The following is a 57,671-nucleotide window of genomic DNA, read 5'->3' as shown; positions in this document are numbered from 1 at the left end:
ACCTGCTGATTGAATGAGGGACAACAACTAGCTTGCCTCCGTGAAGTAAAGCTCCCCAAATCTCCCAAACCGAAAAATCAAAAGCATAAGAGTGGAACATAGTCCACACATCTTCAGAATTGAATTGGTACCAATGTTCCGTAGATGCAAACAGTCTAATTACATTCTGATGGGGAACCACGACCCCTTTTGGTACACCGGTAGAACCGGAAGTATAAATAATATAAGCTGAATTTAAAGGTGATAATGGTTGAATTCGATCACTATCCATTGGATTGAATGAAGAATATTCTGCCAATTCTTCTATCGTACTATCTTCATCAAGTATGATTTGCCTGATATCTTGCATCTCGGGAAGCTTCGTAGCTACACTCGAGCTTGTTAGGACACAAGCTGGCAGAGCATCTTGAAGCATGAACGTTAATCTATCATTTGGATATTCAGGATCTAAAGGCACATATGCGGCTCCAGCCTTGAGTACAGCTAGCAATCCTACAACCATCTCCAATGATCTAGGCATGGCCAACGCGACGAATTGCTCCGGCCCTATTCCTTTAGCAATCAGCAGATGGGCAAGCTGATTCGCTTTTTTGTTTACCTCTTCATATGTCAATGAAGTGTCCCCATATACCAATGCAATATTGTGAGAATATTTTTTTACCTGTTCTTCAAATAGTGCAGGTATGCTCGTCTGCGCTATCCCCTCGGAGCTTCCATTCCAATCCACAAGAATTTTTTTGCGCTCTTCAGGTGCCAGTATGTCCAAAAGTCCAATATGCTGATCCGGTTCCGAAATGGCGCCGTTCAATAGCCTTAATAAACGATATATTAACATCTCGGCGGTCTCCCGCTTAAATAAATCTGTACTATATTCAAGGAATGCACTAATCCCATCCGGACTGCCATTTTCAGCATGCACTTCACGGAATTCCATGGTCAAATCGAATTTCGAAGCACCTACGCTATATAATTTCATGTTGGATTGAACCCCTGGAAGGTCCAATTTAGGATCAGGTGTATTTTGCAGCGCCAACATGATCTGGAATAATGGATGCCTAGCTCGGGACCGAACTGGATTCAATACTTCTACCAGACGCTCAAATGGCAAGTCCTGATGCTCATAAGCATGTAAATTGACCCTTCGTACCCTGTCAAGAAGCTCCCGGAAAGTAGGGTCACCGGATGTATCTGTCCGTAACACCAAGGTGTTGATGAACATCCCTACCAGGTCGCTTAAAGCATCATCACTTCGACCTGCTATCGGACTTCCGATTGGAATATCGTTACCGGCTCCAAGTCGAGTGAGGAGCGCAGTCAGACCGGATTGCAATACCATGAATAGGCTGACGCCATTTTCACGAGCCATATCCAATAAACGTTGATGCATTTCGGGATTTATCGAAAAGTCTATGGTATCTCCGCGATAACTGGATTCTAGGGGACGTGGAAAATCAGTAGACAATTCCAATTGGTCTGGCAGGTTGGCTAATGTCTCTTTCCAGTAATCCATTTGTTCATTGACTAAACTGGTTTCATCACTTTCGCTTCCTAAAAGATTTTCTTGCCAGAGCGCATAATCGGCATATTGTACAGGCAACGGAGGTAGGTTAGGGTCGACACCTTTACTTCGCGCCACATAAGCTGCGGTCAGATCGCGAGTAAGCGGTGTAAGGGACCATCCATCTCCTGCAATATGATGTAATAATAAAACCAATACATGCTTGTCAGGGGCCATTGTGAAAAGCTGGGCACAAATAGCCGGTTCTTTTGCAAGATTGAAACTATATCTCGTAGCGATAAAAATTTCTGCTTCAAGCTCAGCCTCGTAAATGTGCGATACCAATAATTCCACTTGCGCCTCGGAAGGATTTAGCACATATTGATGAGCTGTACCCGATGTAACGGGAAAGAGCGTACGTAAAGTTTCATGGCGCTCGACTACATCATTGATCGCAGCTTCGAGTGCCCCGGTATCAATTTCGCCAGACAATTCAACAACGAGCGGAATATTATACGTCGGGCTAGGTCCTTCAAGACTATGAAGGAACCATAATCGCCGCTGGGCAAAGGAAAGAGGTACCTGTTCCGGTCTATGTACCTTTTTAACAGGCAACCTCGCACTCCTCCCGTTAGAAAGCTGTTTGACAAGACCAGAAACGGTCGGTGTCTCAAACAGTTTACCAATGCCTATTTCAACTCCGAATGTATCTCTTATTCGCGCCATCAAAGTGGAGGCAAGAAGAGAGTGACCGCCTAAATTAAAGAAGCTATCATCGACTCCGACCCGTGAAAGACCAAGAACCTCAGCGAAAAGATCACTGACGATTTCCTCCTGCGGTGTTCTAGGAGCGCGATCAGAAACAAGTATAGTGAGATCAGGCGCGGGCAATTCCTTCCGGTTGAGCTTTCCATTTGGAGTCAATGGCAATTCTTCCATCTCAACGATAGCGGATGGGATCATGTATTCCGGCAAACCACTACCTACAAATTCTCGAATTTCTACAATATTTGCTGGTACATCTAAAGAAAGAACGATATAGGCAACAATGCGTTTATCCCCCGGCTGATCTTCGCGAACGATGACTGCAGCCTGTTCAATGTCAGGATGATGGATAAGCTTTGCTTCAATTTCTCCTAGTTCAATACGAAACCCTCGTATTTTAATTTGATGATCGGCCCTACTAATATAATCCAGTGTGCCATCGCCACGCCAACGAACAAGATCACCTGTTCGATACATGCGGCTACCCTTTGAACCATACGGATTAGCGACAAATCGCTCAGCAGTTAAATTCGGGCGACCTAAATATCCACGTGCCAGTCCTGCACCGGCAATATATAATTCCCCTACAGTCCCTTTAGGAACAGGCTTCAAAGCAGCATCCAGCACATAAACCTGTGTATTCCAAATGGGCTTGCCGATGGAGGGCATACCACCCTGATTCGGATCAACCGTAATGGATGAAGACCATATTGTCGTTTCCGTTGGTCCGTACAGATTCGTCACTTCACATCCTAATTGATGTAAAGCGTTGGTTAGACTGATTGATAGTGCCTCTCCTCCTATTAGCACTCTAAGATTCTTTATCACTTCAGGATAATTCGCTACAAGTGAATGCCAAAGCGTAGGTGTGGCCTGCATGATGCTTATATCATGTTGAACGATTATTTTAGACAAAGTCTTAGGGTCTTGAACCGTTTCCTTAGTAGCTATGACACAGCTTGCCCCATTCAGAAGCGGCATGAAAATTTCTAAACCGGATATATCAAAAGCAATGGTTGTAACTGCCAAGAGACGATCCCGATGATTTAAAGAAAATTTGCTTTGCATTGAAGAAAGGAAATTAATAAGGCTTGCTGATTGGATCACGACACCCTTTGGCTTCCCGGTAGAGCCTGACGTGTAAATCATATAAGCCGGGTTAAGTGGGGACATGGTTCCCCTTCTTTTTTCATCCTCCACATTTATATCTGGATGATCCCCCAGAGCAGTAATGGTCTCTTTCTCATCCAATACGATGCGCTCCGTTCCTTCGGTATCAGATAATTTAGAAGCAATTCTTTTACTAGTTATGATTGCTGCAGGCCTGGCATCATCAAGCATGAATTCGATTCGATCTGATGGATAATCTGGGTCGATAGGTAAATAGGCCGCTCCCGTTTTTAACACAGCCAACATGGAAATGACCATATCCACTGATCGCGTTAGAGCTATAGCCACGAATTTCTCTGGTCCCAACCCCTTTTCCAAAAGGTGGTGCGAGAGTCGATTAACTCGCTCGTTTAAATCCTTATAAGTAAGAATGGCATTTCCATCCATTACGGCTGTCAAATCAGGGGTTTTGGAAACTTGATCCTCGAACAATCTTGGTAAAAGCACAGATGGAAGCTCTTTTGCCGTTCGATTCCATTCAAGCAGGACTTGCTGGTGTTCCTCAGGTAAAAGAAGCTCAATTTCCCCAATCGATTGATTCTTCTCTGCAATCACGACCTTTTCAAGAAAACTCAAAAAACGCGAATGATGTGTAGCTAAATCTTCGATGCTATATACTTCGGGGTTTGCATCTAGATCGATCCTTAGCCCTTTTCCATCAGACTTGTCATAGATGTTGATCGACAAATCATCGACAGGACCGGTGGCTAGCTTATGTGTGATCGCCTTACTCCCTGAAAAATTGAGTCCATAATCAAAAGGCATGACATTAATTTGCGGTCCGAATAATCGCTGATTATCACCCAGCAATTTAAGGTCACGTCGCAATTCTTCATGTCGATAATTTTGATGGCGGCGGATGGCACGGACTTCCTTCGACACCTGCTTCACCAACTCTTTAAAACTCATCTCTGGCTGTACAGACAAACGCAGTGGCAACAGATTCATTACCATACTAGGGATATTCAAAGAGGAAGAACCCAAGCGGCCCATCATCGGTAAACTCAGGATGACCTCTTCCGAACCAGTTAAACGGTTCACATAAACGGCCGTTACTGCAATCACCACTTCATGCCAGCTTCCCGAATATATATGCGCATTCGCTTTTAAGGCTTGTGTAGCGGAAGTTGATAGATAACCCGTTTGACTAAGGAAGCCTTTAGAGGTCCTAGGTGCTCGATCAGCTAGGCTCATAACCTCCGGCTGATCTGCAAAACGTTCTTGCCAAAACTGGCGATCAATATCGAACTTTTCGGATTCCCGGTACGCCTTATCTTCCTCAAGAAGTAAACGTAAAGGAGAAAAAGCACCTTCGTCCAAACTTTGTCCTTTTTGAAGTGCCGTGTATAGTTTGGCTACTCGTTGTGATATAAGTGAAAATCCAAATGCATCCATGACAATATGGTGAATGCGTTGATACCAGAAAAAGCGGTCCGAATCCACCTTGAATAAGACCTGATTGAAGAGCGAGTCACTTTTCAAGTCAATTGGATAAGCCAAATCTTTTTTCATCCATTGTATAGCCTTCTCCTGAGAATTTCCCTCTCTACTCATATCTAAGAAGTTAAAAGGGAAATCAATTGATTCCCCACTGATTTGAAATGGTCCATTGTAATCCTCGCCAAAGCGGACATGTAAAAACTCCGCCTCCTTAACTGCCTGCCTCAGTGCCTGTTCAAAATGCTCTATATCAATCTGTCCAGCAATTTCTATGTATTCCCCTGTGTTATAAATCGGGTTATCTGGCTCCAACTGCTGAGCGAACCAGATACCGGATTGCGCGCCGGACAACGTCCAGCGCACATCTTGATCCTGAATATTAAGCACTCCGCCTTACCTCCTTCCTGTTTTTAGTTCAAGCTAACACCTTTTGTGAAGATAATAGTTCCCACCAGGCAGCGATCGTCGTTTTTTCAGCCATCTGCATGAAATTGATCTCTGCCCCTTTTCCCCTTAGGATTTCAACAAGGCTCATCATTCTTATCGAATCCATTCCTATATCCACTAGATTCTCGTTATCACCGATATCAGATGGTGATTCACCTAGAAGATCAGCGATTTGAATCCTTAGGCCATTCAATGTCAAACCATGATCATCATTTTCTTGTACGGCCCCCCCTGCTGATGCTTGTTCACCGCTATTCAATTGTTCCAGCAACCGGGATGTAGATATTGTGACAGCACAACGTTCAGCTGCATATTTAATCGCCATTTTATGTTCTTCTAATGAAAAGTCCGCTACTGCATCAGATACCAAAAATGGTTTTATATCCTGCATAAAGGCCTCACTTGCTGTCAGAAGACAGCCGATATGTGCATAGACCCCACAAATGATAAGCTGATTACGGCCTTGCTCCCTCATCATTTCGAGAAGTTTCGTCCGCTTAAATGCACTATAACGCCATTTAATAAGAACAATGTCATCCTCGCTTGGAGCAACCTCGTCAATGACTTTTGTTTGATTGATATCGTCATCAAGTCCTGGACCCCAAAAATCGGTAAGCAGTGCACGATCCTCAGGGTTTTGATTGCCTGGTTGTGCTGTATAAAAGACAGGGATACCCAAGTCCACACAACGACTTTTTATTGACTGTATATGCGATATCAGTTCCGTTATCGGTGATTCGGTTACTGTATAGTAATCAAGGAAGTATTGTTGCATGTCATGAACAAGAAGCACTGAACGCGACGGATCTACTTTCCACGAAACTTTATTTTTTGGTAACTCGGATTCTACAGGCATTGCATATGGTGTGATAGCAGGAATAGCCATCAAATCACTCCTTCTATTGTTTTTTATTTACTTCAGCGTAATTTGATTGTTCAGTTTATCTGATATAATTTGCCGCAACGCTTTTTTACTCACTTTACCTAAAGGCGTTTTTGGGAAGGAATCGGTAAACTCAATTCGATCAGGAATTTTAAAAGCGGCAAGTCCCCGCTCCTTCAAGAATTGTTTAAGTTCCTTTGCCGTAGGGGCCTTCTGGCGCGGTATCACAAAGGCGCATGATCTCTCCCCTAAATAATCATCGGACATGGAAACGATGGCTACATCATGTACCCCCCCATGTGCCAAGAGATGGTTTTCAACTTCCTCAGCGGCAATCTTTTCTCCGCCACGGTTGATTTGGTCCTTATCTCGACCCTCTACAACTATATAGCCAGTAGCGTTCATACTTACTAAATCACCTGTTCGGTAGAATCCATCAACCGTGAATGCCTTCGCATTATGCTCTTCGGCTTTGTAATAACCACGGATGGTGTAAGGGCCTCTCGTTAACAAATGCCCTACTTCGCCCTGCTCAACATCCCTGTCTTCCTCATCGACAATACGAATTTCATCATATTTCGACATCGGCCTACCTTGAGTATTGATGATTATCTCTTCAGGATCGTTTAATCTTGTATAGTTAACTAATCCTTCAGCCATGCCAAATACTTGTTGTAACTTACACCCAAAAGCGGGATATACCCGACGGGCAGCTTCCGCACTGAACTTCGCTCCGCCAACCTGTAGCACTTGGAGACTGGATAAATCATGGTCACGGCTGGATATGGTATCAAGCCATCTCAAGGCAAGGGGCGGTACAAGAGCAGTAATCGTCACACCTTGTTTTTCAATAAGCGGAAATGCTTCGTCAGGGCTAGGGCCTGGTGAAAGAACCACCCTGCCTCCCGCATAGAGCGTGCCAAGGACACCTGGCGAGCTCAGTGGAAAGTTATGGGCGATTGGCAACACGGCGAGATAAACACTATCCTTGTCTATTTGGCAAATTTCGGCGCTAACCCGCAAACTGTATATATAATCATCATGTGTTCTTGGGATCAGTTTTGATAGGCCTGTACTTCCTCCAGATAATTGAAGAAAGGCAATGTCACTTGAAGTCACTTGTGCTTCGCTTTTTTTTGGATCGATATATAAATCCGCCAAATTCACAAATTCCTCTGAATCACCCGTGACAATAACATTTAATTTTTCATTCTTATCTTTTGCACCTCTTGCTAGAGTACGGTGGTCGAAACCAGCGTGCTTATCAGGGATGATGTAGGCAACCGCCTCAGCGAACTCGCAAAAATAGTTAATTTCACTGCTTCGATGTGATGGAAGGGCAAACACTGGCAATGCACCTAATCTGAACAATGCAAAACATACTTCAAAGAACTCAATTACGTTGGGAAGCTGGATGACTACCCTGTCCATTTGCTTTATCCCCAGTTCCTGTAATCCTGTAGCCAAACGACTGGCCCTATTATCCAATTCAGCATAACTCATGTTTCTGTCTCCGCTTGTAATAGCGATTCGTTCCCCTTGTTTCTCGGCACGATCACGCAACATTCCCCCGAAGGTTTCCCCTTTCCAGCACCCCTCCCTTTTATATAAATCTGTATAATCCTTAGGCCACGAAGAACATCCTGTTAACATCCTTAATCCCCCTATACACTTTAGTTTAATGATTTTGCATCTATTCCCATTGCACGTAGCATCGTTTGAAATTTAGCCGATGTTTCCGCTAATTCCTCTTCTGGTTTCGATTCTGCAACGACCCCCGCTCCAGCGAATAAGCGAAGAGCCTGTTTCTCCACCTCCGCGCACCGAATGGTAACGATCCACTCGCCGTCTCCTTCTGCATTGCACCAGCCGACCATACCCGTGAAAAATCCACGATCGAACGGTTCGATTTCATGAATGGCTTCTCGGGCCAATTCAGAGGGTGAGCCACAAACAGCAGGAGTCGGATGAAGCGCGATTGCTAGCTCCAACGAGGAAGTTGCTGGATCTTTAAGCTCTCCTGTTACTTCTGTAGAAAGGTGCCACATGGTTTCGGTATGTATCACTGATGGTTTTTCTGGCACATCTATCTTTTTGAAAAATGGTCGTAGAGCTTCTGTTACGGCCTGGACGACAACAGCATGCTCATGTAAATCCTTAGTGGAGGAGAGTAACTCGTCCGCCCGTCTCTTATCCTCGATTGGATCATTACTCCTTGGCCTTGAGCCTGCCAAAGGGTTTGCCACCACCTGTAATCCCGTTCTTGAAACAAGCAATTCAGGGCTAGCCCCAATTAGGGTTTTCGAGATTTGGAAATCCGCTTTTTCCGTTTCTGGCTGAGGTAAATCCACGGCAAAGGTATAACCATTCTTATTGTGTTGTGCCAAATTTTGAAGTAGCCGATTGATATTCACCGTTTCTGATGAAGTGAGGTGCAAGGATCTTGATAGTACAATTTTATCAAGATGGCCGCTTTTAATATGAGTAAGTCCTCGTTCCACACCCGCCTTATATTGAGAAGGCTCCGGTACCGATTTTATTTCATATATAGGCTTCTCCGTTTTCGCAGGTTGGCCGTTGCATGTGTCTTGCATAGGGACTGATGTCCGTATATTTGCCGGTACAATGAGTTGGACATCCTTTCTATAATCGAAGGGTACGGCACCCGTTACCATTGGATCGGCATGCCCTTGCTCTTTTGCAGTTTTTAATACAGCCGCCACCCGTGCTGCAAGGCTTTTCATTTGATTACGGTCTTCCTTATCACTTAGAACTGTCAGAAAGGAACCTTTTCCAAGTAATGTTTGAGAAGGCGTCGCTAGGAAAAAGTCACCAACCTTATAATCGTCCAACAGCTGTTTTTCCAATTCAGTTGAATACTCTTTAATTTTCATCATATTTTAAAACCCTCCAATTCGCGTAATGTTCCTACTCACAATGAATGCTCCGTGTCATGCACCTAAAGTTGCCCCGCCATCCACACATAAATTACTCATCGTAATATGGTTCGACTGATTGGATATGAAAAATAGAATGGCATCGACTATATCAGAAGGCATGGCTATTTTATTCAGTGGTATCCCTACTTTGAATGTCTCAGGCATCCCATTTATAACTGCTTGTGCGCCATTTTCTTCGTTCCACATCGACCATTGCATCTCAGTATCAGTAGATCCAGGCGAGACAATGTTACAGCGAATATTATATTGGGCCAATTCCAACCCTAAACACTTAGTGAACATGACGGCAGCTGCCTTGGATGCTGCATACGCAGCCAATGAAATTCTTGGGACACTTGCTGCATTGGATCCCACCGTGACAATCGAACCACTTTTTCTAGTTATCATGTATGTGCTCGCTGAACGGGAGACATTAAAAACACCAGTGGAATTGACGGCAAAGGTCTTTGCCCAATCTTGGTCACTAAATGATTCGATCATTCCTGTGCAAAGCACCCCAGCTACATTGACCAGCGTCTCTATTGGACCAATATCACGTTCAATTTCATCAACTATGCCAACGATTGCAAGACTATCACTTACATCCGCCGTAAAGGCATATACGTCCAAACCTTGTGACTTCAATTCATTTACGTGGCCATTTAATTTTTCGGCATTATAATCAATTGCCGCCACCACCATACCCAGCTTCGCTAAAGCCTGGACGACTGCGGCGCCGATACCTTGGGCACCTCCCGTTACAAGTGCAACTTTCCCACTACATTCCAAAAAGTCCACCATGACACTCCCTTTCCTAATCCAAGATTTCAATGTATAGTAGCCCAATTACCATCCCCCTGATAGACGGGAGATACATGGCTTAATTCATTAACTATTGCTGTAAAATACAAGATTCTAAATAATAATGATAATCATTATCAGTTGGAATATACAGGTAATGATATATATTAAAAAGTTAATGGTCAAGTACCATTCGGTAATTTACTAAGAAAGTCCTATTACTTTCGGTGCGCATTTCCCTTCAATGAAAAACTCAAGGTAATAAGACCCTGTTAATTAAAGGCGGCTAAACAGAAAGGTGCCCTTCCCATTCTAACTCCTTGAATTGAACGTTTATTCCGCAATCGGCTATCGATAAATGTGGTGATAACTCCAATGCATTTTCATTCATGCCGCTTTTATGGATGCCTTATTGCTCCACTACTCCTAGCAATAAGGAAATATCCCCATTCCCTGATTCAATCGTGAAAGAAACCTCTCCTCCTCCTCGTGGAACCAATTTTTGTTCCAATGATATGAAGGGCTTCCAGCTATGTAATTTTGGAATGCATATGGATTTTTATATTGAACATATAAAGCGAAAGGAAAGCCAACGGAATGCACGAAAAGGGTTTAGCTACTATAATCGATCTTGAATCTTTCATCTATTCCGTTTTTAAATCATTTTCTATAAATTTCAAGAAGTTGTAAGAATAGGCATAGAGAATGTAAACCCGGCATTCTTTTTAAACCAAAGTTTTGGTCTGAAGGCTAAAAGAATACCTGAAATTTCCTATTATTATTAAGAGGTGAGGTGAGGAGAAAATAAATTTAGGAGATGGTGACAATCTTTTTGATAAACTGCAAAAGTGAACATACCTTTAAAAATTATATTCTCAAAACAAAAAAACGATTAATACTCAAATATGAGATAATCGTTTTTATAAATGACGATGAAATATTTTCATTTATTATTTTAGGGATTCTAATGAAACATTATATTTTGCGAGGTGTTTCTTCTAAGTTTTTTAAATACTTCTCAGAATTATTTTTATTTGCATTATACGTGTTCATGTAAAATTCATCTTGTTTACCTGCATAGGATTTTCAAGCTTTTATATACACCCTTTTGATATCCGATGTAAGCCCGCCAACACTACAGAAAGAATGGAAAAAATGTCTTGTTTTTTTAGTTTCCTCATGAGCATCAGTTGAAATAATTATGCCATCTTGTAAATAATGCAGAACATTTTTAGTCTTAGCAAGTTGCTGCCCCTCGTTAATATATCGCGCTTTCTCTAATTTTGAGACATCCTTACCATATGGCATCATTTCAACTAATTTTTCTGAATTCACTTCACCTGTACATCTTGGTATAAATATATATGCTAAATGCTTTAATTGTGAACATACATTTACTAATTCAATTGGATTTCCGACATTTTTTAATTCGTTCATCACAAACCGTAGCCCAACCTGTTCATGTGCACTATCGGCAATCCAAATACAATACTAGCGGTAACCAAAAAAATAATTGTGGCTATTGGTAGCAACTTGTCTTTCAATTTTTTCATTTCTTTCAATATTAATGGACATTATATCTTTTTTCGCCATTCCTACAATGCCTTTATAGTAACTTTTCATTTAATCTTTATCAATTATGCATGTTTTTCGCACTAATGTTGACACTAAGTCCATTCTTTCTATGTTTGGAGTGATGAACATTATGATTGATTGGGCAACCACACAATTCAACAGCTCTATTATGTCAGTTTCAATAGGTGTCGGTTTATTATTAATTATTCGATTTATGAAGCATTTAAAGAAATCAAAAATAGGCCAATTAGAAGGTTGGTCCATAGGGTTTGCAATGCCTGGTTTTATCTTAACAATAACCGGAACACATATGTCTTTAAATAAGCCATTATCTAAAATAGATTTTCCGTATAATCAAATAATCTTTAGCGAGCTGTCATTAGCTTTTGGTGTTTTATTGTTAGCAGTAGCAATTCTTCTATGGCGAAAAGCTACTATTTTTGAGAAGCGTAACATCGATTATATAGATACGATTACTATTTCAAGAATTTTAATGAAAGAAGCCCCAATATTGCTAAAGCCATTGTCCTATTTTACTTTTGCTATAGGATTAGCGCTTTTATCGATTTCTATGGCAAGTATCCGTCTTCACTTATTTTCAGCATCTACTGAAGAACCAATTTATAGCGCTTTGGCAAAATACCCTTTAGTAGAGGGGCTATTTCTATCCGGCTTATACGCACTTACAGGGATTGGCGCTATTTTGTTACCTTTTACTTTGAAGAAATATGCTAATTCAAGCAAATTCAAACTAATGATAACCTGTTGGAACATCGCAGGAATTGCCTTTATTTTATATGGCGTAATGAATTATTTTACTCATATCGGCCTAGTTGTCCATACATTGGGTAACTAAAAAAACGTAATAGATATAATATCTATTACGTCGTTTTTATTTATGCTCCTACAAAGAGGACACATTGACTGATCGCAATGAAAAACGCTGGATTTTGAATTGGTGAATTCTCTTCAATTTCTAGCTCTATTAAGAACTCATCACCTGCTGTCGCTTTCCAACGGGCTATTTCAACACCATCAACTGCAAAGCGGGACCAGTCTTCCATTTCCTTATGTATCATCATTTTCATTTGCCCATCTGTGATAACAAGGTCTGGAATCAATTCTTTCCAACCGTCGTAGGCGAGCATATATTTCTTCTGCTGTTTTATATCTTTTGCTTCATAAAAAATTTTCCCTTTACGAGTTACTTTTTTACAAGTGAAAAGTGGCTCGTCATGCATATCAAAAATGTCATATCGTAAAAAATACCGATAATCCATTACTTTATCCAGTATGCGCTTTAAACCATTTGAATAGTGGCGCTGAAATGTGAATATAGCTTGACCTGACTCATCTGATACCGTAATCTTCGGAGTTGTTTCAATTGAATTTGGGTGTAAATAAGTATATCTTAGCATCATTTGCTCCTTTAAATCTAAACGTTTCATATATAAACTATAGCATTTTCATAGTGTGAATGCACTTTCTCTTACGATGCGACCTTAATGAAGCAAAACTATATCTTCCATTTAAACTCCTAAATTTATTCATTAATTGAACTATTTAGTACACATTTACTCTTCCGCTATATCTTGCTCTTGCTTTACTCTTAAACGATAAACATAAAGTGTTGGGATGAGACTACAAATAAATAACACTCCAGCTATTATTACACCATCTTTCCAGTTACTATTTGGTGTAGTGACTGTTAAATACGCAACTGCTATTACAATTGCAGTTATTACTAATAAACTAACCATTAAAGATTTCTTTGGATTTTTCCTTACTTTTTCATGTTCTACACTAACACTCATCGACAAATAACCAATTACGGCTGACGTAATAATTAATACATGCCAAAGTGGGTTCTCACGCATTTCATCAAACCCATTTTGCACAAGCTCATATGCAAGAATACTCAAAATCCCAATCGTTTGGACAGTAAAAGCAATCTTTATATGCTGTAGATTTCTTAAGATAAGCCTTTCATCTGTAATTTTTTTCATTCAAAGTCCTCCTTATTCACCCAAAATATTTCATCTAACTTTGCATTGACGACATAGCAAATTTGCAAACATAGCTTTAAAGACGGATTATATTTGCCTTTTTCAATGAGACTGACAGTTTGCCTTGTAATCCCGACCGCATCGGCAAGTTCTTGTTGAGTCAAATCAGCTTTTACACGAGCAACTTTCACGAGATTTTTCATTTATGTACCTCCACCTATAATGTAACATATATATTCCGTTTTGCAAATTATATATTACATAATCACTAAAAAATCCTCCATCTCGAAAGACTGGAGGATTTCCATAATTTTTTGATAAATATTTAATTACTAGATTAGCCCCTTACTTGCCCATCTCCATATACAAAATACTTACTCGAAGTCATTGCTTGTAACCCCATTGGTCCTCTTGCATGCAGCTTTTGTGTACTAATACCGATTTCTGCACCGTAGCCGAATTCAAAGCCGTCTGTGAAGCGAGTAGACGCATTATGATAAACTGCTGCTGCATCAATACCGTTTAAGAATAGTGCAGCTACAGTTGCATCCTCTGTTAAGATGGCTTCTGAATGATTAGTACCATATATATTAATATGTTCGATTGCTTCAACAACATCTGAAACGACTTTTACACTAACTATTAATGCCAAATATTCTGTTGCCCAGTCCTCTACAGTAGCAAGTTTTGCACCAGAAAATGCATTACAAACAGTATCATCTCCAATAATCTCAACGTCATGTGCCGCTAACGCTTCTAATAATGCCACTCCATGCTCCTCAAACCATTTTTCATTGATTAAAATACTTTCGGTTGCATTACATACAGATGGACGATGCGTTTTTCCGTTAATGACAATACTTGTTGCCATTTCTGGTTTTGCTGATGCATCAATATAAATATGACAATTTCCTGCACCTGTTTCTAAAACGGGGACCGTCGCCTCACTAACAACTGTATCGATTAATGCTTTCCCACCACGGGGAATTAGTACATCTAAATATTCTTTCAGATGGAATAGTTCTTTTGCTGTTTCACGATTCGTATCTTCGATTAACTGTACTGCATCTACTGGTAATGTTGTTTGTTCAAGTGCCTTATGCATAGATGCAACTAACGCTATATTCGAAAATTTTGCTGATGAACTGCCACGTAAAAGTACTGCATTTCCTGTCTTTAATGATAGCGTCGCTGCATCTACTGTAACATTTGGCCTTGCTTCATAAATCATACCAATCACGCCAAGAGGCACTCTTTTTTTCTTAATATGCAGACCATTTTCTTTTTGAATATCTTCTAAAACTTCTCCAATAGGATCATATAGATCTACTAATAATAGAATTGCATCAGACATATCTTGAATGCGTTTGTCATTTAAGAATATACGGTCAAGTACCGATTCTGATAAACCTTTTTCTCTACCTGCTACAATATCTTTGGTGTTTTCTTCAACTAAAATATCTTTGTCTATCAGTAATTGTTCAGCAATTTTTTGTAATGCTACATTTTTCTCTTGAGTTGTTTTACTGTTCATATGGTAGCTTGCGATTTTCACTAACTTACCTTTAGTTTTTACTTCGCTCATTATGTTACCTCCACTTAGTTATGCTTTTACCCATTTATCACGATGAATGACTTCAATATTTGATACAACTAGTTCGTTTGTACGTTTCCCCATCGCTTGCTGTAATTCAGCTGCAGAATAGAGTACTTCCCCTCTTCCAATGACGCCATTTTTTCCGTATACTTCAACAACATCGCCAGTTTGGAAATCGCCTTCCACTTTGTAGACACCTGCTGGCAGTAAGCTACTACCTTTTGAGATCAGTGCTTTCTCCGCACCTTCGTCCACAAAAACTTTTCCTGAAACTGATGAAAATAATGAAATCCATTGCTTATTATTGTTTAGTACAGATATTTCATCTTTCTCTATATACGTTCCGTCTCCTGTGCCGTCCATAACTTGTAATAATTTACGCTCACCTTTGCCGTTACCGATAAATACTTTTACGCCTAATTCATATGCTGTTTTTGCTGCCATTAATTTTGATTCCATTCCACCCGTCCCTACTTTTGAACCTGTGTCGCTAGTGAATGACAACATTTCTTCCGTTACTTCAGTTAAAAAGTCAATACGTTTTGCATTAGGATTTTTTAATGGATTAGCATCATATAAACCATTGATATCCGTTAAAATAATTAACTGATCAGCATGCACCAATCCACTTACTAATGCTGATAGCATGTCATTATCACCAAAAGTCAGTTCTTTTACTGATACCGTATCGTTTTCATTGATAATTGGTAATACGGAACGATCCAATAATTCTGACAATGTAGAATAGGCATTTTTATAGCGATGTTTGCTTGAGAAATCCGTTCTAGTTAATAAAATCTGAGCCGTTACAATATTATGTTTACTTAATTGCTCTGTATAGGATTGAACTAATAAGCTCTGACCAACCGCAGCAGCTGCTTGCTTCCCTTTTAAAGTAACGGGTCTTGAAGAGTAACCCAGCTTACGGAAACCACATGCAACAGCTCCCGAAGAAACTAATACAACTTCATGTCCTGCTTTACGCAATGTTGCAATTGCATTTATATGATCTTGAAACTTTACTTGATCTATCTCACCCTTTGCATTCGTCAAAGAGCTACTACCTATTTTCACGACAATACGCTTTTTTTCCATCATTACTGCCTCCAATACACATAAAAAACCCTTTTCGCCCTCGAATATATCAAGGACGAAAAGGGTTACTTCTCGTGGTACCACCTTAGTTGAATGCAATAAATGCATCCCACTCAACCTCATAACGCTTGAGACTGCGCCTATGTTTGCATAGGAGCTAAGAAGTAGGTTCCGCATGGTTGCCTGTTACGATGCCTTGCAGCCGGTGGACATCGCTCTCTTATACAGTAAGATCACACATACTAGTCTTCTTTTCGCTAAATATTTAAGTATAAGCATGCAACAGATTCTTTTAACTGTCAATAATCATTTTATAATTAGGCTATTCTTTTAATAGTTTTCAACCAACTTTAAAGAGTTTGCTGTGAAAGTTGCTTAAACCCTGTCGGAGGAACGAATATCTTATTTTGTAAACGAATATTTAGTGCATAAATTTGCTGGAAATTCGTAGTGTATTACTTTGCACTTTATGTAAAATACATTTGACACAATTACAATTTATGTTAATATAAATGTAAAATCTTCTTTACATATTTGTAGGTGAATAATATGAAAAATACAATTCAAGTTCAAAGAAAGACAAAGGGATTGTCACAAGAAGAACTTGCACAGAAATGTAAAGTGTCGAGACAAACGATTAATGCCATTGAAAACGACAAGTATGACCCAAGTTTACAATTGGCATTTGCTTTGGCTTATGTTTTAGAACATCCAATTGAAAAATTATTTATTTTTAAATACGAAAGGGATGATATTAATGACAATGGTAAAAAAAGTTAGTGTAATCTGTTCTTTAATTCTTATTACTGCAATTGGTGGTTTTGGGATATATGAATGGGTTACAAAAGAAATACTTAACGCTTCTACACTATTCTTTGTATTTTTAGGAGTAGGTTTCTTCTTTCAATCTGTAACTTGGGGTGAAATGGATGGGAAACGTGAAGGAGAAAAAGATGAATTGGAGAAACATATAACGCTTGTTAGTTCAAAAATAAGTTATTATCTATTATTGATATTAATGTTTATCGTTTTAATTGTATCGGAAAGAGTAACTGCAATGAATGACATAAAAAACATCCCAATTGTTATAGTAATTGGACTTGCATTTATTACAATGCCCATTACTGAATTCGTTGTTTCAAAAAAATACCAATAATATTATAGCAAAATCAAATTTTTAAAAAATCTATTTAACATCTTCTTGTGCTAAGGGTATATGTTAAATATTCATCTCTTGAAATACCAAAATTATAACTGAGCTGATTCTACATATTTGTAGAGCCTGATCAATTTTTTGCTAAAGACAATAATATAATTTAACATAGCCTACAATTAAAAAAATAATGCATAATATCAATTCGATTTGTGATACTCTTACACCTTTAAATCTCAGAATAATTCATAAAAAAAAACGACTATCCGTCCGCTCATTGATAGTCGTTTCCTGTTATATATACGGTATTATCATTACATTTTTGATCTACTTATTGCATCTTTTATAGAAAAAGCAGCTGTGATGATTGAAATCACAACGGTAGCTAATATCATTAAGAAAACACTACGTTCCTCTTGCATATCAACAAAAGTCACTAAGTGCTTTGTAAATTTCGGTTCAATAAAATTTGGTCGTGTAATGATTATGATAAAGGAAGCTGTTGTAATGAGCTCATATAACGTCTGAAAAACAACTACTTTTTTAGTCCATCGTCCTTGTATTAGTTTGTAGAGCGCTAATACAATTCCGATTACCACAATCACTACTTTTTACAGTGTCCCCCTTCTGAGGCGATAGTCGTTTCTTTGCTATCTCGAATTATTCATCTGTTTTATTTGTAAAAAAAAACCAGAATTGGACAAGGGGTACCCTCAGCATGAGAGTACCCCTTAATTTATAATTAGCTAATTTTAATAAAACTCAAATTTCAACCCGATCATCCGGGGAATATTTACTCAAAAGCCTGTAGCTTTTTGTACCGCGGTAAAATTCCACTGGTTAGCTTTCTAACCTAAGCAACGCAAACCCTACCTTCTTTTGCGTCCTTGTGACCCCAAAGTCACTCCAGTGTGAATAAGTATCTACAAAAACATTTAGTAGAATGCCAACATTTATAAACTAGCTAATCAGCATAGATAGTAGTATCTCACGAATAACTATTTTTGTCAATGGTGATGCTTCACACTTCCAATATCCTCGTACTATTGATAAACAAATTTCGTGAATTTCTATACTAATCATAACGTATGTTATCTATGTATTTATTTCTTCCACTATGCTGTTAATTAGAGCAGTAAGTTGTTGCTTAATTTCCTCGTCTTTTACTGTAGCATTATTATTAAATTTAGTACCCACAGAAGGAACGAATAACGAACCATTTTCAATAACAATAGCATCCAACATACCTAGTGTCAGCAATAAATGATTCATGTGATTTATCTCCCACTGCAATCGACGGAGAAGCCGTTATAACAGCTACTGGTTTTTTATAGAGCTCAGTAGATGGCACTAGCCATTCTAGAGCATTTTTTAAGACTCCTGGGACATTGCAGCTATCTATTATTCTGTTTGTTCTCTAATAAAATCTGCATCATCCTGATTTATACTTTTATATTCAACATCTGCCCAATTCTCTCCAGAACGAATACCGATTATTGCTCCATTATCGGTAAACCATACTTTTGAATCAATTAATCCAGTCGATTGCTTCGGGCTATTCACTTCAATGAATAAATCTGGTCGGTCCTTATTTATATCAATAGTGTTAACAGGCTTACTGTTCATATATATCATCATAAAATTATCTATGACTACTTGATTTTGTGCGTCTGTAATCGTTTTTATATAATCGATTTGTCCATCATTCCTACTTTTTTCAATGCCTATTTTAACCTCTCTCGTTATTGTTTCAGAAGTCGTCTTACTTGTTACATATCCAGCAGAAAAAAAGATTAATGCTAACACAATTATTAATAAGATGCTTTTTTTGTTCATCTAATCCCCCCAGTTAATGGCACAAATCCATTTATATTTTTATATAATAAAAACCCTAAAATTATACATAATCTATAATTCTCCTTAAAAACAAAATGCCTTCTAATTAATGACTTTTCATATTCATAAAAAGCGAAACCAAATGAATTTGTTATTAAAAAATTTTCAAATAATCCCTTATCAACAACAAAATAGACCTATTCCAGTATCTGAATAGGTCGCAGTATATCGACAAAATGCATTCAGAATGCTCACATCCTGAATGTCTTTTATATATTTTGGTTATTGTAGATCCTCTTTTATGCCATTTTTGGAATTTGCTAATTCCAGTTGACGAGTTTCTTTAAATCATAGCAGAAAAAGTAAGCATCGCCTACATGGACACTTTTTTAAGATCTTTTAAGGTTGTCCACCGCATCCTCAATTTTTCCTATAAGATGTTCTTGAGATACTAGTGGCTCCAAAGCAATCATTTCAATTTAATCTCTTTCAGGATTTTTTTTATCGCCATTATTTCCTATCGTATCAAAAGATTTATTTTTATTACATATGTCGTTGATTGGAGCGGAGGTGGCGACTCCTGCGGGAAAAGCGGGACAGTCCAAGACCCTGCAGGAGCATAGCGACGAAGCGGCTTGGCGCTCGCCCGCGGAAAGCGTCCACCGTAGCGAAAATCAACGGTCTTATTTACTTTTTAAAATAAAAAGACTGTAGAGCTATTTCACTATATTAAAATGTCTGTTTTATTATTATTTTATTAATTTATCCCCTTTAGAAATCTTGCCTCCTTAATCAGATAATTTTCCTTTTGGTGTTTAATTTCTCATATAAAAAAACATTTGATTTATAGTTTTTCTTTTAATTCTTCAATCTGTTCAATATGCCTTTTTTCGTGATATCCGATAAACGGAACCCATTGTTCTAGACTTATTAATCCGAATGTCGGATGCGGGTAGGCTTTATCTTTCAATTGATCCTTGTTGCTATTTGTGACAACCTGAAGAAGATCATTAGATGACTGTTTCAGTTTAACCTTCATCTCTTCCAATGTAATAAAGGTTTCATCTGGTTCTGCAAATGATGGTGCTTTTATCTTTGTAGAACGGTCAACTATTAATTCGATTGGCTTTGCATTAGCAGACTGCTTTTCACCTTTTTTCAAAGTATATTGAATTGCTTTTGCTACTCCAAATTCTATTAAATACAGGTGATGAAGTACTTGCATAATAGTCCACCGACCTTCTTCAACTTCCTTATTTAATTGCTCGTCCGATAAATGACTTACACTATTCAGTAATTCAGCTCTTATGCTCTTGTTATGCTCTAAATACTGTTCCATCTTTTATCCCTCCGATACCAAATTATTAGTATGTCAACGTGAATATTTAATACTAAATAATATTAGTGAACGCCAATCCTCACTATATTTTGAGATTAGCCATTCTTTTGAAATATGCCCTATTCCACGTGGCCGAAACATATTTTTTATAGAAAATCTTTCATTCTATTTAACGTATAAATAAAATACTCCCAGTTATTGATTGTTGAAGGAATACTGATATGCTCATCAGGCGTATGCACTAAGAATATATCTGGCCCAATAGAAATAGCATCTAATCCTGGAATCTTCTCGATAAATACTCCGCACTCAATACCGGCATGTACAGCAATTACTTCCATCTCTTTACCGTATTTTTCTTTATATGTTTCTTCAAATAATTTCTTTGCTTTTGAATTAGGGTCAAAAGGCCATTCTGGATAATCAGAATCGATAAGCACTTCACATTCAAGCATTTCTGCTATCGTTCTTAATTGAGTGACCATACAGGATTTTACACTTTTAATCGAACTTCTTATTTCACTTTCAAAAGTTATAGTTGAATCAGTTGTCGTAACAACCCCTAAATTCGTCGAACTTTCCACTAATCCCTCTATTGCCATACTCATTCCTTGTACTCCGTGTGGGATTAAAAGTAAAGATGTAATGACTTTATGCATTGTTTCAGAAGAGAAAACGGGTGTAGAACTGATATCTCTTTTTTCAAAGAAAATCGATACGTCTGGATCTGAAAACTGTAGTTCATTTTTAAAAATAGCATTGTATTTCTCAATTTTTTCATTTATAGGCTCAACATCATCCGTTTGTATAAAGACAATTGCTTCTGCTTCTCTTGGAATCGCATTTGGTTTTAAACCACCATTAATCTGTTGTATTGAATAATGGAATTCAGATGATAAATCCTGTAGTAGTCTACCTAATAATTTATTAGAATTACCTCTTTCTTTATTGATCGATATACCTGAGTGACCACCCTTTAATCCTTTAATACGAATGCTATAAGCTACTTCATTGTCTGTAGAGTTATCCCACTTAATCGGCAATACTTGCGTGACATGTACGCCCCCTGCACTACTAACAAGTAATTTGCCATCTTCTTCTGAATCAATATTAATCAGAATTCCACCTTTGAAATGCTTAGCATCCACAGCAATAGCACCATTCATCGTTGTTTCTTCTTCAGTTGTAATGACTACTTCTAACGACGGGTGCGGTAAATCCTCTGCATCTAACAACGCTAAGGCATAAGCAACAGCTATCCCATTGTCTGCCCCTAATGTTGTATCTGTAGCATATAGCATGTCCCCTACTATTCTTAATTGAAGCGGATCCTTTTCAAAATCATGAATCGTATCTTGATTTTTTTCACAAACCATATCCATATGCCCTTGAATAATAACTGTTGGAACATTTTCATAACCAGTAGTAGCAGCTTTTTTAATGATGACGTTTAACGCTTGATCTTGTATTACCTCAAGTTTTCTCTCTTGTGCGAAGCGAACTAAATAATCACTAATTGCTTGTTCATTCCCTGAACCTCTTGGAATTTTGGATATCTCCGCAAAATAATGAAATACTTTATGACTTGTTAGTTCTTCTAGATTACGATACATACAACTCACCTTTTCTTTAACAATATTTGAAATGTTTAGTTTTATTATAGCTCAAGTTTCGAGCAAGATGTTGTTCTCTTTCACAATTATCGGAATATATAAAATTCAGTCGAAAGATAATAAATTCAAATTATTCTAATAACTTCTTGTAATTGTATTTAAATTCCACTAATCTTATGTAAAGATATTTAAGAAATGGGGATGGATACATTTTATGAAAAAGGCACTCATCACTATCATTATTGGTATTGTATTAGTGGCAGGGTCTTATGGAGTTTTTCAATATAATAAGTATAAAGAAAAACCAATAACGGATATCCTTACTCACCTAGAAGATAGTACAATTAGCTCTATAACTGTAGATAAGATTGCAAATTTAAGAATCGAAAATACTTACCAATTCGAAGAAAGAAATACAGCAATAATAAAATCGCTCAAGAAACTAAAAGTGCACCGTACAAAAAGTGACTTTGGTGCATTAGATTGCGAATATAGTGTGTCATTCGTTACTGAAAAAGGTATTGATACTGTATTTCTATTTGGAGATAAAAAAGAAATCATTATCGCAACCGATACTGAAAGTTGGGGTAATAGACATTATAAAGCTAATAGTAGTGACTTTTTTGATGTCGTAGAAACATTAATAGTTAAAAACAATGAACATGAGTAAAAAATTTAAAAAGGGGCGATCCAACAGTCAATTTCTCGACTATTGGACGCCCCTTTGATTATCATCAATGTTGAACTATCGTGTTTTGGTTTTATAAATTTTAGTAAAACTATCCTTCTCAGATATCTCAGTTACCTCTTATCTTGTGCGTTTAATGAAAAATGAAACAACAATAGCAAGTAAAACAATGATAAATCCTAGGGTAAATGCATCATCAAAACCTGCCGTCAAAGCGGCTACTTTTTCAGCAGGATCATTTGGATTTTCAGACTGTGTTAAATAATCAGTTTGGCCAGATGACATTTTACTAATGAATAATGCTGTTCCGATGGCTCCTGCTACTTGTTGTAATGTACTAAAGATTGCTGTACCATGTGGATACAATTCTTTAGGTAATTGATTTAAACCATGTGTTTGTGTAGGCATCATGACAAGTGAAATCCCGACAAGTAAAAGACAGTGGATCATAATAACATATCCAGTTGTTGTTGTCACATCTATCCCTATAAACATCCACATTGCAACAGCTACTAGTAAAATTCCTGGAATGATGATAGTGCGCGCACCGAATTTGTCAAATAGCTTCCCTGAAATTGGCGCCATAATACCATTCAGTACACTACCCGGTAACATGATTAAACCTGATTTAAATGCTGATACTAAAAGAATTCCTTGTAAAAACATTGGAAGTAATATCATAGTTGAAAACAGTGCCATCATGATAATGACAATTAATACGACCGTTATTGAAAACATTGGATACTTAAATGTACGTAAATCGAGTATTGGATTTTTAATTTTCAATTGTCTAAAGATGAACCAGATTAATGAAGCAACACCGATTATTAAAGTACCATAAACCTCTTCGTTTGCCCAGCCAAGCTCTCCGGACTTACTAAAGCTATAGACAAATCCACCAAACCCGAGTGTAGATAAAATAATTGATAAGACATCAACTGCTGGTCTAGTTATTTCCGAAACATTCTTTAAATACTTTGCTCCAACAATAATTGATATTAGTGCTAGTGGAATGACAATGTAAAATAACCAGCGCCAATCAAGTGTATCAATAATCACACCTGAAAGTGTCGGCCCAATAGCTGGTGCAAACATAATTACTAGACCAATCAAGCCCATTGCTCCACCACGTTCTTCCGGTGGGAAGATGATTAAAATTGTATTCATCATAATCGGTATGATTAAACCCGTACCGAAAGCTTGTATTATGCGCCCTATAAGTAAGAAGCTAAATGCTGGTGCAAAGGCCGCAATAATTGTCCCTACTAAAAATAAAATCATCGCTGATAAAAACAATTGCCTCGTCGTAAACCATTGTTGTAACAAAGCGGTAACAGGCACTAATACCCCTACCACTAGCATATAGACAGTAGTCAACCATTGAATAGTAGTAGGTGTTACACTAAACTCACGCATCAATTCTGGCAATGCATTACTTAAGAGTGTTTCATTTAAAATAGAAACAAAAGCACCAATAATCATGGCAATGATAATTGGTCCTTTTTTAATATTCGATAAATCAAATGAATCACTTGATAATACTTGTTTAGTAGTATTCAAATTCATTTCCTCATTCCTAATTATTTGCTACACTTGTAAGATAAAACTACATATGTTTAATATACACATATAATTTTAAAGTTGTAAGAATCAAATTTAGTTGAGTATCTATATAAACTACAAAATAAGGGGGAATGTAGATGAATTTTAATGATAAAAAGATTGATCTTCGGGTTAGAAGAACATATAAACTATTATGGGGAGCACTTGAAGACTTACTTTCACAACCAGGGCAGGAGTTTAATTCAATTACCGTCAATCAAATTTGCGAAAAAGCAATGGTTCACCGAACAACTTTTTATAAGCATTTTGAGGATAAATATGACTTATTATATTATGGAATTGAACAATTCCACGAAAAATATGTGAAAAACAGCTTAGAAGAGCGCGTTTTAAAACCATTCCAATCCATAGAAGTTTTTCCGAATATTGAATTACTAGACAACATCGTGCAATCTAATAAAAATGATGAAATTTTCAATAACTATATGAATTTACGTAATAAAGAAGCACTCAGGCACGATTTTCTAGAGTTGAATAGCCGTGGGGAAAACTTTACGGTACCAATTGAAATTATTGTAGAGTTTTACTCTGGAGCTCTTTCTTCGCTTAGTGCATGGTGGGTTCAAAACGGCCGCAAGGTTCCAGCAAAACAGATGGACCAATATTTTTATGAAATGATAAATAGAGAATTTTTCTCAAGTTCAAAATTGTGATTCATTATTGGCGAATCTTCTATCCCTTTTTACTTCAGTAACATTGTTTGAACAGCCATTATGACAGTTCAAACAATGTGAATAATAATTTCCTCAGAAAGCGTTCAAGTGAAGAAATTCTTATATCTATATAAATATTGCAAAATCGTGTTAGGGTATGGGTATATTCCAGCATGTTTTTTGTGACAGGGTTTCTGCACAAGTCACAACAACATTTCCATACTAATATGGAAACTTCAAAAAACTATGAATCGTGCACCGACACCGCTACTCCCTCATGTAGGACTATTCATGAACAGTCACAATTACTCCGTCCACATTGTTCCCTGAAATTTCATAATGCTGATTCACGGGGACATTGACTGTCGTACTCTTTGAAATTTGATAATAAGAAATTGTATATTTTTTCCCCTCAACATTAATTGAAATCTCCTTTTTCTCTTTCAAGAAATCTAAGTATTCTTCTAAAGTAAACTTCTTTTTTTGCATAATGGCACTATGAGGTAAACCGACATAGCGTATATGCCACGGTTCATATTGAATACCTGTAATGTTCGTTTTGTTCTTCGGATAGCGTAGAACAAAGCCATACTTCCATACCTTTTCTTCAATCCATTTTCCTTCAGGAGCATTCTCCATTTTCGTTTGAGTAGATCCTACATCGAGTGACAACCCTAAATTATGTTCGCTATATCCTGCTGGCAATGCATAATCAGAGCCCATTTTTTGATATAATTGCCTTTGCTCTTCAAAATCTCGATAACTACTGCTGATCAAAAAATTACGAACGCCTTCTTTTTCTGCTGCATCTACGACCCTCAAAAATTTATTCACAATTTCCCTTGATAGACGAAGATTTCTATCAAGTACTCCATAACCTCTTACTAACTCTTTATTTTGAGATAAATTTATAATATCAGATTTTACACTACCTTCTTTAACTGGGTAATTTTTGTTAACTAGTAATAGATCACCTTTATAAATTTGCTCTTTTGTAATTTCTTTTTTTTCGGTATGCGTAGAAGTTTCCTTATCATCCTTGTCCAAAACCTTAATCTCTACACCATTTTGAATTAATGGTGCTAAATAAATACCAACACATACTGTGCATAATATAAGTAAAAATAATACCCACTTTTTCATTTCTTGTTTCCTCCTTAACCTTACTTAGTATAGGATAAAAAAAACTATTTAAATAAAAAGTGGGGTAAACTTAAAATTTTTATTAAATTTTTAAATTAGATTCATCACCATCGTCCGCTGGTAATCTTACTTCAAATATTGTTCGTATTAAATTACTTTCGGCAGAAATCGTTCCGTTATGTTGCTCTACAATATTTTTGGCAATAAATAAACCAAGCCCTGTACTATCTTGCCGCTGGGTTCGTGCTTTATCACCTGTATAAAACATATCGAAAAGATACGGCAAATCTTCCTCTGGAATACTATCTCCATAATTAATAATTTGTACGACAACTTCTCCATTATCAATATGCCCATTCATATCAACAAACTGTCCGTCATAGCCGTAACGGATTGCATTGGTTAAAAGATTTTCAAATACTCTTGCCAACAGTTTACCGTCTCCATAAATGTTTAAATGAGGAGCAATATTCATTCTAGCTACTAAATCTTTCTTCTCTAATACAGGATATAATTCCTCATCTAATTGTATAAGTAATTCACTTATATCAATCGAACTTTTTTCAACCTTTAGCATGCCATAATTCATTCTTGTTATTTCAAATAAATCATCAATTAGACCCTCTAGTCGTTGAGATTTCGTAAAAGCTATCGTCGAAAAATGTTTAATTTGTTCTTTTGTCAAATTCTCGTCTTTAAGAATTAAATCTAAATAACCTAAAACAGATGTTAATGGTGTCCTTAAATCATGAGCCAAATTTAAGACTAACTGATCTTTACTGCTTTCCGCAAAATCTCCTCTTTTAACAGCTTCTTTTAACTTTTCACTTGCTAAATTAATTTCGTGTGCGATATCACTAAACTCGTCATTAGATGAAACATGAACTCGATTTGTAAAATCACCGTTAGCAAGATAATGAATTCCATTAGAAATTTCATTAAAGTACTTTGAATACGGTCTAGTAAGAAAAAAGAAAAACAAAATAGACAGAGGGATAAATATAATTAAAAAGAAATTAACATCTCCAATATTCCTAATCGTTGACCGGAATTGAGTTAAAGGATCCCCATAACCAACCATAGTTTTATAATAGAGCTGAAGCCCTTTGTAGATCATATACGTGATGCTACCAGCTAGTATCATGCTTAAAGCAAATAGTGCAATCATTTTAGAGCGGAAGCTTCTTAACATTTTACCCATTGAATGTATAACCTACCCCCCAAACAGTTTTGATCAATTTATTCTTCCTCTTATCTTCTCCAAGTTTTTTCCGTAAGGTACGAATATGTACCATAACCGTATTTCCTCCTTCATAATACTCTTCGGCCCACACTTGTTGAAAGATATTTTCCACTGTGTATACTTTTTTCGGATGACTCGCTAATAAATATAAAATATCAAACTCTTTTGGAGTTAACTCAATATGTTCACCGTAAAGACTAACTGTCCGTTGCTCAGGATAAATGACTACTCCACTAATCTCCAAAATGGATTTATTTTCAGTAGCTTGCGGTTGATTTAACATTAAAAATCGTCGTAACTGAGCATTTACACGAGCAACTAATTCAATCGGAGTGAAAGGTTTCGTCATATAGTCATCTGCGCCTATTACAAGTCCTGTCACCTTATCGAAATCAGATGTTTTCGCACTCAAGAAAATGATAGGCATATGATATTGCCCTCGAATTTGACGCGTTACTTCATATCCGTCCATTTTAGGCATCATAATATCTAAAATCACCAACTCAATTGATTGAGATTGGATAACACGAATAGCTTCTTGCCCATCAGCTACTTTAACGACATTGTAGCCTTCTTTTTCTAAATGTATCGCAATTAAATCAGCAATTTCTGCCTCATCGTCAGCTACCAAAATTGTAACTCTCTTCATTTTATTACACCTCTATATCATTTCATGCCATACCACTAACACTCTACAATTTTTTTTATTCTATAATTTCACATGCTCTATTTTAAACCCTCTGCACTGTTTGTACAATAAAGATGTACGGCAACGATTTAAAGAATACCCCACCAAACCTGAAGGAATTCTCAATTTGGGGGCTTTGTTTTAAAAGATTCCTAGATAAAGCTAACTTTTAGACATTAATAATTTCGCAAATATCTTAAAAAATCGTATTTGCCTGTTCTCGAATATTAAAGTTGTTAAAACTGAAAGCCCATATGTTTTTTAGTATCGGCTTTTTTACTGTGACACAATTTCACTTCAGTCGTCAAACCACTATGCCTACCAATTAATTGTTCGCGCTGAATTGCAGTTCCCCATAGGAGCAGCATTACTATGTAATTAAAAGGAATTTTAAGGACTTTTCCACTTAAAATACCACCCTAATCAAAATAGAAAATCAATAGTTTCACTAATAGCTATTGGTCTCAAATGAAACATGATAAATAATCGCTTTAAGCACTTATATATACTAAAAATCAAACACAATCTTACCTTCTACTAGCCTCAATTTCGCACTGAACATTGAACCCTTCTTCGATTTAAAACCTTTCATTTCCTTTGTCACACCGAATTGACAAAGATCTGACACTTGCTTTGGTGAAAGTTTTTTACCGGCAACTGTTTTGGATATAGTAAATTTACAGCCAGCTTTATAATTTGAACAGCCATAAAAACTTTTCCTTGATAACATCTGTCCCTTTTTACAAATAGGGCAAAATCCAAGTGGCTCATTTGAAGCACTATTCTCAGCGGCGGCTTGAATGTCTGTTTTCTCCACCATTTGCGGAGTTACTTCTATTAAATGATTCAAAAACTTGCAGACATTTTGGATGAAAGCTTCTTTTGAACCAGTACCATTACCGATTTTCCGCAAATATGTCTCCCATTTTGCGGTCATTGTAGGACTTGATAGTAGTGACCCTTCAATTGTCTGGCATAAGACACGCCCTTTATCTGTTATCGAAACGATATTTTTTGTTACATCAATATAACCATGGCGTTTGATAGTCTCAATAATACCTGAGCGTGTTGCTTCAGTACCTAGCCCTTCTACTTCTTTCAAAATATCGCTAGCGCTCTCATCGTCTACGAGCTTTCCACACGTTTTCATCATTTGTACGAGCTGACCTTCTGAATAAGGTTTCGGTGGCTGGGTTGTCCCCTCATGAATAGCAACTTTTGACTCGACTACCTCATTCGTATTTACTGGAGGTAATAATGGTTCCTCATTCTTTTTCTTGGTCGATTCTGCTCCACTCCATAAGGTTTTAAATCCTGGATCTAGCTCTACTTTGCCAACCGTTTTAAAATCGATTGCCTTGACATTCGTCATGATTGTAGTTTCTTCATACACATGATCTCTATGGAACATAGCTAGTGTACTCTTCACAATTTCGAAGTAAATATTGCGTTCCATTGGCGACAATCCTTGTACTTTTGCAACCGTTGGAATTGTTTTCGTTGGTATGATGGCATAATGCTCTTCTACTTGTGCATTGTCTACATAACGCTTTTGCGGACGTGCATTTGCAATGTCAAATGGTTTATCAACGATTTTCTGATAATCCGCTACTCTGTCGGCCAAATAATTAAATTCGGCTTCAGTTATATACTGGCAATCTGACCTTGGATAAGAGACTAGCTTCTTCTCATATAAACCTTGCACAACATCTAACACTTTTGCCGGACTATATTTCCATATCTTATTGGCTTTTGCTTGTAGTGTGGAAAGGGCATGCAATTTCGGTGGCTTGACATGTTTACGTGCTTTTTTAACGTCTCTTATCACACCTGGAAGGATTTCACCTTCTGTGATGCTAGCTTGATGAATTATTTGTTCGACTTCTTCCCGCTTATCCTTTTTAAAAGCGGCTTTCCCTTTATAAGGACCCTTTTTAGCTAAAAATTCAGCAGTCAGTTCATAGAAATTGGTCGGTTTAAAGTTTTTTATTTCTTCTTGAAGTTGATAAATCATATAAACAGTTGGCGACTGTACACGGCCAATAGACATTGTTTCATTTAGGCCCTTTGCTTTTAGCAGCATTGTATATAAGCGGCTTGCATTCATTCCAACAAGCCAATCACTGATCTGGCGCGCCTGTGCTTCATGATACAAAAGCAAATCCTTATCATTATTTCGCAAATTCGCGAAACCTTTTCGAATCTCATCTACCTCTAGCGAATTTATCCATAGTCGTTTTACTGGCTTTTGACGAACACCGGTCTGACGATAGATAGAATAAAATATATTAGACCCTTCCCTGTCAACATCACATGCGTTAATCAAAACATGTGCCTCTTTAAACAACCGCCTTACCTCTTGAAACTGATCCCATTTGCCCTTCGCGACTCGGAATTCATAGTTTTCCGGAATAATCGGTAATTGTGCCAGCGACCAGCGCTTCCATTCCGACTTGTAATCCGCGGGTTGTTTTAATTCAACTAAATGCCCAATCCCCCAAGTAATCGTCGCTCCATCTGGAAACGTCTGATTCGGGGAAATTTCTATGTAATGTTTTGTTTTCTTTGCTACTTGAAAAGCATCTGCATAGGCTTTCGCCTGCGTTGGTTTTTCAGCTAAAATCACTGTATTCCCCATAATTCCCATACTAACACCTCAATTTATATCCTTACTCGTATCATACCGAAAATTTGTTCGGTTGGCTATTGCTGAACGAGAAAAACGTTTCAAAAGCACCATTACTTTTGAAACGTTTTATTGTTCACTATTACTCTCACTTTTAAGAATTTAAATTTAGGTAAATTGCTTTGTAACCATAAAAACAAACATTCCTAAACAGAAGATTCTACATCTAAGGTCCAATTTTGTAAAGGCATTATCTACTTCTTACGAACAATAGTTTAAACCACTGATTAACTAGAAACGGCATAATGGACAAGCTATAAATTAAACCTAATTGTACTCCACTTAATGTTGCAACTTCAAACACACCAGTAAGCGATGGAATATATAATACTAAATGTAAACATAAAAAACCTATTAAAAATGCTAACCAAGTATATTTATTCGAAAATACGCCTATTTTGAAGATCGATTCTTTAGATCTGGAGTTAAAGCCATGTACTAATCTTGACAAACATAATGTTGAAAATGCCATTGTAGTTGCTGTTAAAGTATCTCCCGTTGACAATCCTATTCGAAAAGCAATGATTGTAGAGATAGCAATTAATAATCCTTCCAACATTATTTGAGTAGTAAATTTTTTGTTTAATAAAGGCGTATGAATATTTCTAGGCTTGTCCTTCATTGTTTTTTTATTATGCGGTTCTAGACCTATTGCAATTGCTGGTAAACTATCGGTAAGCAAGTTAATAAATAGTAGATGTACAGGTGCAAAGGGAACTGGTAAACCACATACAGTTGCATATAAAACAACAAAAATAGCACCTGCATTCCCTGATAATAAGAATAGAATAGCGTTTTTAATATTCGTATAGATACTTCTTCCATTCGAAATAGCTTTGACAATCGTTGAAAAATTATCATCCGTTAAAATCATAGAGGATGCATCTTTCGCTACCTCGGTACCTGTAATCCCCATCGCCACACCGATATCGGCTTGTTTTAAGGCAGGGCCATCATTGACACCATCTCCCGTCATCGCAACGACATTTCCTTTTTCCTGCCAAACTTTAACAATACGAATTTTTTGCTCTGGTGTCACTCGGGCATAGACAGAAAGATCTTGAACCTTTTCTTGTAGTTGTTGATCAGTTAATCCTTCAATTTCATATCCTTCGATCGCTTCTGATGGATCATTTAAAATACCAACTTGTTCAGCAATAGCAGTTGCTGTTATTTTATGGTCACCTGTAATCATGACTGGTTTAATACCAGCTTTTATACAGCTTTCAACCGCTGCTTTTGACTCTTTTCTAGGAGGATCCATCATCGCTATCAATCCGACAAAGATCAAATCTCTTTCGACTCCTACATTGATTGTTTGATTTCCCCTTATTTCTTTGTAAGCAATTGCTAGTACTCTTAATCCTTTCATAGAAAAGTCACGATTCACTTTTTCAATTTTTTTACGATGTTCTTCAGTAAAATCAAATCTTCCTTTAGAAGTATCGATTTTCACAATTTTAGATAGAAGAACATCTAATGCTCCCTTTGTAATCATGATATATTGCTGATTGATACGATTCGCTGTACTCATTAGCTTTCTTTCTGAATCAAATGGAATTTCCGCCATTCTTGGATAGTGATCTCTTACGGATAATTCTTCAAGGCCGTACTGCTTACCTAATTTTACGAGTGCAATTTCAGTAGGGTCACCGATTTCTGAATTATCTCTTTCCAAAGCGTCATTACATAATAATGCCTTGATGATAAGATCTTTCTCAATTGCATTTTCAATATGCAGTCGATCATGCGGAATGACTCTTTGATCAACATATACTTGTTGAACACTCATTTTATTTTCGGTTAATGTTCCCGTTTTATCTGAACAAATGACAGATACACTGCCCAGACTTTCGACAGCATAGAGCTTTCTTATTATGGCATTTTCCTTCGCCATTTTTTGTGTTCCAAAAGCCAGTACAATGGTAACAATCGAACTTAATGCTTCTGGAATTGCTGCAACTGCAAGCGAAACAGCAAACATAAAGGATTCTACTAACTCACGTCCTCGAAAAAGATCAATAGTGAAAATGGCTAAACATATCAGCGTGATCCCTAAAGCTAATTTTTCCCCAAATTGATCTAAACTTACTTGTAGAGGTGTTTTCTTCTCTTTCGCAGTATCAAGTAAATTTGCGATTTTCCCGATTTCTGTTTCCATTCCAATAGCTGTAACAATTATAGTACCTCGTCCATTGGTGACAAAGCATCCAGTGAAAACCATATTATCTTTATCAGCAATAGTTACATGATCTTTTCCTATGGGTTCTGTACTTTTTACTACAGCTAATGATTCACCTGTCAGCGAACTTTCATTTACTTGCAGACTATGACTTTCTAATACTCTGCCATCAGCATTGATATAATCTCCAGACTCCAAATAGAGAAGATCTCCAACCACTATATCTTCTGAAGAAATCTCTACTAGCTGATTATTTCGCATCACTTTTGCTATTGGAGTGGTCAAAGCTTTCAGATTATCTAAAGACTGTTCTGCCTTCACATGCTGTACCGTGCCCAGGATTGCGTTTAAAATAACGACAATCAAAATGACAACAGTACTTCCTACTTCACCTAATAGTAATGAAATGAAAGCGGCAATCATTAAAATTATGACTAATAAATCTTTGAACTGTCCAAAGAAAACGGCGAATGTACTTGTTTTTTTCCCTTCTACCAATATATTATATCCATATTCTTCTTGTCTCTCTTCGACGTCATAATCACTTAACCCTTGATTTGTTACGTTCAAATTTTCCATGACTGCATCTGATGATTGTTTATAAAATTCTTCCATTCGATTCTCCTTTCAAAGTAAATCACTAGACTATCATGCTAATAAAAAACTCTCACTAGATATCCTACTTTAGAGAGTCTTGCAAAATGCGAATAAATCAATTGGTATGGACAATCAAAACGGAGCACCCATGTACCAGTAGCTAGAGGAAAATTACCTGTAAGTACAAATTGAATAATATAGTTTCTTACTGCCGTAAACGATCTGACTATACTCAACTAGAAAGAATATTCCTATTTAATAATCTTTCAGTTAGCAAACATAGATTCATACCGAGTAGATCCTTTTGGATTACCCTTCCTTATGCAGGTAGTGAATTCATTTGAATATATTTCCGAAAAATAGCATTCGATTAAAAGCATTTCAATTTTGTACTCTATCTACTCCACCTCCATAATTCTTTAACTATAAAAATACTATTCTTTGATCTACTCTATTATGATAGTATTCGATATATTAATTAGATTATTTGATATATCTTTGAAAACATTTTGGAGCAAGTTCTATGTAATGTTTTGTTTTTTCCTGCGTGAAAAGCATCTGCATAAAATTTCTCCTGCGATGATTTCAGCTTAAATCACTGAAACTCCTACTAACACCTCTATATTCTCGAGGGCACTGAAAAAGTCCATAAAATGAATTTTAGCCATGGCGGAAACGATTAATCGTTTCTGCCATGGCTTTTTCTTCGATGCCGTTAATTTCCGTTCCGGCGGACGCTTTCCTGGGGACGAACCTTGAGCCTCCTCGTCGCTAACGTTCCTGCGGGGTCTCAAGATGTTCGCTAGTTCCCCAAGGAGTCGCCGCCTGCACTCCAATCAACTAGTTTTATCATTTTTCTGAGTTTTTCATTCTTTCCGATTCACATCTAACCCATAATAATGAAGAATAAGGAAAATACCAAAAAAACAACGGCACTTTCTGTTCAAAATCGAACTGCACTGACCTAAAAATAGGAGACAAATAAAAACACCTTTCGTTGAAAAAATAGGTATCCTACCTTTAAAAACCAACGTGAGGTGTTTTTATGTGAAGGTTACAGTAAATATAAAATCCCTTCTTTTTTTTATAATTGGACTCAACATTTACTCGATTATCTTATGAATAGCTTCCCATTCATGCCTTAAAACGCCCATAACTATAATATCGTATCTTTTTCCATCTCGATAAACTACCGATCTCTTTCTACCTTCCTGTTGAAAACCAACTTTTTCGTAGGCTCTTATTCCACCTTTGTTGTATTCAATAACTTCCAACCCAACTCGATCCAAATTTAATTCATGAAAAGCATAACGAAGAATCAGTTTCAACGCATCTGAACCATAGCCTTTATTACGATTAGAAGAATCTCCTATCCCAATTGCCATAAGTCCAGCACGATTGTTCCATTCAATGCTATGAATTGCCACAAATCCGATTAAATGATCATCCACAATTGTTCTCAGTCGGAAATACACTTCATTTGCATTCGATTTCCCTTCAGATGCCCATTGTTCTTTTGTTTTCGGTAGAGCCATTTCTGTATCTACATTACGTAGATATTCATCATCTTCTCCCCATCTCAACATAATATTAACATCTTCTTCTCTAGCTATAGTAAGTTTTACCTGATCTCCATAAAAAAGATTAGAATTGATGGTTGTCATGTGAATCTCCTTCTCATTAGATAGTTTTATAGAACTTTCAGCTTTCTAATACACCATTAACCGTACTCAATACCTCATCCCCCTTAAATTTCCAATTAATACAATAATAATGTTTTTCGAATTTTCCATCAATAATAAATACGGATTTCTTTTTATTTGTCTAAAAAAGCAGTAAACAATTTGCGAACTAAATGGTCTGTCTTGTGGAACAAGTTGTTCAATTGTAATTATCTAATTATCCCTAGTTGTTCGCATTATTGAATTAGCTTTCTCGTAAATACTTTATTGGTTTGGAGAAGCGTCCGTTTGACTCCTGGGGAAAAGCGAGACAGACGAGACCCTGCAGGAGTGTAGCGACGAAGCGGCTCGGCGCTCGCCCGCGGAAAGCGAGCGGTAAGCTTTGGATAACCTGATCTATCCTTTATAAAAATAAAATGACCATAGATAAACTCGAATTTTTCCGAATTTATCTATGGCCTGAAGCATCAATTTTATTATCATCTTCTCTAGCTATAGTAAGTTTTACCCGATCCCGGTAAAAGAGGTTTGAATTGATAGTTGTCACGTAAATCTCTTTTTCATCAGATAGTTTTAGACCCTTCAGCTTTCAAATACACCATTAACCGTACGCAATACTCCATCCCCTTAAATTTCCAATAAATATAATTATAATGTTTTCGAATTTCCCGGCAATGTTAATGCGAATTCCTTTTATTTGTCTAAAAAAGCAGTATACAATTTGTGAACTAAATGTCTTGTGGAACAAGTCGTTCAATTGTAATTATCTCTAGTTGTTCACGTTCTTGATTTAGCTTTCTCGTCAAATACTTTATTGGTTTGGAGAAGCGTCCGCTCGACTCCTGCGGGAAAAGCGAGACAGACGAGACCCTGCAGGAGCATAGCGACGAAGCGGCTCGGCGCTCGCCCGCGGAAAGCGAGCGGTAAGCTTCGGAAAACTTGATCTATCTTGTTTAAAAATAAAAAGACTGTAGAAAACTCGTTTTTTTCGAGTTTTTCTACAGCGTTAGCTTAACAAGGATATGTAACTTTGAAATGGGATTAAAAGAATTGTTTTATAAAGTGAACTGGATTTAAATATTCTCCAGTAGCCTTTTTTATTTTTTCATTCCAATGTAAAGAAGCTCCGTATTTAAAGAAATTTTCTTTTAAATAATTACCTACTTCTGGTTTGAATAGATCAGGAGAAATATTATTTTCAATAAAATGTTGAAGTTGTGATGCTGTTAATTCACCTAACAAATAGTCTTGATAAGAGACTGGAGCTAATGAAAAGTGCATTTTTGATGCCCAATCGGGATAACTTGTATCTTCAGGAGGATTAACAAACTGTATTTCCTTTACAATATTCCACCATAATTTATTTAAGTCCTGTTCCGGATTTTCGTATAGTTCTCTTTCGAAAAAGACAAAAGTGATTATCCATCTTGCAGAGACTAACATTTGACGTTGAAGCATTTTTTCAATAGCAGGAATTTCACCTAATAATTGTTCTTCTGTTAAATCCAGAAACCGCATTTGCCACGCCAAAGTTTTATTCATCCTTCCGAAAAACAATGCTATGGCTTCAGTAGTTAATGAATGTGAATGGAAACGTAAAATAAATGGTAAATCATGATCAATATATTTAAAATAAGCAGCATGTCCGAACTCGTGTAGTAGAGCAGTTGCCCAAAATACACTTTCATCCATGTTCACTAAAACTCTTATGTCCCCTTTACGGTCAACATCGGTACAAAATCCAAATGGGTTTTTATTCTCACGTGGGTACAAATCACTTCTTCGAAGAATGTCTTCAATATTTAATCCCATAGCATTAAATGTTCTATTAACAACCTTTTCTAAATCCTTACCTTCATAAAATTTGTCTAAATCGACTCCGCTAACGGGAGGAGCTTCTTGAAAAAACGGATCAACATAATGCCAAGGGCGTAGTTCTTCTATTTGAATACTCATTTTTTCTGCCCATTCTTCGTCTATTTCACCCTTAATTTTACGAAACGGTTCATCTGATAGATTTTTTAATTGTTTAAATGTATTAAATACCGTATCGATATCCAACTCTTGGGTTATTAAACTCATCTGATAAAAATTATCAAACCCCAATGCTTGTGCATCTCTATTCCTTTTATGTATTAATTTCAGGAGATTATTTTCAATTTCTTTTCCCACTTGTTTACTTGCAAGCCAAGCTTCTTTTCTTTGTTCATTTTGATTACTGTTTTTAAGAATATCCAGCAACTCATTGTTTGTTACTTCTTTTCCCACCAACGTAGGTCTATACGTGTTAAATATTTGTGAAATATCTTTTTCAAGTTCTAATGTTTTAGCCACTTCACTTTTATCAAGTTGATTTTTAATTCCTTTATAATATAGGTCGCCTAATTGGCGAACTTGAATGGGTGTAAGATTGTTCTCCTTTTTATATGATAATATCTTTCTAAATGTTTCTTGCTCAGAAAAATTATCAAAATATTCGCTTAGGGCTCTTTCGTGTTTTTCACTCCACTCTTTTTTGCCTGTTGTTGCAGACATCCAATGATTAAATAGAACTGGTTTATAGAGTGACTCCATACTTTTATTTTGTTCGATTAAAAATTCGTTTATATCTTGGAATGACATTGGGTTTGTAACCTCCTTAATATAGCTAAAATTCTAAACATTAAAATTATAACATATATGGATTTTATTCTATTCTACTAATCTGTCTTATTAGCTTAACAATAATATTACTAGACAAATAAGCATCGTTATTTTATAGTGGTTAGTAACATAACTACTTTGTAAGGAGGAGAAGTTAATGGAAGAGAAAGCTATAGATGAATTGCAAAAACTTGGCTTTTCTAAGTATGAATGCAAGGCTTACATAGGCTTGTTAAAGAGCCCGTCAATTACAGGATATGAACTTAGTAAGCAATCAGGCGTGCCTAGATCAATGATTTATGAAGTACTAGGGAAATTGCTTGATAAAGGAGCTATTCAAACAGTCCCATCAGACCCCATTGTTTATGTACCAGTTAATCCTAAACAACTTCTCACTAGACTTAGAGAAGAGTTAGATACGTCGTTTGAATCGTTAGAAGAGTCATTAAATGCACTAGAAAGTGATCAAAAAATTGATGTCATCAGCAGAATTTTCCAATTCGATCACATCGTACAGGAAATGATTTCGATGATACGCAGTGCAAAAAAAGAAATTTGGTTATCGGCTTGGTCACACATCTTGCCGAAGATTGAAGTTCCTATTCGAGAAAAGGAAAAAGAAATTCCAGTCTTTGCAGTTCTTTTCAGTGCGGAAGAAGTTTCTTTCGGTCATACATACCATCATAACTACATGCCTCCAGAGATTGTCAGTGATAGAATGGGTGGCTATTTAACGATACTTATTCGAGACAATGAAGAGGCATTGATTGCGAAGTTTAGTGACCGCGGATCAGAATGGGCTATTAAATCAAAAGATCCTGCGCTCGTATTAGTCGCTACTGAATACATTCGACATGACATCATGGTTGAAGAAGTCATAAGTGCGTATGGACCAGAAAAGCTGGAGAAACTTTGGAAATCTAGAGAAGATCTAATCCATGTTATGACAGGTAAAAAGCGTCCTGAGTAAGGCCGTTTTTTTTCACTAAAAACATAGTAGTTATAATTATAACTACTAATAATGAGAGGAGTTTTATTATGAATGCCCCTTTAAAATTCGCTGCATCAATGGTTATTTTCGGATCTATCGGATATTTTTCTGTAAAGACAAATTTGCCGTCAATTGAGTTAGTATTCATTCGTTGTCTTTGTGCAAGTCTTCTATTAGGATTTGTATGGTGGCTTGGACGACGAAAAAGAGCGGAGAAAAATCAAGAGCCTGCCCTCAGAAAAGATTATTTATTTGCATTGTTATGTGGTTTTTTTCTTATTGTGAATTGGGTCTTGTTCTTTCGTTCCTTTGAATTAATGTCTATCACAGTAGCAGTCTCTATTTATCATTTAGCACCTGTTCTTGTACTTATACTTGGTTCTCTACTATTTAAAGAAAAAATTACTCTCCCCGCAGGTATTGCGATTGTTACTTGCTTCATAGGAACGTTACTCGTCGGAGGAATTCAGCAACACTCTTCATTCGATGATTTCTTATCAACAGGCGTTCTGTGGGCGTTTGGAGCAGCATTTTTTTATGCGCTTACAACCTTAACAGGAAAAGCCATTCGTACGCTCGATCCCATTTTACTCACAATCATTCAGACAAGTCTTGGTGTTGTATTGTTATTACCATTAATAGATTGGACAAAATTTAGCCAGTTGAGCGTTGGGAATTGGGGATATATTTTATTAACTGGATTTGTTCATACAGGATTTGTTTTCTACTTGTTCTTTAGTAGTCTAAGAGGTTTAAAAGCACAAACCATTGCTATACTTGTTTTTCTTGATCCAGCGGTTGCAATTTTGTTGGATGTGCTACTTACAGGTTATCATCCTGATACATACCAGATACTTGGGATTCTACTAACGTTTTTAGGCATGGGGTACGCTTTTAAAAAATAGCACATGCAATATACACAGCCTATTTCATCAAAATTCACCATATGAATTACAGGGTCATCCAGTATTTACTGGTTGATCTTTTTTATTGTTCAAGAAATGTTATAGAAATCCATTGCTCACTTAGCTACTAAAAACCCAACTACACGATTATTATCTTTATCGATTAAAACTTTCGGTAACCCGGTGTCAACATTGATTTTATCTTTGAAAGTTACTTTATATACTACTTGACCAATATCTTTTTGATTTGAAATTTCGTCCAATGCATCAACTAAATGGTCAGTAATATCGGCAGTACCAATTTGAATGCTCTCAGATGTACCACAATTATTTTTGATAAGATAATCTTTTGCTACGTGAGTTACTTTCTTTTTAATATCATTTGATAATTCAAATGTCACATCAATACGCTCTTCTTCACTTGCGCACCCAAATAACAAGGTTGATAAACAGCTGAAGAACATGAGAATAACCATTTCCTTCTTCAATTGAACTCCCTTTCTTCTTAAATACTATTTAACATTGGAAAATTACAATGGTGTCATTCTATTTGGAAAAGTAATTGAAATATTAATTACTTACTTTAGAATATGCTTCTACCATATAAAACATTATTGAAATATAAAAGAGCAGCGACATAATATCGCTGCTCAATAAGAAATTACAATTTTTCCACCTTGTTTATTATAAATTTTTATATCAGTAGGCCATTCTGTATTTTCATAATGCGTTACTTTACAATAATACGAACCATCTTTTATATCAAAATGACCTTGATCAGTAAAATATTGTTCTCCAAGTCGAATATTCAAGCTATTGTTACCTCTTGATTCTGTAGTATAAACAGAGCAATTCCCCTCAGATACAGTTGTTTGATGCTTAATTATTTTAGGAATTGTTGGGAGGGTTATCGTAAATAAAAATATCGCCCCTAATATTGAAAATACAGTTCTTAACAGAGTTTTAATATCACGTTCTTCAAAGTCTACTATCATAAGATAAATGCAAAAAATACTGAAAATCGTTAAAACAATAGCGATTATAAAAATTAACCAAAACATACTCATGTAAACACCTCTATATTAGTATAACAAAATTACATGATACATAATTGATAAAGTTTACAGTTTTTTGATAACAACGAAGTCGATTGAGATTTGAATTATTAGTACTGGTCATACGTCTTTTACTATACCCTTTTTTAACCTCAATCCTTTTTTACCACTCTCCCAAAATAATTTGTCCCTATGACTCCGATTATGATCACTATTGCTCCTATTAAATGATAATAGTGAAATTCCTCTTGTAGAAAAAGAACTCCTGCTAAAATCGTAATGAGCGTCGCAACATTACTGAAAACACTCATTTTAGATGCTGCCATTTTAGATAAGGCATAATTAGATAAAAACGAAGTAATAAGTGAAGAAAGAATACCTAAATAGATAATAGCTAAAACAAAATCTAAGTGCAGAAAAGGTTGAAAGAATTGTTTCGTAGTACCATGGATAACATTCATACTCATGGCTATAGCGTTAAATCCGATAAATCCAAAAAGTGTCATTATATACGTTAAAGTAAATAATGAATACTGTTGCGTTAACTTTCTTGCAAAAACATTATAAAGTGCTGATGTAATAGCTGATAACAAGATAAATCCACTTCCGATAAAGCTAACCTTAGCTGCCCCTGCCCCGTTCATCATGAAAATGAAGATGACTCCAAGTACTGACAAGCTAACACATACAAGCTGTTTAAATGAAGTTTTTTCTTTCAATAATAAACTAGCGAAAAGTAATGTAAAGATCGGAATGGTCGCTTGAATAATTCCTGCTTCTGAAGACGAAGTACGAGCTAGACCAAATACTTGAAAAGTAAAAAACAATATTGGGTAAAGCAATGCTAAAGGTAGAATTCTCTGCAAATCCTTCCACTCTATTTGTAATTTGCTTCTATTAAAGAATAGATAAATCGTTGCTACAATCCATGCAATTGTAAAACGATGTGCCAGTGTATCTAATGGACTTGCCACCGTTAGTGCAATTTTGACAAACATAAAGGAAAGTCCAATTATAAGGGCATATATAATTGCCGCGATATACGCTTTTTTTATTTCTTTCATACGATATTACCTCTTTTCGATTAATCCGGCCGGTACAACTATCGTATTAAAAAACACATATTTAGACGACTACAAAAAAACACATCTGTACCGATACAGATTGAATTAACCAAAAAAGTATTTTACAATAATCTCAGGAAAATAGACCGGTTAGTTCTAGAAGAAAAATTGAAATTGGTAGGTGCAAAATAGTGGGTAAACTGGAGAAATGGCGTGAACTTATACAAAATGGCAGTATTATTTTATTTTGGAAAACAAAGATTATGGAGCGAAATTTACAACAATTAAAACGTGAGGGTTTTGAAATATATAGTTTTGACTGTATCCTTTGGAATGAGGAAAAATTTCACGAAGAGATTGCAAATACGCTTAACTTCCCTGATTACTATGGTAAAAATTTAGATGCTTTTAATGATTGTTTATCAGACATAGTGCCTAAGAAAAAAGGCTTTATTCTAACCTTTAAAAACTATGATATTTTCACTAAAAGGCACCCTGAGCTTGCTTATGATATTTTAGATATTATCCAATTAAATTCTTGGAGAAATCTTATCGAAGGTAACGTTTTACTGGGATTTGTTCAATCAAATGATGGAAGTTTCTCTATTCCACCTATAGGCGGTATGTCTCCCGAATGGAATAGTGATGAGTGGTTAGAAAAAAATAGAGAACTGTAACATTTATTCAATTTAAAAAGGAATTATCTTAATAAGAACACAATAAAAAAGGACCATCTAAAATGGTCCTTTTTATATTACTGAAATATCAACAACATTTTTATCGAATCCTAATTTAAAACTAATATAGTAAAAAACACAAACAAGTTGTTACAACTTCTTCAACTATATCCTTTGTTTTAGAAGCTTTGCTAGGTTGGATAATAGATCGTCATACTCAATCGTGTTAAAGTGTCCCCCGAATTACAATATGTGTGCGGTCTATCAGCCTTAAATCTAATTGAATCGCCACTTTTTAAAATATAATTACTGTCACTTACAATAATCTTTACTTCCCCATCAAAAACAGTGATAAATTCCTCAGTTCCTTCTCTATGAGAATCAGAGCTTAATGCCCCTTCTTTTTCTATTTCAACCGAGTAAACTTCAAAGCGTCTATCCTCTTGGAAAGGAAATGAGGGATAGACTCTATACCTTCCATTATCTTCAGACAATACTTCAATTTCACTTTTTAAAACAACTTTTGTATCTGGTTGGGGATTATTTATAAGGGATGTAAAGGAAATCTTTAGTCCATTAGCTATTTTCCAAATAGTTGTAAGAGTCGGACTTGACTCTCCTCTTTCTATTTGCCCTATCATCGTTTTACTAACACCGCTTAATTGAGAGACCTTTTCCAAACTTAATTTTTCCTTCTCTCTAATAGCTTTTAAATTTCTTGCAAGAATAAGTTGTATTTCCTCCATAAACTCACTCCTTCATCATGTACAACATAACGACCGTTATGTATAATAAAAAGCACATACGTTATATTGTTTGTTTTGAACATTATAACATACAAAGTAAAAGGGAGGTCCAGAAATGCCTATATTTTCATTTTTGTTATTTGTTTTCATTACCAGTTTTACTCCAGGTCCCAACAATATCATGGCAATGGCTTTTGCGAATAAACATGGCTATAAAAAAACAATTAAGTTTTGTTTAGGAGTAGGCGTCGGATTTTTTGCTATCACATTATTATGTAGTTTTTTAAACAACATCCTTTTAAGTGCAATGCCAATAATCGAGTTTCCTTTAACGATTTTTGGTGTAGCTTATATGTTATATTTGGCTTATAAAATACTTATTAGTAAGGATACTAAAGGTGAAGATGATGAAGGTAATAGTAACGGTTTCTTCATAGGTATCTTGTTACAATTTGTAAATCCTAAAGGTATTCTTTTTGGAATTACAGTAGTATCAACCTTCATTCTCCCCTATTACACTTCATATGCCAGCTACCTTCTTTTCTCATTTTTTTTAGGAATCGTTGGTTTACTAAGTACATTTAGTTGGAGTCTATTTGGTTCAATTTTTCAAAAGTATTTATTACATAACAGACAACAATTTAATATAGTAATGGCGGTCTTATTGCTTTATAGTGCTTTTTCAATTCTTGTCAAATAGTAGAATGATTTGATTTAATAGAAAAAAAGCGACTTAATTCGGTACTTTTTTTGGTCTACTGAGTCGCATTTGTGTTTTAATCAAACTAAAGAGATATTCGATTATCAATCAATGCCTGCACCAAAATTCTTTACTAATAATGCAGTCTTTTAAGTTAGCTCTGAAAATTGTTGAATAAGCTTATTATAATTCAAATGACAATATTGTTCGTTAACTGCAAATATATATGGAGGTTCAACATGCTTAAATATCAATCAATCTATCATGATCTATCTGCACGTATACATAATGCTGACCTACCATCTGGTGCGAAGTTACCTTCTATTCGGCAATTAGCTCAACAATTTTCTTGTAGTAAGAGCACAATATTAGCAGCATTACAAAAACTTGAACAGCAACATTTAATATACGCAATCCCAAAAAGCGGCTATTACGTAGTGGATCATCAAATAGCACAAAAACCATTAGTATCTAATCTGATTGATTTCGCCACTTCATCACCAACATGGCATGCATTTCCTTATCATGATTTTCAGCATTGTATTAACAAAGCCATTGATACTTATCAATCAGATTTGTTTAAATATGGTACAGCTAAAGGATTACCTTCATTAATCACAGAGGCGAAGAAATTATTAGAAGCGTATCAAGTGTTTACTAATAACAGCAACATCTTTATTACTTCAGGTGTACAGCAAGCACTCTCTTTGCTTAGCCTTATGCCCTTCCCTAACAATTGCAAAACGATACTTGTAGAACAGCCTAGCTATCATCTATATATAGATTTTCTAAAAACTTATCACATGCCAGTGGTCGGTATTAAACGCACTACAAATGGCATTGATTTAAAAGAGCTGGAACAAATTTTTCGTACTAAAGAGATTAAGTTTTTTTACACGATGCCACGTTTCCATAATCCATTGGGAACTTCTTATAGTAAAAAAGAAAAAGAAGCAATTCTCCATTTAGCCAATCAATATAATGTCTATATTGTTGAAGACGATTTTTTGGCTGACTTTGAGTACAATTCAAAACGCGATCCAATGTATGCAATGGATACGAATGACCGGGTTATCTATTTAAAAAGCTTTTCTAAAATCATGTTCCCAGGTCTACGTATTGGATTTGCCATTTTACCTAATGAATTAATTAACATTTTTCAGCAGTATAAAATTACAACCGATATTGACAGCTCTATGATTTCACAAGCTGCCCTTGAGCTATATTTAAAAAGTGGCATGTTTGAACGATATCGTGCTCAAGTACATGAACACTATTATAATCGTGGAAAAATTCTTCAGCACTCGTTAAAAACACATTTTTCTATGTATCCAGCATCTTCAGAAATATGTATGCATAGCCATATCGTTTTTCCTAAAGAAGTAGATTTATATCGAATAATTAAGTATTTAAGTCAAAAGCAAATATTATTTAATTCGATTGATCAAAACTATATAGACGACTTTTATCGTGAGCGCATATTAAAGATTAATGTATCAACTATAGAAGACAAAAAAATTGAAGATGGGATAAAAGAACTTGCTCATACATTAAATAATCTTGATAATTATTTTTAGAGATTAAGAAACAATTCCTCCAAGGTATTGTTTCTTAATCTCTTTATTATATTATTTTTTGTATAAAACATCACATAAAACAACGTTAGACATCATATTCCTATTATTGTATTTACTTGCAAGAAATAATTAATTACATTTACCACAATTACTTTGACAGGCAGAGTAATATTTGTTAATATTACTCTATCAGATAGAACAATAATATCTAAGTAGGTGACTTATGGTTAGAAGCGATATCATTCGTGGACACTTGGATTCAATTATTTTACGGCTGTTTTTAGAGAAAGATCGATATGGATATGAAATATCTCAGGAAATTAGTTTACGTACAGATAATCGTTTTCAAATCAAAGAAGCAACTTTATACGCTGTGTTTCAACGGTTAGAAAAAAGAGAACTTATTGAAGCATATTATGGGGATGTCTCTCATGGTGGAAAAAGAAAGTATTACCGCATTACCACATTAGGAAAAGCATATTTAAAAGAACTAGTAAGTGAATGGACTGAAGTGAAGGAAATTATCAACTTGTTTATGGAGGGTTTAGAATGAAGAAAATGAAAAATCATATTGATGAATTATTTAAGGACATTCCAAGTAATAACGAAACCGAAATGGTTAAACAAGAAATCCTGCAAAATCTTGAAGAGAAAGTGTTCTATTTAATGGATCATGGAAAAGCAGAAGAAGATGCCATTAATAAAGCAATTGTTGAATTCGGAGATATTGAAGAGTTAAAAAAAGAACTAGGAGTGAAACAGCCAAAGAAGAAAAACATGGCTAAATTAAATTTAGAGTTCTCTATTTGGGGAAGTAGCTTAATAATTGTATTTTTTGTATTTATCAACTTCTACTATACCCCAGATACAATTTGGGCAATATATCCAATATTCGCTATATTATGGTGGCCACTTTCAATGTATTTCGTATGGTCACGTAAGCAATGAGGAAAGGAGAATAGATAATGAAAAATTATTTTAGTTTTGCCGTAGCTGGTAGCTTTATGACCATGTTATTTTTAGGAATTACTAATTATATAACATCACCGAATGAGATTTGGTTTATTTATCCATGTTTCCTGCTTTTACTCTGGCCTATTACCCTTTATTTTATGTTTAAGAAACTATATAAACAATACTCTATCATCTGTAGTTTCATGTTAATTTCTTTTCTTTTGATTGAAAATTATCTATATTCACCAAACCATTTATGGTTTATATACGCTGTTTTCCCAATCATATGGTGGCCAATTCTCATGTTTTTAGAGGAAAAAGCTAAATCAATAACAGTTGCACTTATTGGTAGTTCCATTACCATTATCTATTATTCAATATTAAATATTACACTTTCTCCCCAATATCCTTGGGCGATTTACCCTGCATTCCTAATAATGTGGTGGCCATTAGCTTTATATCATGCTAAGAAAAAAACATCCGTTGCATTCTCTATTAATGCAAGTATACTAATTAGTATCTTTTTCATTACTGTAAATGTTGTTTCTTCACCAGGAACAATATGGGCGATTTATCCCATCTTTTTGGTGATGTGGTGGCCTCTTAGTATGTACTTTTATGTTTATAAAAAGAGAAGATACAAAGGTATTAATGAGAATTAAGTAAACCGTTGTAAAAAGCATAAATGTAGTAATTTCAACTTGAGAACACTTATACAAACCCCCACATCGATATTGGGGTTTGTATTTCATTTTCTTACACTATAGATTAGCCATTGCCCCACTATCCTGAGGGCTCTGAAAAAATCCATAAAATGAATTTTAGCCATGGCGGAAACGATTAATCGCTTCTGCCATGGCTTTTTCTTCGATGCCGTTAATTTCCGTTCTGGCGGACGCTTTCCTAGGGACGAACCTTGAGCCTCCTCGTCGCTAACGCTCCTGCGGGGTCTCAATATGTTCGCTAGTTCCCCAAGGAGTCGCCGCCTGCACTCTAATCAACTAGTTTTTCGTTTTTCATTCTTTCCGATTCACACCTAACCCTTTATTTTGAAAAGACTAATTCAAGGTGGTGCTGTCCATGATTTCCAAACAAGAAACATTCACTCTAAGCTCTTATATGGCGCTTTACGATTTAATTGTGCCTAAAGAGAATATGCTTCGTCAAATCAAGGAACTCGTTGATTTTTCTTTTATTTTAAAGGTTTGAATAATGGACGGAATGCGATTCCACCGATTCGGATGTTCAAATATGTATTACTAAAATCAATTTTTGATAGTTCAAAAAATACCGGTGTTTACTATTGAAGAACATTACATTTTGAAAATGTAAGTTTTTCAGTGCCCTCACTACCTTGGGGATTTTTTTATTTTATAACAACTTGTGGAACTGATAGAGCTTAACTTGTACCTTAGTAAATTCAGTAGATTTTTCATAGAAACGATAAATCTAATTAACAATCTAGGCCATCCTTACCTTTGTTCTATACAAATTAACTGCCCCTAACGCCACAATAATTCCTACTATATATAACGCTAATTGATAACTATTCAATAGATTTACCATTAAACCGAAAAGTGAAGGTGCAATAACGATAAATAATTGGTTTAATGTCAAAGCAGAACTCACTGTTAAGCCAATGTAACTGGGATCTGAATGCTCTGTGACACAAGCTATGAATAATGAATACCAACCGATTGCTACAAAGCCTAGTAGAAAACAGAATAGTAGCATTACTAATTTTGCATGCATGATTAGCGGTAATATCATCGTAAGAACTACTGTAACCACCATCACAATGAACAATAATTTTTCTCTATTTTGCTCAAAGAATTGATCACTCACCCAGGCAATGGCTACTCTACCAATCATCCCGCCTATTAAAATAAGACTTAAATATTCCCCTGCTTCAGTTAGTGAATAACTACCTTCTTTATGCAAATAACTCATGAAATGGGCAATGACAATCATCTGTAATGACATCATCACAATTCCTACAATATATATTGGGTACAGTGCTTTATTATTTTTGATTGCATTCATTTTTTCTTTAAACGATACTGATTTAGATGCTATGACCACACTTTCTTTTGGTTCATGATACGCTACTAAGAAAAGTAACCCGCCAGCAATTGCAATGACTCCTTGTACAATATGTACCGCCGACAATTCATAATGATAATAAGTATAAGTTAATAATACTGAAGCTAAAGCGCCCCCTATAGGTATACCCGTCTGTCTGATTCCTAGAGCTAGCCCCCTATGTTTATCCGGAAACCATTTTACAATAGCCGTACTCCCACCAGTTTGAGCGCTACCATACCAGATCCCAACCAATAATAATAACAGCAACAAGACAATATAATTATTTACAAAAACGAGTGTTAACGCTGATAGTCCTAATAAAATGGATCCCCATCCAATGATTTGTTTTTCCCCTTTTTTATCCATCAAGTAACCAAAAACGAGCATTGAAAACATCGGTCCAATATTAACAGCTGAAACGATAAAGCCCGTTTGCAGTGCTGATAAGTTCCATTCAATTTGATAAAATGTAGCGATTGGTCCCATACCATACGTCACAAAAGTTGCTGCCGTTTGTGATAGCGTAGCCACAAGTACGATTAACCATTTAGTATAAGTTTTCATCAAGGTACCCCCAAAATCTTTTTATTATACCTATGTATTTGTTCGGTATAATGAATTAACTAGAGTTTACGCTGTATATTACGAAGCGTAAAATGGAGGAAAATGATAGGCGCTATCAAAAATTTTAATAGGGTGTGTGACTAATAATATGAACATCGAAGAAATAGCCTTGAAAATAGAAATATTAGACCGTCAAAATTTAAGTAAGTCAGCCGAAATTACTAACTATACTCAATCTGCCTTAACATCTAAAGTAAAGAAGATGGAGTCAGAAATCGGACAACCTGTTTTTAAACGTACACCCCAAGGACTAAAAATCACCAACGTAGGGATTCAATATAAAAACTATCTTCAGCTAATAACACAAGAATACGAAGAGTTCTTACAATCCGTTGGTGCAGATCAAATGAAAACTAAAGTGAATTTTGGCGCATCACATACAACGATCAAAATTTATGGCGCTTCAATCGTCAATGCCTTAAATATAAATAACATTCCATTGGATGTGGATTTTACAGTAGAATCTAGTAATGCTTTAAATGAAAAAATACACAACTCAGAGATGGACTGTGCACTCACTAGTAATCCGATTAAACATTACCCAGATTTAACCTATGACATCATTGCAACTGAAAGATTCGAGGTCATTTCAGCGGACACTCATATTATAAATTTCGATGAGCCTACACCCCTTACACTTCTTGTCTTAAGTAAAAGTTGCATGTATACCCGAGCAATGGTGGAATTCCTAACGAAAAATCAAATTCCATATAACATAAAAGAAATAAAATCAGTTAGTAGTATTCAAGATTTCCTACAAATTAATAATTCAATTGCAGTATTAAATTCGAAACTAATCGACTTATATAACTATACAAATATTCATCGTTACAATTTACAGCTAAACAATGTGATTAACACCGTTTTTATTTATAAAAAGAACGAAAGTACGAAAAATAGTATTCTACAATTAAAAAACGTCATAGAATTTATTCTTGAACCTATTGAAAAAGCTTTATAATCGTTTATTCTGTCTAATTAGTTGCAATTGATTTTTTTTGCAGCTACTAATCTTATGTTGTTATCTTTTAAACTCTGTATAGCTCTCTTTGTACTTGTTGAAATTCTACCATCTTGATAATTAGTAAGTGTGCCATCCACGTCAAAAAATACAATTCGATATTTCAAATAGAAATAATAATTGGATATTACTTATTTTTAATAGCATCCTCTATTAAATTTACTTTTTACAGGTGTTAATGTTTTACTTACTGACAGATTAAATGCAAAGATTTTCTATTAAGTGTGATTACTATACTATTGGAAAAACTATACTTTCTCTTTTCAGTACAACAAGAGTATAAATTGAATTATGAGAGAGGAAAAGTGCAGAAATTTACTTATGATTCGATTCATCATTATATAACTAAAAACTGAAACAAAAACTTGAAGTTGATTGATATAAAAAGATTTGCTAATCTGTTTAAATATAAACCAGCGGAAAAGCTCGGATTTAAAAAAGAAGAATTACAAAGAAGACAATTTAATTGAATCAACTCTCTAAACAAATCTAAAAAAGAGAAATGATATACATAGTATCATTTCTCTTTTTCTCATTAACTTAGGTTACGTCTGCCTGTAAGCTATAAAATTTTATAGCCCACTTTTATCCCAGTTTTTTAATAAATAAAATAAATATTCTCTAACACATATTTATCTTTATTTAATTGTGTAAAACTAAATTTTACTGTGACAGTTCCAAAGGCATCGAATTCTTTTGGTCGGAATTCATAAGTAAAAGTAGCAAATCCCTTTCCTTTATATGTACTTTCAACTCCAACCTTAGAAGTTGTAACTTTGTTAAGTGCCTTCTCAAAAGTGGAAAGCGTTTTTTTCGAATTAACTTTTCGCATTCCCTTTATTTTTTTACTGTAATTGTCCTTTACATATTTATGACCAAGCAAATAGTCATTTTTTCCGTGCGCAGCTACATGTTTGTTAACATACGAATTGAAAGATGTAGTTTTTCCTGTATTAAGGGAATTGCCATAGATTTTTATTAATTTAGCGGCTTCGGGTTTTAATTCACTTGTCACTTTTTTCATACTAAACTTCTTAGGATAAGTTAGTACACCTTTTTTCGAAACAGTAGCAGATACTTTTGTAATGCTAGATTTAGATGCTTGCTGCGTTTTATTTGTTGCAGCTTTAGTTTCCTCTCCAAACCCCATTGATCCAAATAAAAGGCTACACGCTACAATTGTTGACATGACCATACCTTTTTTTAGTTTCATTCTTCGTTGTTTCATTAGAGTTTCCCCACTTCCATCTTTTTGTTAAAGAGATATTCATTACCTGAAATATCCACATTAACGAATTTTAACACAAAAGTACTATTATTTGGCGTTTCAATATTAAAAATAGGTTAAAATATCCAATCATTTAATTTATTTAGTTAAATTGGTCTAGTTTAATTTTACTTACAAAAGAAAAATATGAGCAACAAATGAGTATTAAGATGGAACCTCCACTTGTCATGTGCTGATATCATAAAATATAGAAAAAGTAATACTTTATATGTGCAGAGTTCTCTATAATGAGAGATACAATATAGGAATTTGATTAATATTATAAACAACTAGACAGGGGTGTACATCATAAAACCATCATACTTTTCATACATAGCTTTATTTTTCGCCGTATTTGCGTTATCGACTTCTGCCATTTTTGTAAAACTAGCAGATGCGCCACCAGCTATTACTGCATTTTATCGTTTATTTTTTGCGATGCTTTTATTGTTACCCTTTTTAATTGGGAAAAAGAGCAATCGGCAAGAGCTCGTTGGCTTAACTAAAAAACAATGGGGATTAGGAATACTTTCCGGCTTATTTTTAGCTTGTCATTATGTACTATGGTTCGAATCATTAGAGTACACTTCTGTTGCTAGCTCAACAGTGATCGTTACATTACAACCTCTGTTTTCTATGGTTGGAGGCTATTTATTATTTAAAGAACGATTTTCTAAAGGTGCTATCCTAGGTTGCTTTGTAGCGATTATAGGTAGTCTTATTATCGGATGGCAAGACTTTCAAATAAGTGGTGAAGCGCTTTATGGGGATATTTTAGCCTTTATTGCAGCAGGTATTATTACCGGCTATTTCTTTATTGGACAATCCGTTCGTAAAGATTTATCCCTTATCTCATATTCCGTTATTGGCTATGGGAGTAGTGCCATATTTTTAGCAATTTATGCACTTTTTCTGAAAGAATCATTTTTTCACTACTCTTCAGATACGTGGTGGGCTCTACTAGGTTTAGCATTTATAGCAACAATTTTAGGACAAACGATTTTCAATTGGTTGTTAAAATGGCTTAGTACTTCCATTATATCCATGAGTATTTTAGGAGAAACGATTGGCACTTGTATTCTTGCTTACTTCATATTAGATGAAGTCATTTCCATACAGCAAGGTGTAGGTATTGTTGTTATCTTAATTGGTTTAGCTTTATTTTTGATCCAACAACGACAGACAAATTAGGCATAAAAAAACAACGGCAAAGTAACTTTGTCGTTGTTTTTTTGTTTATCAACCAATTTGAACAAGACTTTAGTAACTACGATTCTTATAGTATATTAAAAAATCAGTCCATTTGTCGTCTTCATAAGAAAACGCTTTTCTCTCGCATTCAAAAAGATACCCTGCTCTTTCAGCCAGTTTAATGGAAGGTTTATTGTCTACATTAATATGTAATTCAATTCTATGGAAATCTAAAGTAGAGAAAACTATCTCAGTTGCAGCCCCTACAGCTTCTGTGCCATACCCATTGTTCCAAAACTGATTATGAATGGAGTAGCCCATCATTGCCCATTGATAATCCATTCTTAAAATCGTAAAAAATTCAACTTTCCCTACGTTAACTCCATCTTCTTTACGAAAAATCCCAAGTATATACATATCGTCCTTTTTTGCTGATTGATCAAATCCTTTTATCCACTCGATAAACCAATCCTCTGTTGATGAAGACATATTTAAAGGTCTACCATCATCATATTTGTACTGTGAAGGCAAGCGATTATCAAACTGTGTGTACCAGTTGAGATAATCCTCTTTTTTATAAGGACGCAAGATTAACCTTTCAGTCTCTATTTGTAAATTTGGAAAATCCATATATCCACCCCTACGCTATTCTACAATAAATTCAATTTTTTATAGTTCTTCTTTTTTTCAGTTATTGTCAATGAATTTAATTGTTTGACATTTTTATATTCCTCTTTTAACTAACAGCCCCGTTAGTTAAAGAAGATACTTTTTATTTATCTCTATTTTCTAAGTTTTTTTATTCTAAGATTGGATTCTTTGAATACTTTAATATTGGAGACTTTGGATTATCTAAACTCTAATAATAATCCTATAAAATTAACTTGCCCTTGTTCTTTTTTAACTCAAGAATTTATGATATAGCGATTTGTACGCCACTAAATTAGGTTATTCATGGTCATTTACCCATTATATCACATTTGTAAATTTAGTTATTCCTTTAAGCTCCTAAAAAAACGAGGTTATACATCCCTCGTTACTAGAAAAAATCAAAAAGCTATTTCAAATCTTGAAAAAAGAACGGAAGTCCTCTAAATCCAATTAAGTAATGGCTATCACAGAAAAGTTTATTTCATCAGTAGCCGTTGTAACTCAATAGAATCTCCTCTAGCAAGATATATACCAGCAAATTCATAATCTTTTTGCGTTTTGCTGCGTTCATAGTTATTACCGTGTATTAGTGCTACTTTCGACCTGAATTTTCTTTCCCCCCTATAATCCCAGCATAATCATGTTCTATTGCACGTTTTACATATTAAGTGGTCTTTTATATAGCATGCGGTAAATATCATTAGAGCATGAAACAATAATCCTATGATACTTAAAATTAAACGAGAAATGAATTGTAATACTAGGCCTTGCCTTTTTTTACAGCTATTTCTCTTTTACTCTTTCTATAAAAAACAATATCAAAAATACTCATTTAAATTAAAATTGACAACGCGTATACATTTGTATACAGTAATAATCATAACAATATGTATACAATCGTATACACGTAAAGGGGATTTATAATGAGAGAGGAAAAATTTAAGAACTTTAAGAGAGAGGGACACCATCGCAGTGAGCGTCACAGAGGAAAAGAAGGTTCACACCAACGTGGACCAAAAACCTTTCGCCGAGGTAGAGCAATTGCTTTTTTAGAGAGGATGAATCTTAAGCGTTCAACTATTAAGCAACAATTAGATAAACCTGAGTTTCAATCTATTCACCCAATTCTAGTCGGTGAATTAAAAGCGATTGATATGGTAATCAACGAATTTATTCAATTATTTGAAATACAAGAGAATGAAGCAATGGATACACCGAGCAATAATGAAGAAACAGAAAATTTAGTTTTGGATAGTAATAAGTCTTTAGAAAATAGAGAGGAAGGAATTGAATCTAATGAAACTAATTAACAATTATATTGATTCAGTGTTTCATAATGAAAATGAGTTTTTGGAGGAAGTCATTTCTTCCATTGAAGAAAATGGAATGCCCTCCATATCGGTATCTCCTTCCTCTGGAAAATTCCTAACCATGCTTATATCAATTTCAGGGGCTAAAAATGTTCTTGAAATTGGTGCTCTTGGAGGCTATAGCGGAATTTGCCTTGCTAGAGGATTCGGTGGAGAAGGAAAATTAACTTCCCTTGAATTAGAAGAGAGTTACGCAAAGTTAGCATACAGCAATCTATCTAAAGCCGGCTTTGGCGATCAAGTAGCATATATTACCGGGGCAGCTTTACAAAACCTTGAAAAACTAGTTGAAGATAATAAGCGATTTGATTTTTTCTTTATTGATGCTGATAAAGAAAACTATGAAAATTATTTGGAATATTGTATTAGACTTGCGGATTCAGGTGCCTTAATAGTTACTGACAATGTCCTTGCTGGCGGTAGTGTAGCAGACCCAGAAGCTAAACCAAAACGTTACACTGAAATAATGAAAAAATTCAATGAAACTGTGGCCAATCATCCTCAGTTAGAATCAATTATAATTCCAATTGGTGATGGGATGACTATTTCAAAAGTAAAGAAATAAAGAAATCATCGAGTTACATTAATCCTAAATAGACTTGTTTACTTATTATAGAGACACATAAATAATACAAATCCAAGTGGTAGTATATTTATAAACCGTTGATAGCCTAAAAAGCTTTCAACGGTTTTAATGTAATTAATCGTGAGATCTAACCATCGATTTCCAAACCTTTTCAAATAAACTTAGAATACCAAATAGAATAAGGGTATTAATAGCGAGTGTTGATAAATCAAAAAATAAGTTGTTAAATCCATAATTGAAAATTTGAAAAACACTCATATCTATTTCACCCTTGTAAATGATCCATTTAAAAGGAATCCCAAGTATTAAGGCCACTCCGAAACTAATCCAAATCTTTCTGTTCCTCCCCATATAGTTGGCCCCCTCCTTTGTCGAATCATTTTTCCCTCTAATATATGTAATGATTATCTTAACAGTTCAAAGATCCAGTGTTCTCATAAATTGAGTAATGAACTAAAATCTAACTAATCTACTATTCTTCCATTCTGTGTGATCAATATTAAGTAGCTAGCAGATTCACTATGAGCCCCAAGAGACTTCCTGTAATTAATGCTTTCATTGAGCATGCGGTGAAAATCATAAGACTCTGAAACAATAGTCAATAATTATAACTAAACCAGCAATAGCAAGCCATGAAGACTTACCTTTTACAGCAGCAATTTCTTTTTTATTTTTCTATTTGAGACAATTTAAAAGATAGCTAGTATAAACCGAAAATAAGGTATTATTATTAAAACTATTCCGTACAGCAAGGGCTAAAAGATATCTATTTTTCAGACATAAGCACTGGAAATATTATTAAATTTGATGTTTGAATAATGAATTAACAGCTATTATAGGGGCGCAAGTATCTCCTGTTGGTGGCTTTATATGCAATTTTCACATTGCATATATCTTTAAAGATAATATGTACCAAATGAACAGATTGAATTTATTGCAAATGAAAATTAGAAAAAGCATCCTATTTAAATAAAAAGATACTTCAGACTGTAGACAAACTTGAAGAATTTCGAGTTTATCTACGGTCTCTTTATTTTTAAATATATATATAAGAGCGTATTTCCGCTACGGTGGACGCTTTCCGCGGGCGAGCACCGAGCCGCTTTGTCGCTACGCTCCAATCAATTACTCAAATATCTTTTGAAGTGATGGAAAATGACGAGGAGAAAAAATAAACCTAAAAGAGATCAAATCGAAATGATTGCTTTAGATTAACTAGTAACTAAAGAACTTCTTGTGAAGTAAATTGAGGATACGGAAGTTCTAGCGTTTCCCACTATTTATGTTAAACGATAAAGCATTACCTACTGGAATAGAACCTGTATTAGTTGCAAGAGATAAACTCTCTTCCCATGATGTAGAAAACTATCAAAAAAGAATGATTCGTTGAAGCTTCTACATGAACTTGTTACTATTGGATAAACCATACGCCACCAAGTAATAAGAAAAGAAATATTCCTAATGATTTAATAACTCTTTTATAAGTTTCCGTCCTTCGATTCGTTTTAAAAAGCAGTATTTTTTATACTATTAATAAATAGTATGCAAAGCGAGATTTAATTCATACATAATTATTTGGAGGGAGCATCATAAATCATAGATGAAAAGGATACGGTTCTATATTTCTAACAAAAATAGAATTGCACCAGAGCCTAAAATCTAAACAATCGGTTACAATTCCTGCGGTGCTTGTCCTTTTACATTAAATTGATGAACTCTCCAATCCAAATTTATTACTCGTTCAAAACTACCTCTTCAACCTTAATTAAATAGAATTCATTTTATATTCCATCTAATTTTTTTATATTGGAAAAAACCGGACATTACTTTGTCTTTACAGTAGTAAATAAATAGAGTAATATGTGGTCATAAATTAGTAAATAAATTAATCATCTTGATCGCTGAATCCGTATGGAACGGGGAAACCAATTTTGTAGCAGCTATTTCGCTACTTGGGGTGAATCCTTTATTTGAAGGTAGGGTTACTTCTTGACCCAAATCCGACAGCTAACTTCGTAAGCGTTAGGGAGAGGATGGTGAAACTTGTGATAGAAAAATAATATGACCACTTTGGAAATCCTCTGTGGTCTTTTTTAGTTGAAATTTTGTAGTTCTGTGTTTTTTATGAGTTACTTTGTCAAATTAAGTGCAACACTTGCTCCATGAACGCTTCGTGTGCAGATTTCCAGCCCAAGCATTTTCTTGGGCGATTATTAATTAAA

At 35.4% G+C, this 57,671-nt stretch carries 49 protein-coding genes, 2 pseudogenes, 1 riboswitch and 1 other annotated feature (1 of these 53 running past the window's edge); of the genes and pseudogenes, 18 read left to right on the top strand and 33 right to left on the bottom strand.

What is annotated here, in order from left to right; genetic code table 11:
• From ACQKMD_RS10490 to ACQKMD_RS10465, 6 genes are all read right to left on the bottom strand, one after another.
• Positions 1 to 5,260, bottom strand: the 5' portion of a protein-coding gene (locus ACQKMD_RS10490; protein WP_427751789.1) for an amino acid adenylation domain-containing protein. 1,943 nt of this gene lie to the left of the window's left edge; only the first 5,260 of its 7,203 coding nucleotides appear in the window; it begins with the start codon at positions 5,258 to 5,260; the stop codon falls past the left edge of the window.
• A 28-nt stretch (positions 5,261 to 5,288) separates the two neighbouring features.
• Positions 5,289 to 6,206 (bottom strand): isochorismatase family protein, encoded by a 918-nt coding sequence (locus ACQKMD_RS10485; RefSeq protein WP_427751788.1) that lies wholly within the window; start codon positions 6,204 to 6,206, stop codon positions 5,289 to 5,291.
• A 27-nt stretch (positions 6,207 to 6,233) separates the two neighbouring features.
• Complete coding sequence (locus tag ACQKMD_RS10480; protein ID WP_427751786.1) at positions 6,234 to 7,856, bottom strand: (2,3-dihydroxybenzoyl)adenylate synthase; 1,623 nt, start codon at positions 7,854 to 7,856, stop codon at positions 6,234 to 6,236.
• Between the two features lie 20 nt (positions 7,857 to 7,876).
• A complete protein-coding gene (gene dhbC, locus ACQKMD_RS10475) occupies positions 7,877 to 9,100 on the bottom strand; it encodes an isochorismate synthase DhbC (protein ID WP_427751784.1) in 1,224 nt (407 codons plus the stop codon).
• Between the two features lie 54 nt (positions 9,101 to 9,154).
• Positions 9,155 to 9,940, bottom strand: coding sequence for a 2,3-dihydro-2,3-dihydroxybenzoate dehydrogenase (locus ACQKMD_RS10470; protein WP_427751840.1), 786 nt, complete (start codon positions 9,938 to 9,940; stop codon positions 9,155 to 9,157).
• Positions 9,941 to 11,029: 1,089 nt separating this feature from the next.
• Entirely contained in the window at positions 11,030 to 11,422 is a 393-nt protein-coding gene (locus ACQKMD_RS10465) for a hypothetical protein (protein WP_427751839.1), read from the bottom strand.
• 226 nt (positions 11,423 to 11,648) lie between these two features.
• Here ACQKMD_RS10465 and ACQKMD_RS10460 point away from each other — a divergent pair, with 226 nt between their 5' ends.
• Positions 11,649 to 12,374, top strand: a complete 726-nt coding sequence (locus ACQKMD_RS10460) for a DUF981 family protein (protein WP_427751783.1) — start codon at positions 11,649 to 11,651, stop codon at positions 12,372 to 12,374.
• A 40-nt stretch (positions 12,375 to 12,414) separates the two neighbouring features.
• On the opposite strand, the gene ACQKMD_RS10455 is transcribed toward ACQKMD_RS10460, so the two are convergent.
• The 5 genes from ACQKMD_RS10455 to proB all read right to left on the bottom strand — a co-directional run bounded on the left by ACQKMD_RS10455 (position 12,415) and on the right by proB (position 16,216).
• A complete protein-coding gene (locus ACQKMD_RS10455) occupies positions 12,415 to 12,939 on the bottom strand; it encodes a tubby C-terminal domain-like protein (RefSeq protein ID WP_427751782.1) in 525 nt (174 codons plus the stop codon).
• A gap of 153 nt (positions 12,940 to 13,092) precedes the next feature.
• Complete coding sequence (locus ACQKMD_RS10450) at positions 13,093 to 13,524, bottom strand: hypothetical protein (protein WP_427751780.1); 432 nt, start codon at positions 13,522 to 13,524, stop codon at positions 13,093 to 13,095.
• Complete coding sequence (locus tag ACQKMD_RS10445; protein WP_427751778.1) at positions 13,521 to 13,727, bottom strand: helix-turn-helix transcriptional regulator; 207 nt, start codon at positions 13,725 to 13,727, stop codon at positions 13,521 to 13,523. Before ACQKMD_RS10445 ends, ACQKMD_RS10450 begins: the two co-directional genes overlap by 4 nt.
• A 134-nt stretch (positions 13,728 to 13,861) precedes the next feature.
• Positions 13,862 to 15,109, bottom strand: a complete 1,248-nt coding sequence (locus ACQKMD_RS10440) for a glutamate-5-semialdehyde dehydrogenase (protein WP_427751776.1) — start codon at positions 15,107 to 15,109, stop codon at positions 13,862 to 13,864.
• An 18-nt stretch (positions 15,110 to 15,127) separates the two neighbouring features.
• Positions 15,128 to 16,216 (bottom strand): glutamate 5-kinase, encoded by a 1,089-nt coding sequence (proB, locus tag ACQKMD_RS10435; protein ID WP_427751838.1) that lies wholly within the window; start codon positions 16,214 to 16,216, stop codon positions 15,128 to 15,130.
• 48 nt (positions 16,217 to 16,264) lie between these two features.
• Positions 16,265 to 16,480: a binding site (T-box leader), on the bottom strand.
• A gap of 285 nt (positions 16,481 to 16,765) precedes the next feature.
• Here proB and ACQKMD_RS10430 point away from each other — a divergent pair.
• Positions 16,766 to 16,996 carry a helix-turn-helix transcriptional regulator gene (locus ACQKMD_RS10430; protein ID WP_427751775.1) on the top strand — a complete coding sequence of 77 codons (231 nt, stop codon included), beginning with the start codon at positions 16,766 to 16,768 and terminating at the stop codon, positions 16,994 to 16,996.
• Positions 16,974 to 17,372, top strand: coding sequence for a hypothetical protein (locus tag ACQKMD_RS10425; RefSeq protein WP_427751774.1), 399 nt, complete (start codon positions 16,974 to 16,976; stop codon positions 17,370 to 17,372). The genes ACQKMD_RS10430 and ACQKMD_RS10425 overlap by 23 nt, the downstream gene beginning before the upstream one ends.
• Before the next feature lie 311 nt (positions 17,373 to 17,683).
• Here ACQKMD_RS10425 and ACQKMD_RS10420 read toward each other — a convergent pair whose 3' ends face one another.
• The 5 genes and pseudogenes from ACQKMD_RS10420 to ACQKMD_RS10400 all read right to left on the bottom strand — a co-directional run bounded on the left by ACQKMD_RS10420 (position 17,684) and on the right by ACQKMD_RS10400 (position 22,157).
• Positions 17,684 to 17,974, bottom strand: coding sequence for a hypothetical protein (locus ACQKMD_RS10420; protein WP_427751772.1), 291 nt, complete (start codon positions 17,972 to 17,974; stop codon positions 17,684 to 17,686).
• A gap of 490 nt (positions 17,975 to 18,464) precedes the next feature.
• Positions 18,465 to 18,759, bottom strand: a pseudogene (locus tag ACQKMD_RS10415) (NADPH-dependent FMN reductase); the annotation flags it as partial.
• An 11-nt stretch (positions 18,760 to 18,770) separates the two neighbouring features.
• Positions 18,771 to 19,205 carry a hypothetical protein gene (locus ACQKMD_RS10410; RefSeq protein WP_427751769.1) on the bottom strand — a complete coding sequence of 145 codons (435 nt, stop codon included), beginning with the start codon at positions 19,203 to 19,205 and terminating at the stop codon, positions 18,771 to 18,773.
• Positions 19,206 to 20,049: 844 nt separating this feature from the next.
• Positions 20,050 to 20,544 carry a DinB family protein gene (locus tag ACQKMD_RS10405; RefSeq protein ID WP_427751767.1) on the bottom strand — a complete coding sequence of 165 codons (495 nt, stop codon included), beginning with the start codon at positions 20,542 to 20,544 and terminating at the stop codon, positions 20,050 to 20,052.
• Between the two features lie 146 nt (positions 20,545 to 20,690).
• Entirely contained in the window at positions 20,691 to 22,157 is a 1,467-nt protein-coding gene (locus tag ACQKMD_RS10400) for an aminoacyl-histidine dipeptidase (RefSeq protein ID WP_427751765.1), read from the bottom strand.
• Between the two features lie 214 nt (positions 22,158 to 22,371).
• Here ACQKMD_RS10400 and ACQKMD_RS10395 point away from each other — a divergent pair, with 214 nt between their 5' ends.
• A complete protein-coding gene (locus ACQKMD_RS10395; protein ID WP_427751764.1) occupies positions 22,372 to 22,827 on the top strand; it encodes a hypothetical protein in 456 nt (151 codons plus the stop codon).
• Between the two features lie 138 nt (positions 22,828 to 22,965).
• Here the strand turns inward: ACQKMD_RS10395 and ACQKMD_RS10390 are convergent, their stop codons facing one another.
• Positions 22,966 to 24,411: a DHA2 family efflux MFS transporter permease subunit gene (locus ACQKMD_RS10390; protein ID WP_427751762.1), complete on the bottom strand. Its 1,446-nt coding sequence runs from the start codon at positions 24,409 to 24,411 to the stop codon at positions 22,966 to 22,968.
• 134 nt (positions 24,412 to 24,545) lie between these two features.
• Here ACQKMD_RS10390 and ACQKMD_RS10385 point away from each other — a divergent pair, with 134 nt between their 5' ends.
• Positions 24,546 to 25,121: a TetR/AcrR family transcriptional regulator gene (locus ACQKMD_RS10385; protein WP_427751759.1), complete on the top strand. Its 576-nt coding sequence runs from the start codon at positions 24,546 to 24,548 to the stop codon at positions 25,119 to 25,121.
• Positions 25,122 to 25,406: 285 nt separating this feature from the next.
• Here ACQKMD_RS10385 and vanY read toward each other — a convergent pair whose 3' ends face one another.
• The 7 genes from vanY to ACQKMD_RS10350 all read right to left on the bottom strand — a co-directional run bounded on the left by vanY (position 25,407) and on the right by ACQKMD_RS10350 (position 37,964).
• Positions 25,407 to 26,264: a VanY-A/VanY-F/VanY-M family D-Ala-D-Ala carboxypeptidase gene (gene vanY / locus ACQKMD_RS10380; protein ID WP_427751758.1), complete on the bottom strand. Its 858-nt coding sequence runs from the start codon at positions 26,262 to 26,264 to the stop codon at positions 25,407 to 25,409.
• Between the two features lie 82 nt (positions 26,265 to 26,346).
• A complete protein-coding gene (locus ACQKMD_RS10375) occupies positions 26,347 to 27,465 on the bottom strand; it encodes an ATP-binding protein (RefSeq protein WP_427751756.1) in 1,119 nt (372 codons plus the stop codon).
• Positions 27,458 to 28,156 (bottom strand): response regulator transcription factor, encoded by a 699-nt coding sequence (locus tag ACQKMD_RS10370; RefSeq protein WP_100797049.1) that lies wholly within the window; start codon positions 28,154 to 28,156, stop codon positions 27,458 to 27,460. Before ACQKMD_RS10370 ends, ACQKMD_RS10375 begins: the two co-directional genes overlap by 8 nt.
• Before the next feature lie 547 nt (positions 28,157 to 28,703).
• Positions 28,704 to 30,833 carry a DNA topoisomerase III gene (topB, locus tag ACQKMD_RS10365; protein ID WP_427751835.1) on the bottom strand — a complete coding sequence of 710 codons (2,130 nt, stop codon included), beginning with the start codon at positions 30,831 to 30,833 and terminating at the stop codon, positions 28,704 to 28,706.
• Between the two features lie 238 nt (positions 30,834 to 31,071).
• Positions 31,072 to 33,678, bottom strand: a complete 2,607-nt coding sequence (locus ACQKMD_RS10360; protein WP_427751754.1) for a cation-translocating P-type ATPase — start codon at positions 33,676 to 33,678, stop codon at positions 31,072 to 31,074.
• A gap of 1,085 nt (positions 33,679 to 34,763) precedes the next feature.
• Positions 34,764 to 35,324, bottom strand: a complete 561-nt coding sequence (locus ACQKMD_RS10355) for a GNAT family N-acetyltransferase (RefSeq protein WP_427751752.1) — start codon at positions 35,322 to 35,324, stop codon at positions 34,764 to 34,766.
• A gap of 1,059 nt (positions 35,325 to 36,383) precedes the next feature.
• Complete coding sequence (locus tag ACQKMD_RS10350; RefSeq protein ID WP_427751750.1) at positions 36,384 to 37,964, bottom strand: M3 family metallopeptidase; 1,581 nt, start codon at positions 37,962 to 37,964, stop codon at positions 36,384 to 36,386.
• A 178-nt stretch (positions 37,965 to 38,142) separates the two neighbouring features.
• Between ACQKMD_RS10350 and ACQKMD_RS10345 the strand changes: the two genes are divergently transcribed.
• Positions 38,143 to 38,955: a TrmB family transcriptional regulator gene (locus ACQKMD_RS10345; protein ID WP_427751748.1), complete on the top strand. Its 813-nt coding sequence runs from the start codon at positions 38,143 to 38,145 to the stop codon at positions 38,953 to 38,955.
• Between the two features lie 68 nt (positions 38,956 to 39,023).
• Entirely contained in the window at positions 39,024 to 39,881 is an 858-nt protein-coding gene (locus ACQKMD_RS10340; protein ID WP_427751747.1) for a DMT family transporter, read from the top strand.
• A 116-nt stretch (positions 39,882 to 39,997) separates the two neighbouring features.
• Here the strand turns inward: ACQKMD_RS10340 and ACQKMD_RS10335 are convergent, their stop codons facing one another.
• From ACQKMD_RS10335 to ACQKMD_RS10325, 3 genes are all read right to left on the bottom strand, one after another.
• The gene (locus tag ACQKMD_RS10335) at positions 39,998 to 40,369 is read right to left on the bottom strand and encodes a hypothetical protein (protein WP_427751745.1); all 372 of its coding nucleotides are present in this window, start codon (positions 40,367 to 40,369) and stop codon (positions 39,998 to 40,000) included.
• A gap of 162 nt (positions 40,370 to 40,531) precedes the next feature.
• Positions 40,532 to 40,942, bottom strand: a complete 411-nt coding sequence (locus tag ACQKMD_RS10330) for a hypothetical protein (protein ID WP_427751743.1) — start codon at positions 40,940 to 40,942, stop codon at positions 40,532 to 40,534.
• 146 nt (positions 40,943 to 41,088) lie between these two features.
• Positions 41,089 to 42,000 (bottom strand): DMT family transporter, encoded by a 912-nt coding sequence (locus ACQKMD_RS10325; protein ID WP_427751741.1) that lies wholly within the window; start codon positions 41,998 to 42,000, stop codon positions 41,089 to 41,091.
• A 191-nt stretch (positions 42,001 to 42,191) separates the two neighbouring features.
• Here ACQKMD_RS10325 and ACQKMD_RS10320 point away from each other — a divergent pair, with 191 nt between their 5' ends.
• Positions 42,192 to 42,677, top strand: coding sequence for a barstar family protein (locus tag ACQKMD_RS10320; RefSeq protein ID WP_427751739.1), 486 nt, complete (start codon positions 42,192 to 42,194; stop codon positions 42,675 to 42,677).
• A gap of 191 nt (positions 42,678 to 42,868) precedes the next feature.
• On the opposite strand, the gene ACQKMD_RS10315 is transcribed toward ACQKMD_RS10320, so the two are convergent.
• Complete coding sequence (locus ACQKMD_RS10315) at positions 42,869 to 43,423, bottom strand: helix-turn-helix domain-containing protein (RefSeq protein WP_427751737.1); 555 nt, start codon at positions 43,421 to 43,423, stop codon at positions 42,869 to 42,871.
• Positions 43,424 to 43,538: 115 nt separating this feature from the next.
• Between ACQKMD_RS10315 and ACQKMD_RS10310 the strand changes: the two genes are divergently transcribed.
• The 6 genes and pseudogenes from ACQKMD_RS10310 to ACQKMD_RS10285 all read left to right on the top strand — a co-directional run.
• Entirely contained in the window at positions 43,539 to 44,123 is a 585-nt protein-coding gene (locus ACQKMD_RS10310) for a LysE family transporter (RefSeq protein ID WP_427751735.1), read from the top strand.
• A gap of 239 nt (positions 44,124 to 44,362) precedes the next feature.
• Positions 44,363 to 45,700, top strand: a complete 1,338-nt coding sequence (locus tag ACQKMD_RS10305) for a PLP-dependent aminotransferase family protein (protein ID WP_427751733.1) — start codon at positions 44,363 to 44,365, stop codon at positions 45,698 to 45,700.
• A gap of 223 nt (positions 45,701 to 45,923) precedes the next feature.
• Positions 45,924 to 46,253 (top strand): PadR family transcriptional regulator, encoded by a 330-nt coding sequence (locus ACQKMD_RS10300; protein WP_200747843.1) that lies wholly within the window; start codon positions 45,924 to 45,926, stop codon positions 46,251 to 46,253.
• Positions 46,250 to 46,648 carry a permease prefix domain 1-containing protein gene (locus tag ACQKMD_RS10295; RefSeq protein WP_427751732.1) on the top strand — a complete coding sequence of 133 codons (399 nt, stop codon included), beginning with the start codon at positions 46,250 to 46,252 and terminating at the stop codon, positions 46,646 to 46,648. The genes ACQKMD_RS10300 and ACQKMD_RS10295 overlap by 4 nt, the downstream gene beginning before the upstream one ends.
• 17 nt (positions 46,649 to 46,665) lie before the next feature.
• Positions 46,666 to 47,316 (top strand): hypothetical protein, encoded by a 651-nt coding sequence (locus ACQKMD_RS10290; protein ID WP_427751731.1) that lies wholly within the window; start codon positions 46,666 to 46,668, stop codon positions 47,314 to 47,316.
• Positions 47,317 to 47,734: 418 nt separating this feature from the next.
• A pseudogene (locus ACQKMD_RS10285) lies at positions 47,735 to 47,937 on the top strand (IS5/IS1182 family transposase); the annotation flags it as partial.
• Between the two features lie 178 nt (positions 47,938 to 48,115).
• On the opposite strand, the gene ACQKMD_RS10280 reads toward ACQKMD_RS10285, so the two are convergent.
• Positions 48,116 to 49,303: an MFS transporter gene (locus tag ACQKMD_RS10280; protein ID WP_427751729.1), complete on the bottom strand. Its 1,188-nt coding sequence runs from the start codon at positions 49,301 to 49,303 to the stop codon at positions 48,116 to 48,118.
• A 148-nt stretch (positions 49,304 to 49,451) separates the two neighbouring features.
• Here ACQKMD_RS10280 and ACQKMD_RS10275 point away from each other — a divergent pair, with 148 nt between their 5' ends.
• On the top strand, positions 49,452 to 50,324 hold the full coding sequence (locus ACQKMD_RS10275) for a LysR family transcriptional regulator (RefSeq protein ID WP_427751727.1): 873 nt from the start codon (positions 49,452 to 49,454) through the stop codon (positions 50,322 to 50,324).
• A 17-nt stretch (positions 50,325 to 50,341) separates the two neighbouring features.
• On the opposite strand, the gene ACQKMD_RS10270 is transcribed toward ACQKMD_RS10275, so the two are convergent.
• Positions 50,342 to 50,464, bottom strand: a complete 123-nt coding sequence (locus ACQKMD_RS10270) for an HAD hydrolase family protein (protein WP_427751832.1) — start codon at positions 50,462 to 50,464, stop codon at positions 50,342 to 50,344.
• Positions 50,465 to 50,982: 518 nt separating this feature from the next.
• Positions 50,983 to 51,612: a hypothetical protein gene (locus ACQKMD_RS10265; protein WP_427751725.1), complete on the bottom strand. Its 630-nt coding sequence runs from the start codon at positions 51,610 to 51,612 to the stop codon at positions 50,983 to 50,985.
• A 348-nt stretch (positions 51,613 to 51,960) separates the two neighbouring features.
• Between ACQKMD_RS10265 and ACQKMD_RS10260 the strand changes: the two genes are divergently transcribed.
• Entirely contained in the window at positions 51,961 to 52,842 is an 882-nt protein-coding gene (locus tag ACQKMD_RS10260; RefSeq protein ID WP_427751830.1) for a DMT family transporter, read from the top strand.
• 69 nt (positions 52,843 to 52,911) lie between these two features.
• Here ACQKMD_RS10260 and ACQKMD_RS10255 read toward each other — a convergent pair whose 3' ends face one another.
• Entirely contained in the window at positions 52,912 to 53,472 is a 561-nt protein-coding gene (locus ACQKMD_RS10255) for a GNAT family N-acetyltransferase (protein ID WP_427751723.1), read from the bottom strand.
• 944 nt (positions 53,473 to 54,416) lie between these two features.
• On the opposite strand from ACQKMD_RS10255, the gene ACQKMD_RS10250 reads away from it, so the two are divergent.
• On the top strand, positions 54,417 to 54,803 hold the full coding sequence (locus tag ACQKMD_RS10250) for a hypothetical protein (RefSeq protein ID WP_427751721.1): 387 nt from the start codon (positions 54,417 to 54,419) through the stop codon (positions 54,801 to 54,803).
• Positions 54,790 to 55,428 (top strand): O-methyltransferase, encoded by a 639-nt coding sequence (locus ACQKMD_RS10245; RefSeq protein ID WP_427751719.1) that lies wholly within the window; start codon positions 54,790 to 54,792, stop codon positions 55,426 to 55,428. The genes ACQKMD_RS10250 and ACQKMD_RS10245 overlap by 14 nt, the downstream gene beginning before the upstream one ends.
• Positions 55,429 to 55,563: 135 nt before the next feature.
• Here the strand turns inward: ACQKMD_RS10245 and ACQKMD_RS10240 are convergent, their stop codons facing one another.
• Positions 55,564 to 55,800 carry a hypothetical protein gene (locus ACQKMD_RS10240; protein WP_427751717.1) on the bottom strand — a complete coding sequence of 79 codons (237 nt, stop codon included), beginning with the start codon at positions 55,798 to 55,800 and terminating at the stop codon, positions 55,564 to 55,566.
• Positions 55,801 to 57,338: 1,538 nt separating this feature from the next.
• Positions 57,339 to 57,486: riboswitch (cyclic di-AMP (ydaO/yuaA leader) on the top strand.
• Positions 57,487 to 57,671: the final 185 nt, after the last annotated feature.

Source organism: Viridibacillus sp. NPDC096237, assembly GCF_050278625.1.
Classification (GTDB): domain Bacteria; phylum Bacillota; class Bacilli; order Bacillales_A; family Planococcaceae; genus Viridibacillus.
This window is presented reverse-complemented; position numbering and strand designations above follow the sequence as displayed.

What these genes read in the sequence shown, in the direction of transcription:
- ACQKMD_RS10485 (WP_427751788.1), bottom strand. Translation starts at nt 6,206, where the DNA reads ATGGCTATTCCTGCTATCACACCATATGCAATGCCTGTAGAATCCGAG.
- ACQKMD_RS10480 (WP_427751786.1), bottom strand. Translation starts at nt 7,856, where the DNA reads ATGTTAACAGGATGTTCTTCGTGGCCTAAGGATTATACAGATTTATAT.
- dhbC (WP_427751784.1), bottom strand. Translation starts at nt 9,100, where the DNA reads ATGATGAAAATTAAAGAGTATTCAACTGAATTGGAAAAACAGCTGTTG.
- ACQKMD_RS10460 (WP_427751783.1), top strand. Translation starts at nt 11,649, where the DNA reads ATGATTGATTGGGCAACCACACAATTCAACAGCTCTATTATGTCAGTT.
- ACQKMD_RS10455 (WP_427751782.1), bottom strand. Translation starts at nt 12,939, where the DNA reads ATGATGCTAAGATATACTTATTTACACCCAAATTCAATTGAAACAACT.
- ACQKMD_RS10450 (WP_427751780.1), bottom strand. Translation starts at nt 13,524, where the DNA reads ATGAAAAAAATTACAGATGAAAGGCTTATCTTAAGAAATCTACAGCAT.
- ACQKMD_RS10445 (WP_427751778.1), bottom strand. Translation starts at nt 13,727, where the DNA reads ATGAAAAATCTCGTGAAAGTTGCTCGTGTAAAAGCTGATTTGACTCAA.
- ACQKMD_RS10440 (WP_427751776.1), bottom strand. Translation starts at nt 15,109, where the DNA reads ATGAGCGAAGTAAAAACTAAAGGTAAGTTAGTGAAAATCGCAAGCTAC.
- proB (WP_427751838.1), bottom strand. Translation starts at nt 16,216, where the DNA reads ATGGAAAAAAAGCGTATTGTCGTGAAAATAGGTAGTAGCTCTTTGACG.
- ACQKMD_RS10430 (WP_427751775.1), top strand. Translation starts at nt 16,766, where the DNA reads ATGAAAAATACAATTCAAGTTCAAAGAAAGACAAAGGGATTGTCACAA.
- ACQKMD_RS10425 (WP_427751774.1), top strand. Translation starts at nt 16,974, where the DNA reads ATGACAATGGTAAAAAAAGTTAGTGTAATCTGTTCTTTAATTCTTATT.
- ACQKMD_RS10410 (WP_427751769.1), bottom strand. Translation starts at nt 19,205, where the DNA reads ATGAACAAAAAAAGCATCTTATTAATAATTGTGTTAGCATTAATCTTT.
- ACQKMD_RS10405 (WP_427751767.1), bottom strand. Translation starts at nt 20,544, where the DNA reads ATGGAACAGTATTTAGAGCATAACAAGAGCATAAGAGCTGAATTACTG.
- ACQKMD_RS10400 (WP_427751765.1), bottom strand. Translation starts at nt 22,157, where the DNA reads ATGTATCGTAATCTAGAAGAACTAACAAGTCATAAAGTATTTCATTAT.
- ACQKMD_RS10395 (WP_427751764.1), top strand. Translation starts at nt 22,372, where the DNA reads ATGAAAAAGGCACTCATCACTATCATTATTGGTATTGTATTAGTGGCA.
- ACQKMD_RS10390 (WP_427751762.1), bottom strand. Translation starts at nt 24,411, where the DNA reads ATGAATTTGAATACTACTAAACAAGTATTATCAAGTGATTCATTTGAT.
- ACQKMD_RS10385 (WP_427751759.1), top strand. Translation starts at nt 24,546, where the DNA reads ATGAATTTTAATGATAAAAAGATTGATCTTCGGGTTAGAAGAACATAT.
- vanY (WP_427751758.1), bottom strand. Translation starts at nt 26,264, where the DNA reads ATGAAAAAGTGGGTATTATTTTTACTTATATTATGCACAGTATGTGTT.
- ACQKMD_RS10375 (WP_427751756.1), bottom strand. Translation starts at nt 27,465, where the DNA reads ATGGGTAAAATGTTAAGAAGCTTCCGCTCTAAAATGATTGCACTATTT.
- ACQKMD_RS10370 (WP_100797049.1), bottom strand. Translation starts at nt 28,156, where the DNA reads ATGAAGAGAGTTACAATTTTGGTAGCTGACGATGAGGCAGAAATTGCT.
- topB (WP_427751835.1), bottom strand. Translation starts at nt 30,833, where the DNA reads ATGGGGAATACAGTGATTTTAGCTGAAAAACCAACGCAGGCGAAAGCC.
- ACQKMD_RS10360 (WP_427751754.1), bottom strand. Translation starts at nt 33,678, where the DNA reads ATGGAAGAATTTTATAAACAATCATCAGATGCAGTCATGGAAAATTTG.
- ACQKMD_RS10355 (WP_427751752.1), bottom strand. Translation starts at nt 35,324, where the DNA reads ATGACAACCATCAATTCTAATCTTTTTTATGGAGATCAGGTAAAACTT.
- ACQKMD_RS10350 (WP_427751750.1), bottom strand. Translation starts at nt 37,964, where the DNA reads ATGTCATTCCAAGATATAAACGAATTTTTAATCGAACAAAATAAAAGT.
- ACQKMD_RS10345 (WP_427751748.1), top strand. Translation starts at nt 38,143, where the DNA reads ATGGAAGAGAAAGCTATAGATGAATTGCAAAAACTTGGCTTTTCTAAG.
- ACQKMD_RS10340 (WP_427751747.1), top strand. Translation starts at nt 39,024, where the DNA reads ATGAATGCCCCTTTAAAATTCGCTGCATCAATGGTTATTTTCGGATCT.
- ACQKMD_RS10330 (WP_427751743.1), bottom strand. Translation starts at nt 40,942, where the DNA reads ATGTTTTGGTTAATTTTTATAATCGCTATTGTTTTAACGATTTTCAGT.
- ACQKMD_RS10325 (WP_427751741.1), bottom strand. Translation starts at nt 42,000, where the DNA reads ATGAAAGAAATAAAAAAAGCGTATATCGCGGCAATTATATATGCCCTT.
- ACQKMD_RS10315 (WP_427751737.1), bottom strand. Translation starts at nt 43,423, where the DNA reads ATGGAGGAAATACAACTTATTCTTGCAAGAAATTTAAAAGCTATTAGA.
- ACQKMD_RS10310 (WP_427751735.1), top strand. Translation starts at nt 43,539, where the DNA reads ATGCCTATATTTTCATTTTTGTTATTTGTTTTCATTACCAGTTTTACT.
- ACQKMD_RS10305 (WP_427751733.1), top strand. Translation starts at nt 44,363, where the DNA reads ATGCTTAAATATCAATCAATCTATCATGATCTATCTGCACGTATACAT.
- ACQKMD_RS10300 (WP_200747843.1), top strand. Translation starts at nt 45,924, where the DNA reads ATGGTTAGAAGCGATATCATTCGTGGACACTTGGATTCAATTATTTTA.
- ACQKMD_RS10295 (WP_427751732.1), top strand. Translation starts at nt 46,250, where the DNA reads ATGAAGAAAATGAAAAATCATATTGATGAATTATTTAAGGACATTCCA.
- ACQKMD_RS10290 (WP_427751731.1), top strand. Translation starts at nt 46,666, where the DNA reads ATGAAAAATTATTTTAGTTTTGCCGTAGCTGGTAGCTTTATGACCATG.
- ACQKMD_RS10280 (WP_427751729.1), bottom strand. Translation starts at nt 49,303, where the DNA reads ATGAAAACTTATACTAAATGGTTAATCGTACTTGTGGCTACGCTATCA.
- ACQKMD_RS10275 (WP_427751727.1), top strand. Translation starts at nt 49,452, where the DNA reads ATGAACATCGAAGAAATAGCCTTGAAAATAGAAATATTAGACCGTCAA.
- ACQKMD_RS10265 (WP_427751725.1), bottom strand. Translation starts at nt 51,612, where the DNA reads ATGAAACAACGAAGAATGAAACTAAAAAAAGGTATGGTCATGTCAACA.
- ACQKMD_RS10255 (WP_427751723.1), bottom strand. Translation starts at nt 53,472, where the DNA reads ATGGATTTTCCAAATTTACAAATAGAGACTGAAAGGTTAATCTTGCGT.
- ACQKMD_RS10250 (WP_427751721.1), top strand. Translation starts at nt 54,417, where the DNA reads ATGAGAGAGGAAAAATTTAAGAACTTTAAGAGAGAGGGACACCATCGC.
- ACQKMD_RS10245 (WP_427751719.1), top strand. Translation starts at nt 54,790, where the DNA reads ATGAAACTAATTAACAATTATATTGATTCAGTGTTTCATAATGAAAAT.
- ACQKMD_RS10240 (WP_427751717.1), bottom strand. Translation starts at nt 55,800, where the DNA reads ATGGGGAGGAACAGAAAGATTTGGATTAGTTTCGGAGTGGCCTTAATA.